Genomic DNA, 55,402 nt, shown 5'->3' with positions numbered 1-55,402 from the left:
TTTAACTACACGGCTCACTGGCGATTACCGTGACCGGACTTACACCGGCAAGTGTAGTCCAGCTTTGCTGGACACACGCAAAAAAACAAGGGCATGTGAAAAAACTTTCGTTTTTTCACACGCCCTTCCTATTCACCTGTTTTATTTTTCAAACGGATATATCTCTATTAATCCTCCGGCTCGATCAGTCCGTAGGTATTCCCCTTACGCTTGTAAACTACATTCACCTGATCAGTCTCTGCATTGCAGAATACGAAGAAATTATGTCCAAGAAGTTCCATCTGGACACATGCATCTTCTGGATACATAGGCTTGATATCGAATTTCTTGGTACGAATGATCTTAACCTCTTCGTCCTCTTCATAATCCTTGTCCAGATATGCTTTCTGGAAGTTGGCAGCTGACTGCTGCTTATCTACGATCTTGTTCTTGTATTTCCTGAGCTGACGTTCAATTACTTCCTCTACAAGGTCGATTGATACATACATATCGTTGCTGACCTGCTCGGAACGGATGATGTTGCCCTTAACCGGGATCGTCACCTCGATTTTCTGTCTTTCTTTTTCTACACTAAGAGTTACGACAACTTCAGTGTCAGGAGTGAAATACCTTTCCAGTTTACCGAGCTTATCCTCTACTGCTGTACGAAGCCCGTCTGTCACTGTGATGTTCTTTCCGCTGATAATGAATTTCATGCTTCCATCCCCTTTGCTGTTTGATGGGTATATTATAACACATTACTCTAAAAATTAACATCATTTTCTGAAAAAATTACGAATTTTTTCACATTTATAAATTACCTATCAATTTTTCAAATGGTATGGTGCCACCGAACAGATCCAGGGCACTTCCTACCGTCACATCCAGTTTTCCGCCTGCTGCCATTTTGAGGGTCTGGATATCCTCCATGCTGCCAACGCCGCCAGCGTAAGTGACTGGGTGCCCATTGTATTCACCAAGCAACTTCGCCAGGGAAACTTCTATACCTTTTGCCTTGCCCTCCACATCCACTGCATGGATGAGAAATTCATCGCAATAGGCACCCAGCTTTTCCATCAGTTCCAGAGTTACCTCCTCCTCTGTAAATTTCTGCCAGCGGTCTGTGACTACATAGTATGCATCCTCTTTTTTACGACAGCTGAGATCAAGGACAAGGTGTTCTTTTCCGGCTGCATCTACCATCTTCTCCAGATTTTTCCAGGAAATATGGCCATCACGGAACACATAGGAGGTGACGATCACATGACTGGCTCCAGCAGCAAGATAATCTGCCGCATTGTCCGGGTTTACACCGCCTCCGATCTGAAGACCTCCTGGATAAGCGTCAAGGGCCAGCATGGCCTGGGCTTTTGTAGCCTGGAAGTATTCAGAATCCGCACTGTTCAGAAGGATAATATGTCCTCCCTTCAGACCTTTTTCTTTATACAAGGAAGCATAAAAAGCTGCATCCTGCTCTGACACAAAATTCTCCTGTGCCTGGTTTCCCTCATCCTTCAGACTTCCTCCTACGATCTGCTTTACCTTTCCATTATGTATATCTATGCAGGGACGAAATTTCATGATGATCCTCCTTTTCTTGCATTTGTAATTAAGTTGTAGCTATCCTGTATTTTGCTCACAAATTTATTGAAATCATATCACAAAAAGGCGTTGAATGAAACACCTCTCTTCATTCAACACCTTTTCATTTTACCTCTATTTTTTTATTATCTTCCATTCGCTGCATTATCCACAGCATCTCCAACATCTTCTACAGCGTTGCCCACACCTTCACCAACATCACGGACACCATCAGCTACTCCATCACCTAATTCTTCCACACCTTCTCCGAGAGCACCGGAAACGGAATTGTTATTGTCTGTCACATTATCACCGGGAACATCTGCATCTCCGGCAGTGCCTGCATCATCTGGTACTGCGGTATCAGCAGTTCCAGCTCCGTCTGCACCATTATTTACGCTGTCGCCCGCGTCATCCACCATGTTTTCATCCTCTGCAGTTCCATTCTCCACGTTATCCTTATCAATGGCGTCCTCATTTGCATTATTTTGAACCTCATCCGCTGCATTGTTATTGTCATTTCCACAGGCTGTAAGCATACATAATGTAAATACCAGCAAAGTACCTATGAGCATTCGTTTCATTTTTTTCATCTCATCTGTCTCCTTTTCTTATTTTCAGCTGAAAACACGTTACTGTCCACTTTCGCGAAAATGACCGTTCCGCCTGGCGGAACTCAGCCTGCGAACAGTAAACATTGCTGTATGCTCCTAATATGTACAGATGAGAAAGAAACTATTCTGGAAGAAATTTACATTTTAAAAATCCATCAATCCGGACATTTCCATTCTTCACTTATCACTGTTGTTTCCGCACGATCCTGCCGCTTTTGGAATTTCTCCACACGTCATGGGCTACCGCAATCTCTCCGCCCACCAGCACATAATCAAATCCTGTACAATACTGGTTTGGATTCTGGAAATCTGCATGAACATTTAACCGGTCCAGATGAAATACATTGATATCTGCGGGCATTCCTTTTTCCAGGATTCCCAGAGGAAGACCCAGAACATGCGCCGGTTTTGCCGTCATCTTATACACAGCATCTTCTATGGAAAAAATCTTTTTATCACGCACATAAGCGGTAAGCAGCTTCGGAAAAGCCCCGTAAACTCTGGGATGATATTTGCCCCCTGCGGGATAGATCGCATCTGAGATCAGATTTGCCCGGCTGTCTTTCAAAAAATACAGCATGTCCTCCTCTGAGGCAATGGTATCCAGCATGGTAACCTGGCAGCGCTCTTCCAGGAGAATGTCATACAGGGTATCATAAGGATCCTGTCCAAACTGCTCTGCGATCTTCGCAATAGACTGTCCTGCAAAGCTGCCGAATTTCTCCGTATGTAAAGTGCTGGCATAGATCATATCAAAGCCAGCCAGCTCCACAATGTTCTCAAAAATATCGGAAGGCTGCTTCAGCACCTTCGTAATCTCCTTCCTGCAAAACGGATCTGCCAGCCTTGCGCAGATTGCATCGGTACCGCCCTCCTGAAACTGTGGGGGAAGAAGATGTACCAGCTGGGTGGAACCAGTCAGATAGGGATACAGGTCAAAATCCACCTTCACGCCCCGCTCTGCCGCCTGGTCAAACAGCTTCAGGATTTTCACCGGAGTCCCGCCCCAGTTTTTCCGCCCGATACACTTCATATGGCTTACATGCAAGGGAATCTGCAGCTCTTCCGCCACGGAAATCACTTCCTGCAGAGCCAGCAGGATTCCATCTCCTTCATTTCGGATATGGGTGGTAATGGGAATGTCCGTCCCCTTCAAGGGCTGCAGTGCTTCCACAAGCCCATCTCTGTCATATTCAAATTCCGGGGCATAGGCAATTCCAAGGCTGATTCCAAGCGCTCCTGCTGACAGAGCTTCCTCCACAGCCTTCCACACCTGATGTAATTCTTCCTTGGAAAGCTTCCCGGAAGCATAGCCTTTTACACTGGCGCGGATGGTTCCATTTCCTGCAAGCATTCCAGTGTTGACGCTGCGCTTTTCTTTTCCAAGAGCTGACATGTAGGCGGACATGGTTGACATAATTCTAAGAGCAGCTATCTCGATTTCTTTCTCTGAAATTCCGCAAGACTCCTCTTTCTTTTTTGAGAAAAGTACACCTTCGGTATCATCTGTATTTTCATCTTTTCCCCAACGAAAATCCCCAGTCACACTGCTGAGAAATCTGGCAATCTCTTTCCCAAATTTCTCCCCGGCCGGAGCCACCGAAAGCCCACAGTTTCCATTCACAACAGTCGTCAGTCCCTGCCGGTTCAAAAGCTCATCATCCCCGTTTCCAAAGGCCTGCCAGTCTCCGTGTCTGTGAATGTCAAGGAAGCCGGGGGTTATATAACCACCGGCCGCATTCAAAACACGCTCTTTTGGAAAATCGGCTGGAATCTCCACATGAGTTCCCACTTCCGCAATTTTCCCATTTTCTATTACAAGATCTCCATGAAATGGCTTTTCCTTTTTCCCATTTACGATCCAGCCATCTTTGATTATGTAGTCCATCCCGAATTACCTTTCCTCAACTTTCCTGATAAACTGACGAATACGATCATTCTTCGGATGCTCAAAAAACTCTTCCGGAGGCGCATCCTCCACGATCACGCCATCTTCCATAAACAAAATCCGATCCGCTACTTCTCTGGCAAAATTCATCTCATGGGTGACAATGACCATGGATACTCCTTCCGCTGCTACTTTACGGATAACACTTAAGACCTCTCCAACCAGTTCCGGATCCAGTGCGCTGGTAGGCTCATCAAAAAGGATCACTTCCGGATTCATAGCCATTGCTCTTGCGATCGCAACCCTCTGCTGCTGGCCGCCGGAAAGATTCTTTGCCATTGCCTCTTCCCTGCCTTCCAGCCCAACCATTTTCAGCAAATCTTTTGCCTTTGCAATTGCCTCCTGTTTGGGAACTTTTTTCACATGGACCGGTGCCTCGATCACATTCTGCAGCACACTCATATGGGTAAAAACGTTAAATCTCTGGAAAACCATTCCAATATGCTGCCGCAGCTCATGCAGTGCCTGACCGGAATTCACAGGTTTTCCCATATAATCGATTTCGCCGCTGTCGTAGGTTTCCAGCTGGTTGATACACCGGAGAATTGTGGATTTACCAGAACCGCTGGGACCAAGGATTGCAATCTTTTCCCCTTTATGTATGTCAAAACCGATTTCCTTCAGCACCTGAAGATCCCCAAAGCTTTTGCTGATATTTTTTACACTTAAAATAACATCTTCTGCCATTTATGCCATCCTCCTTTCCAAAACTCCTGCAATCTGGGTAAATATAGTTGTCAGGATCAGATATAATACCGCAACAGCTATGTACGGCTCAAAATAGTGGAAAGAATTATAAGCGATCAGGGTTCCCTCTCTTGTCAGCTCTGTCAAAGTGATGGCGGACAAAATAGAGGTATTTTTGATGGTGGCAATAAACTGGTTTACAAGAGGAAGAATGCAGATCTTGGTTGCCTGTGGTGCCACAATTCGAAGCATTTCCAGATGCCAGGGCATTCCAAGTGCTTTGGCTGCTTCTCTCTGCCCCGGGTCAATAGCATGGATACCGGAACGGACAATTTCTGCAATGTATGCGCCTGTATTTAAAGACATGGAAAGCACACCTGCTGTCATAGCGCTGAAAGTAATGCCCAGGTTTGGCAAACCGAAATAGATCAGAAATGCCTGCACCATCAGCGGGGTTCCTCTCCAGATCCAGATGTACAGCTGTGCCAGTCTGGATACCACTTTTATATGGCTGTCCCTCATCAGCGCAAGCACAACGCCCAGAATCGTACCAAAAATAAGCGTGAGAACCGATATTTCCATCGTCACTGCGCATCCCTGGAGCAGTGATGTCATTTTGTCAAATACAAGTGACCATTTCAATGTTACCATACTATTTCCCCTGTGACCAGTAATTATAGCCGGTTTATCCTTTCTTCCTTACTTTTCCGGTATTACTGTTCACTCCGTGACCAGTAACGCGCTTCGCGATGCACAGAAAGACGAACCTTCTTGTGACAAGCACAAGAAGTAGCGTTTGCTGCGCAAACTTAATTCTCGGGTTTTCTGTGAACTTTGTTCACAAAAACACCTCGCGGAATGTTACCAGTGAACAGTAACTTTCCGGTTACTGTTCACTTTGTTCACAGCAACTTGTTTTCTGCATAGAAGTATATGCCTGTTTTATTCAGCGGTTTCCGCATCTTCTGCTGCAGCTGCTTCTTCTCCCTCACCGGAAGCATCGATCCATTTTGTCCAGAGTGTATCATAAGTGCCGTCTGCATAATACTCGTCAATACATTCATTGATAAATGCAAGAAGATCATCTTTTCCCTTCTGTACGGCAATGGCGTTCTCTGCGTGGGTAAATGGATCACACACGATTTTGGCACCTTCGTATTCCTGGGAAAGGATCTTCTGGTTCAAAAGGTCGTTTACCACAACGTCCACACGACCAGCCAGAAGATCTGATACACATCCTACTGTATCCTTGTACTGAACAATCTCATAGGAAACATCCGGATTCTCATCCAGAAAGCTCTGCACTACATTATAAGAAGTTGCGCCCTCTTTTACGGCAACCTTCAGACCATCGCAGTTATGCTATCCCAATTTCCAGCTTTACTAACGCAAAAAGGACCGCCCTGTGGCAGCCCTTTCTGCATGGCAGAAATGCGATATTGCATTTCTCTCTTATGAAGTTTCGGTACGTTATGGAAACAAGTGCAAAAATGCTTTATCAGCAAATACTCTGACCTGCCATACCATAAACGCAAAAAACGGAGCAAACTCTCTAAGTAGTTTGCTCCGTTGCAACTTATGATGGAATTATAGCAAACACATTGCTATCTGTAAATCCATAAATTCAGCAATTATTTTGTATGCATTTTACAATTTTTGTATATTTCTGTTAACCTTCGATCACGTTGCTCATATCATATCTTCCAGCTGGTTTTCCGGCAAGATATTTCGCTGCTTCTACAGCACCCTTGCCAAATACAGCCTTAGAATATGCTGTGTGCTTAAATTCGATCACTTCATCCGGTCCGGCAAAAATCACTTCATGCTCGCCAACAATAGAGCCTCCGCGAACTGCGGAAATACCGATCTCCTTAGCGTCACGTTTCTCTCTTCTCTGGCTGCGGTCATATACGTAATGATACTGGTTGTCCATTGCCTCGTTCAGACTATCTGCAAGGGCAAGAGCTGTTCCGCTTGGTGCATCCACTTTCAGGTTATGGTGCTTCTCTACAATCTCCATGTCAAAACCAGCTGCTGCCAAAACCTTAGCTGCATCCTGAACCAGTTTCAAAAGAGTATTGATTCCAAGGGACATGTTGGCAGATTTCAGAACGGCGATCTTTTTTGCACTCTCTTCTACTCTTGCAAGCTGCTCTTCACTTAAACCTGTGGTGCAAAGAACTACCGGCATATTTTTCTTCTCGCAGTAGTCCATCAGCTTATCAAAAGCCTTCGGGGAGGAAAAATCGATAACAGCATCTGCTTCCACCTGGCAATCGTCAATGTTTGTGAATACCGGATAGCTGTTTTTCCCCTGGTCTGCAATGTCGATTCCTGCTACGATCTGGGCATTTGCATCCTTCTCAACAATATTGGAAATAACCTGTCCCATATGACCGTTACATCCGTGCATGATAATTTTAACCATTTTATTTTTTCCTTTCTTACTGTAAATTAACGAGCTTGTAAAAATTATTTCAACAATATACGCGCTCTGTTTTTCTCTGCTTACATATTACAAAGAAATCCCGTCAGCCGCTGTCAGACAATATGCTGCCGCACACCAGAGCTGACAGGCTCTGTCCGGGATTTCAACATTATTTATGCAAGCTTAATTCCGTAATCAGCAAGAGCTTTTTTCAGTCTCTCCTCGTTCTCCGGCTCCATCTCACAAAGAGGCATACGGGTCGGTCCCACTTTCCAGCCCATCAGGTTCAGGGCAGTCTTAACCGGAATCGGGTTTACCTCGCAGAACAGTGCATTGATAAGAGGAACAGCCTCAAGCTGAAGTCTGGCAGCACCAGCAAGGTCTCCCTCCATAAATTTCATAACCATGTCATGTGTATTCTTCGGAGCAACATTGGATAAAACAGAGATTACTCCAAGTCCGCCAAGGGAAAGAATCGGAAGTACCTGGTCATCATTTCCGGAATAAAGCTCGAGAGCTCCGTCAGCCATGGACATCATCTTGGCGATCTGGGAAAGATCTCCGCTTGCAGCCTTGATTCCCACAATGTTCTTCACATTCTTCGCAAGAGCAACTGCTGTAGCAGGCTGGATATTGCAGCCTGTACGACTTGGCACATTATACATAATGATCGGAGTTTCCGGTACAGAATTGGCAATCTCTGTATAATGACGGATAAGACCCTTCTGGCTTGCCTTGTTGTAATATGGAGTCACGATCAGAAGTGCATCAGCGCCATAAGAAGCAGCTTCCTGCGACATCATGACTGCAGTCTCTGTGCAATTAGAACCGGTACCTGCAATAACAGGAACTCTTCCAGCTACCTTGTCAATTGCAAATTTGATGGTCTGGAGATGTTCTCCGTGTGTCAATGTAGAAGACTCGCCTGTAGTGCCGCAGATAACGATTGCATCTGTGCTGTTCGCAATCTGATATTCCAGAAGTTCTTCCAGTTTCTCATAATTTACCTTTCCATCTTCATGCATCGGGGTTACAATTGCAACGGCTGCACCTTTGAAAATTGCCATATTATTTCCTCCTATTCATCTTTATCATGAGTTCTGCTCTCTTCCAAGAGTGGTAATGGTAGTCACACTGTCCACATAATCCAAAATGCCAGGGTCTACCCGATTTCCTGTAAGTATCAAATGCATAGATTCGTCCTTCTGTTTCAAAAGCCCGACAACCATATCAACAGTAGCAATATGCTTATCCAGAAGTCCCAGAATTTCATCCAGTACCAGGAAATCACATTCCTGTGTAGCAATCACTTTACGGGCAAAATTTAAACCATTGAGAATATTGCGCTCCTCTTCAACCTGCTCTTCCTCATTCAACTGGTCGTAACAGGTCTCCATCTTTTCGAAGCGGAAGATCTTGATATCCAGCTGATCCAGTTCTTCCAGAAAGTCCAGCTCGCGCCGTTCATTTCCTTTCAGGAACTGAATGATGATCACACTTTTGCCCTGAGAAGATGCCCGCAGTGCCTGACCAATTGCCAGTGTGGTCTTACCTCTGCCATTTCCGCAATATACTTCTGTTATTTCTTTTTCCATACTGATTCCTCTTATTGTTAAAAATAATGTTACCGTCTGCCATAGATCAATAACATTCCTCGCAATGCCGTCTCCGCAAATGATACCATTCATTCAGATATCGCGCTTTGCAAATAGAAACCGCAAACTGCGCCATTTTTAATATGCTTATATTACCGCAAAACCAGCAGAAATGCAAGCAGAAGAAACTTGGAGAAAAATTGGGCTGGCTGCCTTCCATAAAGCAACTAGCAGACCATGGCGTATTTCCCGCCACTGCAGTTGGTTTACACATACTCCAGCTTGCTCACCGATACCTCATAAGCGATTCTCTTCTGTGTCTCATTTTCCCCGATTCGCTTCATGTATTCCCTGCTTTGGATCCTGCCCCAGATCAGTACATGACCGCCCACTTCAAAGGCTGAAGCATAGCGGGCATTTCGTCCCCAGCAAATACACGGTATGTAATCTGATTTTCCATAAGGTCGGTTCACTGCAAGAAGCAGATCGGCAATCTCTCTTCCCAGCGGTGTTTTCCGGTAAACAGGCGGCTTACAGATATATCCGTCCAGGAAAATCTGGTTTACCGGTGCCAGAGAATCCTCTTCTTCCAGAAATTTTAATTCCCGTGCAAATGCGGAAAGCACCAGCCGGTTGTGTTTTTCTTCATGACGGTTATAGGAACGGAACTGTCCGTGAATTTCCACATACTGTCCCACGTAATCCTGGGTAACGTCCACCAGCCTTTCAGATACCATCACCGGAATCCTGTCTTCAGAATCGCTAAGCCTCTTTACCAGAAGATCCATGGTATAAAATCCTTCTCCGTAAACCTGGTGGCTGAATGTGAAACCTGTAACGATTTTTCCCGTGATGGAAACCTGATTGTTTTCAATAATTTTATCTGCCATGTTGTAGTTCTCCTTCCTTATTTTCACTTTTTTCTGCAGACATATAATACTTGTCTTACTTGTTGGTCTATAATATCTATGAGAAAATCACCCTGTTTAGAACCAGAAATTTAAAATATTTTTTTCATAGAAATTCAAAAATTTTTTTTCAACACCTTGTAATTCGCGAAAAATGTGGTAAACTGAGGTTTTGGACAATATAAAGAAGAAACTACATTAATATGGAAAGAAAGAGGCAGAATCCCTCTGCCCGATAAAGAAAGGATTTCGATTTTTATGAAGACGAAACGCGAAGATGTACGTAACGTAGCCATCATTGCCCACGTTGACCATGGTAAAACCACTCTGGTAGACCAGCTTCTGAAACAGAGCGGTGTTTTCCGTGCCAATCAGGAGGTTCAGGAACGTGTCATGGACTCCAACGATATTGAGAGAGAGCGTGGTATCACAATTCTCTCCAAGAACACAGCAGTTCATTACAAAGACACAAAGATCAACATTATCGATACCCCAGGACATGCTGACTTCGGCGGCGAGGTTGAGCGTGTACTGAAAATGGTAGACGGCGTTATCCTTCTGGTTGACGCTTTCGAAGGCGCTATGCCTCAGACCAAATTCGTTCTGAAAAAAGCTCTTGAGCTGGATCTGCACGTAATCGTCTGCATTAATAAGATAGACCGTCCAGAAGCAAGGCCAGACGAGGTTGTTGACGAGGTTCTGGAACTTCTTATGGATCTTGGTGCTTCCGATGAGCAGCTCGACTGCCCATTCCTCTATGCATCTGCAAAAACAGGACACGCTGTTCTGGATCTGAAGGATACACCAGAGAACATGGAGCCGCTGTTTGAGGCTATTCTGAAATACATTCCGGCTCCGGAGGGAGACCCGGATGCAGACACACAGGTACTGATCAGTACCATTGATTATAACGAATATGTTGGACGTATCGGCGTTGGTAAGGTTGAGAGCGGCACTATTGCCGTAAACCAGGAGCTTACTCTTCTGAACCACCACGATCCGGACAAAAAACAGAAGGTTAAGATCAGCAAGCTTTATGAGTTTGACGGTCTGAATAAAGTTGAGGTAAAAGAGGCAACTATCGGATCAATTGTTGCAATTTCCGGTATTGCTGAAATTCATATCGGAGATACCCTTTGCGGCGGAGATAACCCGGAGGCAATTCCATTCCAGAAGATTTCTGAGCCGACTATCGCCATGAACTTCCTGGTAAATGACAGCCCGCTTGCAGGACAGGAGGGTAAATACATCACCTCCCGTCATCTCCGTGACAGACTTTACAGAGAGTTGAACACAGATGTCAGCCTTCGCGTAGAAGACACTGAGACAACTGAGTGCTTTAAGGTTTCCGGACGTGGTGAGCTTCATCTTTCCGTTCTTATTGAGAATATGAGACGTGAGGGATATGAATTTGCAGTCAGCAAGCCAGAGGTACTTTACAAAATTGATGAACGTGGCAAGAAATTAGAGCCAATGGAAATTGCCTACATTGATGTTCCGGAGGAATTTTCCGGTACCGTTATCCAGATGCTCAGCGAGCGTAAGGGTGAACTGCAGGGAATGAGCACTGCAAGCGACGGTTCCGTTCGTCTTGAGTTCCACATTCCTTCCCGTGGACTGATTGGTTTCCGAGGAAATTTCCTTACTTCCACAAAGGGAACTGGTATTATCAATACTATTTTTGATGGCTATTCTCCATATAAGGGAGATTTCCAGTATCGTAAACAGGGTTCCCTGATTGCTTTCGAGGGCGGCGAGGCTGTTACTTATGGTCTGTTTGCAGCTCAGGAGCGTGGTACTTTATTTATCGGACCTGGTGCAAAGGTTTACAGTGGTATGGTTATCGGACAGAATGGCAAGGCAGAGGATATCGAGCTGAATGTCTGCAAGACCAAGCATCTGACCAATACTCGTTCCTCTTCTGCTGATGAGGCACTGAAACTGACTCCGCCAAGAGTTCTCAGTTTGGAGCAGGCTATTGAGTTTATCGATACAGATGAGCTTCTGGAGGTTACTCCAAGCAGCCTTCGTATCCGTAAGAAGATTCTGGATTCCCGTGATCGTAAGAGAGCTTCTATTAAGAAAAATGCGTAAGGGATTATAAGAAAATAGAGCAGATAGATCTTAGGTTGAGTAAGATTTATCTGCTCTTTTGTATAATTGCGATTTAGTGAGTTGGTCGTTATTCCGGACGCGATTTCACAATGTATATTCACCGCCGCGCGTCCAGGTGTTCCGGCAAGCTAATGACTTACGGAGACTAAGACGCTCAGAAAAGCCTTCGCGCCTAAGTCTCCGTAAGTCATGGATCTCGCCTCCACTAAAACCGCTCCTAAAATGCGCGGCTTGCGAATATACATTGCAAAATCGCTGGTTACTGGAAAGGCAAGCCCTTACAATTCTTTTTTTAGTTTATAGAAGTCCTTCACAGCCTTCCAGCCAATTTTCACAATCTTCTTCACATTAATGGAATTAGTTCCGCCCTGTCTGGGTTTGAAGGTGATTTCAATGAATTTAACTTTCTCTTTGTAATGGACGAAGTATGTTGTAAACATAATGTTGGGGATGTTGAAATCTTCTGGGAGTTTGTCGATATATTTGGCTACCAGGCTGGATTTCATCAGGCGGTACGGCGCATTGGCGTCGGAAACTTTTACACCGAAGATCATTCTCAGCAGAAAGCATACAACATTCTCTACGAATTTTCTGGATTTTCCGTCGCCACGTACAGCGCGGCTGCCGATTATTGCATCATACCGGCCCCTCTGGTTCCAAAATGGCTCGAATTCGTCTGGATTGGTCTGACCGTCGGAATCAGTCTGGAAAATATAATCGGCTTTCTGCCGGATGGCGTAGCGATATCCATAAAGTACTGTAGGACCGTGACCGCCGTTTGGTTTATCCAGTGGGACAAGAAGGGGTCTTGTAGCGGCACATTTCTGCAGAAGTTCGTAGGTGTTGTCTTTACTTCCATCGTTAATAATCACCAGTCTGGAATTTCCCTCGTCGTTATGACGTTCCACTACTGGGTACCACTGGTCAATGGTTTTCTCAATATTCTCCGATTCATTATATGCCGGAATTACGATATATAAACTGGACATAACTTCCTCCCATTTACTGATTTTTCAAACAGGCTTTAAGCTTTAACAGCATATCTTTAACCGTACTTTATATATCATATTGTAACTGTTCAGTACCTTCACTGCTACACGCTTCGCGGTACACAGAAATCACGCTTTCAGCCCAAATTCTTCTGCTAATTTTCCAAACTGGGGCAAAGAGTTCATAATCGTGTCATACGATACACAATAAGCCAGTCTTACATATCCAGGGCAGGCAAAGGAGCTTCCTGGCACCATAAGGATATTGTATTTTTTGCCAGCTTCGCAGAAGGCTTTTTCATCTGTAACTGGAGATTTCACGAATAAATAAAACGCTCCCTGTGGCTTGATACATTCAAATCCCAGTTCTTTCAGTCCATTGTAAAGAGCAAGGCGGTTCTTGTCGTAAGCTGCCACATCTACCTCTGCATCTACGCATTTCGCGATTACTTTCTGGATCAGGGATGGAGCATTTACGCAGCCGATAGTACGATTAGCAATGGCTGCTGCTGCGATCAGTTCCTCGCTTCCGTCTGCCTCGTCTGGAATAACCAGATAACCGATACGCTCACCTGGAAGAGAAAGGGATTTGCTGTAGGAATAGCCTACGATTGTATTTGCATAATATTTTGTCAGATAGGGTACCTGTACGCCGTCATAGGCCAGTTCTCTATATGGCTCATCAGAAATCAGGTAAATCACTGTGCCAAATTCTTTCTGCTTCGCTTCCAGAATTGACGTAAGTTTCCTGATTGTTTCTTCTGAATAAACAACTCCAGTCGGATTGTGAGGAGTATTCACAATGACAGCACGGGTCTTCGGTGTGATTTTCTCCTCAAATTCCTTCAGATTCGGCTGGAATGTGGTAGTATCCGGTGAGATTTCCACAAGATTGCCGTCATAATTGCGTACATATGCACCATACTCCAGAAAATAAGGTGCAAAAACGATCACCTCTTCTCCAGGATTCAGGATTGTCTTAAATGCTACGTTCAATCCGCTGGCTGCACCAACTGTCATGATCAGATTTTTTGCTGCAAAAGAAGTGCCAAATCGACGGTTCAGGGACTCTGCAATTGTCTGGCGAACATCCTCGAATCCTGCATTGCTCATATAGCCATGGAGAACTGTCGGTTCTTCCTCATTTACCAGATCAATAATGGCCTGACGAACACAATCCGGTGCGGGAACGCTTGGATTTCCAAGGCTGAAATCAAATACATTTTCCGGTCCGTAAATCGCGCGAAGGCGATTGCCTTCCTCGAACATCATACGGATTGCAGAATTGTTTTTTACATATGGTTTCATTTTTTCTGCTATCATTTTATGTCACTCCTCTTTTGCTTATTTCTTATTAAGATTTCTCTATTATTTCGTCTTATTTTTCCCAAATATAATCCATCCTACAAGTCCCAGCACCAGCAGACTCACAATCATCCACACGGTCAGCACAACCGGTCCCTTCGGGCTGAACATATCATAATATCCTTTCAGATAAATCACAACTACAATCGCCGGAATCACATACAGCATGTATTTCTGTACGTTTGCAGGGAATTTCAGCCCTTCTCCGGTATCCGCCTCTTTAATAAAGCGCTTCCAGCCCCAGCCATATTTGGACACGCAGAACATTACAAATACTACAGAACCCAGTGGAAGAATATTATTGGATACAATGAAATCTTCCAGATCCATGATGTTCGTTCCTGCTCCAAGCGGCTGTATTCCTGACAAAATGTTGAAGCCAAATACTGCCGGCAGAGAAAGAAGGATCATTGCCACCATGTTGACTATAACAGCTTTTCCACGGCTCCAGCCTTTTCTGTCCATTGAATAGGATATAATATTTTCAAAGACCGCAATTACAGTAGACAGGGAGGCAAAGGACATAAACAGGAAAAACAGAGCTCCCCAGATTTTCCCTCCTGTCATCTGGTTAAATACATTAGGCAATGTAATAAATACAAGTCCCGGGCCTGCTCCTGGCTCCACACCAAATGCGAAGCATGCCGGAATAATGATCAATCCTGCCATCAATGCGACAAAGGTATCCAGAATCGTAATATGCAGAGATTCTCCCAGAAGGGATCTATCCTTTCCAAGATAGCTTCCGAAAATCGTCATAGAGCCTGCACCAATACTTAATGTAAAAAATGCCTGCGACAGTGCCCCAAAGATCACATTTCCGATTCCGATCTCGGCCATAGCGGCAAAATCCGGCACCAGGTAAAATTTCACTCCCTCCATCGCTCCGTCAAGCGTAAGCGAATGAACCGCAAGCACTACGATCAGCGCCAGAAGACATATCATCATTACTTTTGTGATTTTCTCCAGGCCACGCTGCACTCCCAAAGAGCACACTCCGAAGGATAAAACAACTACAATGATCATCCATAAAGTCATTGTACCAGCTGAATCCTGAAGTCCTGTAAAATAGTCTGCCACCTGTGCAGAATCTTTCCCGTCCAGTTTGCCGGCTGCCATTGCATAACAGTAGTAAAGCATCCATCCTGCAACCATGGTGTAGAACATCATCAGCACATAGTTGGAAACCATGCTCATGTAGCTGAAATTATGGAAGTTGGCGCCCTCCGGTTCCAGGTCGTGAAATGCCCTTGCCGTGCTTTTACGGCTTGCACGTCCTACTGCGAATTCACATACCAGTACTGGCAATCCCAACAAAACCAGAAATATCAGGTAAATCAGAATAAATGCCGCTCCACCATATTTTCCCGCCATATACGGAAACTTCCACACGTTTCCAAGTCCAATGGCGCATCCTGCAGAGACCAGGATAAATCCCAGCCGTGATCCAAAGGTTTCTCGTTCTTTCAAATCGTCCCCCTTGTTTTCTTTTTCATTTTATAGTGCCTGGCAGCTGCACCTTCCAGGCTTTGTTTTTGTTGGAAAGTAATAAAAAGGACCGGTTATATCCAGCCCTTTTTCATATTTTTCCTGATATCTTATTGTAACGCGCCCACACTTTTATGTCAACGCTTTTATGTGATGGAAATTTGACGTTTTAAAGTCGAAAATAAATCATTGGTGATAATTTACGATTTTTTCGCAGTAACAGAGACCAATGTATTGGTGTCCGCAAACTTTTATACATAAAAAGAACAGTCTCACCTTAAACACCATTTTCCAGGCAAAACTGTCCTCTTTCATTATTCCTTAACTTTTCACACTAAGTCTCACCAGCGCCCTCTGCAGCTTGGCTTCTACGATCTTGTATTCCTTATCGGAAAGTCCACCCTGGGCCAGCTTTTCCTGGGCACGCTCTTTGGCTTTTCCAGCGCGGTCGGCGTCGATGTCCTCCTGCCATTCCCAGGTGGTTGCAAGAAGACTGCAATTGCCATCCATTACGGTGAGCATGCCGCCGATGCAGGCTGCACTGCGGCTGGTGCCATTCTCCAGTATCACATGGGCCTCGCCCATTCCAAGAGCGGTACAGAAGTTGCAGTGTCCTGCCAGGATTGCCAGATCACCGGTAATGCTGCGGCACACAATGCGCTGCACCTCTCCCTCAAAAAGCAGGCCGTCGGGGGTACCGATTCTAAGGGGAAATGTCCTCATAGGCAGCCTCCTTTACTGATTCTGGTTATTTTTTGCTTTCTCAAATACATCGTCAATAGTTCCGGCAAACAGGAAGCAGCTCTCTGGAATACTGTCGCACTCGCCATCCAGGATCATCTTAAATCCACGGAGAGTCTCTTTCAGCGGAACGTACTGTCCCGGCATACCTGTAAACTGCTCTGCTACAGAGAAGCTCTGTGACAGGAATCGCTGCACCTTACGCGCGCGGCTTACTGTCAGCTTATCCTCTTCTGAAAGCTCATCCATACCCATAATTGCAATAATATCCTGCAGTTCTTTATAACGCTGCAGAACTCTCTGTACTGCACGTGCAATCTCATAATGCTCCTGTCCAACTACCTCCGGGGAAAGGATACGGCTGGTGGAATCAAGCGGATCCACTGCCGGATAAATACCCTGGCTGGCGATCTCACGGGAAAGTACGGTGGTCGCATCCAGATGGGTAAATGTAGTAGCCGGAGCCGGGTCTGTAAGGTCATCGGCAGGTACATAAACAGCCTGTACAGATGTGATGGAACCCTTTCTGGTAGAAGTGATACGCTCCTGAAGGGCACCCATCTCAGTAGCCAGAGTTGGCTGATAACCTACAGCGGAAGGCATACGTCCAAGAAGTGCGGAAACCTCTGAGCCAGCCTGTGTAAAACGGAAAATATTATCAATGAAAAGAAGCACGTCCTGATTCTTCACATCACGGAAATACTCTGCCATAGTCAGTCCGGAAAGACCAACTCGCATACGTGCTCCCGGCGGCTCGTTCATCTGACCATAAACCAGTGCAGTTTTGTCGATAACGCCGCTTTCCTTCATTTCATTGTAAAGGTCATTACCCTCACGGGTACGCTCTCCAACACCTGTAAATACGGAAAGTCCGCCGTGTGCTGTGGCAACATTGTGGATCAGCTCCATAATAAGAACTGTTTTGCCAACACCAGCACCTCCGAACAGACCGATCTTACCACCTTTTGCATAAGGGCAGATCAGGTCAACAACCTTGATACCGGTCTCCAGGATCTCAGTTGCCGGCATCTGCTCCTCATAGGATGGTGCCGGACGGTGGATTGCCCAGTGCTCTTTCGTCTCTGGTGCCGGAAGATTATCTACCGGATCACCAAGAAGATTAAATACTCGTCCAAGGCACTCTTCTCCAACTGGAACCTTGATGGGTTCACCAGTATCTACAGCCTTGGTTCCTCTTACCAGACCATCGGTGGAATTCATGGCGATACAGCGTACCGTATTATCCCCGATCTGCTGAGCAACCTCTGCTGTGAGCTTTGTGCCTTCATGATCAATTTCGATGGCATTGAGAAGTGCCGGCAGCTCGTCATGCCCGAACCGGATATCCAGTACCGGACCGATTACCTGCACCACCTCGCCAATGTGTTTTTCGCTCATTTAGCAGTCTCCTTATAACATACTATGCGATGGGTCATACACCCTCCGCACCTCCAACAATCTCTGTGATCTCCTGCGTGATGCTTGCCTGACGTGCCCGGTTGTAATGCAGATTCAGCTTCTCGATCATTTCCTCGGCATTGTTGGTCGCAGCCTCCATGGCGGTACGTCTTGCAGCCAGCTCACTGGCTACGCTCTCGCAAACCGCACCATAGATCAAACCAGCCAGATACTCCGGAACGATGGCATCAAATACTTCCGACGCATCCGGCTCATACAGAATCAGATTCCGGATGCTCTTTGTATCCTGTTTATCTGTCAGGTCCTTCAGAGGCAGCACCGGTATCGCCGATGGCTGCTGGGAAAGCACGGAAACAAACTTTGTGTAACAAAGATCAATGTGTCCAAATTCTCCCTTCTTAAATTCCCCGCAGAGCAGATTCGCCATCTCAAAGCAGTCTGCAACAGAAACATCGGCAATTTCACCAAAGCTTTCTGTAACACAGGCAAATCCATTTCGCTTCGAATACTCCACAGCCTTTTTCCCAATGGGAAGAACCAGGAAATCCTGATTCAAAGAGGCTGCTTCCAGACATTTAAACAAGTTGGTGTTATATCCGCCAGCCAGACCACGGTCTCCGGCGATCAGCACATAGCAGCGCTTCTCATTCCCGGATTCTCTGGCATATACAGAGGAAAAATCTGTATTCCCCCGGGCAATATCCACAAGGGTCTGATGCATGGTCTCAAAATAAGGCCGGCAGACTTCCGCCCTTTCTTTTGCTTTACGCAGTTTGGAGGATGCTACAAGTTCCATTGCCTTGGTAATCTGCATAGTGCTCTGCACACTTTTGATCCGCAGCTTTACCGCTTTCATGTTTGCAGCCATAAAAAGTCCTCCTTGTCACAATTTATTTCTCAGGTCTTGTATTTACAAAATTCTCAGTATACTGTTCCAATGCGCCCTTCAGCTTCTCTTCTGTCTCCGCAGATAATGCACCTGTGGAACGGATTTCCTGCATTGCAGCAGCACCCTGTGCATCACTGTCAATCCAGGTATAAAGACCAGCTTCATAGGTTCTTACATCCTCTGTAGCAACCCTGGAAAGGATTCCCTTGGTTACTGCATAAAGGATAGCTACCTGCTTCTCAACTGGAACCGGCGCATTCTGGTTCTGCTTCAGAACCTCCACAATACGGGCTCCCTGCTCCAGTCTGGCCTTGGTATCTGCATCCAGATCAGATCCAAACTGAGCAAAGCTCTGCAGCTCTCGATACTGGGAATAAATCAGCTTCAAAGTACCGGCAACCTTCTTCATTGCCTTGATCTGTGCATTTCCACCAACTCGTGATACGGAAATACCAGGGTTTACAGCCGGCATAACACCGGAATGGAACAGCTCTGTCTCCAGGAAAATCTGTCCGTCTGTGATGGAAATAACGTTAGTGGGAATATATGCGGAAACGTCTCCTGCCTGTGTCTCGATGATCGGAAGTGCAGTCAGGGAACCGCCGCCGTGTGCCTCATCCAGTCTTGCGGCACGCTCCAGAAGTCTGGAATGGAGATAGAAAACATCTCCAGGATATGCCTCACGTCCCGGTGGACGACGGATCAGCAGGGAAAGTGCACGATAAGCAACCGCATGCTTACTTAAATCATCGTAAATGATAAGTACATCTTTTCCCTTATACATAAAATATTCACCCATTGCACATCCGGAATACGGTGCAATGTACTGCAGCGGGCTGGCTTCTGAAGCAGTAGCCGCTACAACGATGGTATAATCCATAGCGCCATTTCTTGTAAGAGTCTCAACCAGGGAAGATACGGTGGAACGCTTCTGACCAATTGCAACATAGATACAGATCACGTCCTTCCCCTTCTGATTGATAATAGTATCTGCTGCCAGAGTGGTCTTACCAGTCTGACGGTCACCGATGATCAGCTCACGCTGACCTCTTCCAATGGGAACCATGGAGTCAATTGCCTTAATACCGGTCTGCAGAGGCTGGTTAACGCCCTGTCTCTCGCAGATACCTGGTGCCGGGCTCTCAATCGCCCTGTATTCACTTGTCACTACAGGTCCTGCACCGTCAATAGGCTGTCCAAGGGCATTTACAACTCGCCCGATCATAGCCTCACCAACCGGAACGGATACCACCTTTCCGGTGCGCTTTACGGTCTGACCTTCGCCAATACCGGAATCATCCCCAAATAAAACGATAGAAACACTGTTTTCTTCCAGGTTCTGCGCCATTCCGAAGCTTCCGTCCTCAAACTCAAGAAGCTCTCCTGCCATACAGTTGATAAGACCGCTGGCTCTTGCAATACCATCACCAACCATAAGAACCGTACCGGTCTCATTCTGTTTGATAGCGTTATCGTAGTATTTGATCTGACTGCGGATGACTTTTGAAATTTCTTCAGGTTTAAGCTGCATTTTCTCTATCCATCCTTATACTATAAGCTCGTTTAATTTCCTGGAAAGATCATCCAGACGGCTCTTTACTGTACCGTCCAGCTGTCTGCCCTCCAGTTCCACTTTAAGACCTGCAAGCACTGTAGGATCTGTCTTCTGGGTCAGGGTAACGGTCTTACCGCTTATCTTCTCCAGCTTGTCCTTAAGCGCTGCCATCTGCTCATCTGTCAGTGCAACCGCGCTGGTCACCACTGCAGTGGCAATGTTATGGTCCACATTGTACCGCCGTGTAAATTCCTCACAGCATCCGGAATACTCTCCCAGGATTCCGCGCTCACACAGCAGTTTCAGAAAATTCACCAGATACCGTTCTGCTTCTGTTCCAAATGCAGTATCAAGAAGTTTTGTCCTCTCTTCCTTCGGGATCGAAGGCTCTGACAACAATTTCACATAATCGGGATTCTCCCGGAAAAGCTGCCGGATTGTCTGCATCTGCTCCAGCACAGTGTCGGTAAGCTGTTCTTCAGCAGCAAGATCATACATGCTGCTGCCATATAATCTGGCAATCTGCGTCATGATGCCTCACCTACATTCGAAATAAACTCGTCGATCAGTTTCGCGTGATCCTCTTCTTTGATCTCACGCTCGATCACCTTGCCGGCAATCTCCATTGCCATGCCGCCGATCTCATTCTTCACCTCATTGACAGCTTTTCGTTTCTCCTGTGCAATGTCGCTCTCAGCCTTCTCTTTCATAGCACGGGCTTCCTGGGCTGCACTTTTCAGGATCTCCTCACTCTGGAGGGAAGCTGTCCTCTGTGCCTCTGTGACAATATCACTGGCCTTTGCTTTGGCCTGCTGCATATTCTGTTCATACTCTGTCTTCATGGCAAGAGCTTCTTCCTTCGCCTTTGTAGCATCCTGGATTTCGGCATCTGCCATTGATCTTCTCTTCTGAAGCATTTCATTGACAGGCTTAAACAAAAATCTTTTTATCAGATACATTTGAAGAAAAAGATTGCAGATCTGTGCGATAAACGTCCACGGCACAATTCCTACAAGTTCCTGTACCTGCATGTTCTAACCTCCTGTTGTAACTGCTACCATTCATACCGTTCCAGTATCTTACCAGTATAGAAACCAGCTGCTTTGGTGCCGTCTCTATGGAGCTTCCATAACAGCGGTCTGTGAATGGTAACGCCTGTGATACTTGTCCTTAATTATCCAAGGAACTTCATGAAGGTACCAGGTGCAACAAAGATCAGAAGCAGACCGGTTACGAAACCGTAAATACCTGTAGTCTCTGCGATCGCACAACCAAGAAGCATGGTAGAGGTTACATCACCTTTACACTCTGGCTGACGTCCGATTGCTTCCAGAGCTTTTGCAACTGCGTTACCTTCTCCAATACCAGGTCCGATACCTGCGATCAGTGCAAGACCAGCACCAATTGCACAACCAGCCAGTGCGATACCTTTTGCCAATACTGTAAAATCCATAATCAAATCCTCCTGTTATTTATGATTTCTCTTGTTAAAAATTCAATTTATCCGAAAACTGCAAAATATTTTCTGCATTTTCCGATTTTCTGCCCACTTCGTGAACATCCGCCTTCTTTACGCTATTCTTCTGCTGCATTTGCTATATACATAACAGTCAGCATACAGAAAATAAATGCCTGCATGATTCCGGAAAACCAGTCAAAATAAACTGACATAATTGCCGGAATACCAACGTCCAGGAATGGGATCTTCGACAAAACATCTCCCACAATACCCGGAATCAATCCAAACAGTTTGGAGCTTGCCAGCGCCAGCGCTGCATAGATCAAACCATTGATAACTACACCGGAAAGAATATTTCCAAAATGACGGCACGCCATACTGATCGGTGTGGCGATCTCAGAAAGAATATTAAATGGTGTCATAATAGGGATCGGAGTTGTAAATCCCTTCATATATCCACCGAAACCATTTGTCTTGATCTTCTGTGCCGTGATCATGGTAAATACAACAACTGCCCATGCAGCTTCTGTGGAAAGATCTGCTGTAGGGCTTCGCAGTCCTACAAGGCTGATCAGGTTGGATACCACACTGGTGGCAAAAAGCGCCGCCACAAAAGGAATCATATAGCTGAATTTCTCACCCATATTTCCGATGACGAACTTATTTGCTGTCTCCACCAGAAGTTCAGCCACAGCCTGTCTCCTGGATATTTTCTCCACTTTCAGATCATGTGTCAGCCAGATACAAAGTCCTGTGATCAACAGCATAACCAGCCAGCTTACAACCAGAGTCTCCGTGATCTGGAATTTCCCCAGGATGGGAATCTCGAACGGAAACGTATAGAATATCCTGCCACCGGTTATTTCGATATCCATGTACTCTCACCTCCTGTCATTATAAATTTGTAACTGTTCCGTACCACATCTGTCACACACTTCGCGGAGCAGTACCTGCTGAATAGTTACATAAAATTGTATATATCATTATGCGGCCTTCCTCCCCCCAATGATTCCAACTGTCTTGATCACAATGTTTGGAAAAAGCAATGGTAAGATTCCGGCTACAAACTGAAAACAGGGAACCGCAATCGCCAGAACGCCCCAGATAAGCTGAAGCATCATTCTCTGACTATAGCTGGCCTTCATCTTCGCTGCAGCCTGTTTATCGTCCTCCATGGAAACTATCTTCTGAACGGTCAGTCCCATAAGGAAAAAGTTCAGTACTGCCACCATCCCGCCGATAAATCCGGCGAGAAGCACTGTATAATCAAACGGAATCTGCTCCGGCACTGCCAGATGTCCGATTCCAAATACAGCCCACATCAGGACTACGCATACAAATGTACCAATCGCCACCTTCTTCGTCTCTTTCCTCACTGCCGGCTGCACATCTGCAAACATTTTGCTCATACAAATCTCCCTTCTGAAACGTGTTTGAAAAAGGTTTTCTGCAAAATGTACGTCACACTTTGCAGGAATGATTCCTCAAACACACTCTAATGATGTCTGTTAAATGAAACTTTATTCTTCTTTTTCTCTTTCTCTTTCTTCTGATGTCCGGTTACGGACAGGTAAAGCTTATAGGCTACTGTAAAGGAGCCTCCCAGTCCGAAAAAAAAGCCAGGAATAAAAATCCATTCTCCTATTCCCAGGCTGGTACTCATCCACCAGCAGATCAGCAGGCACAGAAGCAGAGGAGTGATAAAGGATAAACTAAATTGACTAAGCAAAGTCATATTCTTGATAATATCTCCCCATTTTTTCATAAAAGCCTCCTGTCGCAAGTCTCATTTTATAGACAGATTTTAACACAATTCAGTGTGGATAGCAACTTTTTTTGTGCATATTATTTAAAAATTGGCTTCTATTTTATTGCATATCGTCAATTTTTTCACACTTCAAAAAGTAATTACATGCTACCAAATTCTTGTTATTTTGTCGTTATACAATTGTTAAACATTGACTAAAATTCAGACACTGCAGGTAGTATTGTCTAGAATGTGTTTGAAACAGGCTCTAGAGCGTGTTTGAAAAAGGCTTTCTGCAAGATGTACTTCACAATTTGTGGGAGATTTGTCCGATTGAGGGCGGCGTAGCGGGCTACGTCGACTGAAAGAGGGCAAAATATACCGCAAAGTGGGGCGTGCAGATTGCGGGAATGATTTTTGAAACACGCTCTAGCTGCAATATCCTTTGATATGCAAAAAACCGCCTTGTATCAGCATTCCCATTCCTGGTAAATTCATGCTGTACAAAGCAGTTTCTCTTTCATAGTTTCTTATGAACCGCTCTATCTTATTTTAGAGTGTATTTGTAAAATCATTCTCGCAATCTGCACGCCCCGGTTTGCAGCATATTTTGCCCAAATTCGTAGAGCGTGTTTGTGAAATCATTCCTGAAAATTATGACGTGCCTCTTATGAAAGCTGTTTTAATTTGCATACAAATAAGAACTGTATGTAGGATCATCAATGTTTGAGGAATCAATCCATGCCGGGTCGATACGCACATTCCGCTTGATTTCCACACTCTTCTTTGGTGCTGTAGTCAAAAGTGCTGTCCAGATGGTCTGATATCCCATCGCGTAAGGCTGCTGGGAAACCACGCCGACCTCTTTACTATTCCAGATAGCCTCCTGTTGTTTCGCTGTGGCATCCACACCAACCATCACAATGGAATCCTTTGTCTCATCCTTTTTCATGTCCAGATACAGATCGGCAATATCTGCATTATCGCAGAAAACACCGTCCAGCTGCGGATATTTGTCAAGAACCTCCTGCATGGCAGCTGTCATATCATCTACCTGATCCTGATAAACAATCTCCACAACTTCAATATCCGGATAATTGGTGATATAATTGGTAAAACCGCTTACACGTTCCTGAATGCTCTGCGTCTTTTCCTGCGCAGAAAAGACTGCAACCTTACCCATTTTTCCGATGGCTGTGGCTAATCTATACGCAGCGATTTCGCCCACCCTGGTATTATCCGTACCACGAAATGCACGGACCATCTTGCTGTCTGTAACACCAGAGTCAAATGCCACAACCGGGATTCCATTCTCCTTGGCAGCTTCCAGCTGCGCCTGAAGGGAATCCATATCGCTGGCAGAAACACAAAGTACATCCGGATTCTCTGCAATTACCGCATCTATGGTATTTACCTGGCTCTCCACATCTTTCTCATCGCTGGCGCCTTCAAAGGTCATGGTCACCTGATCTTCTTTCTTGAAGCCATATGCCTCGTTTACATCGGCAATTGCCTGCTCCATTCCTTTCTTAACCAGTCCCCAGAACTCTCCGCTTGTACTCTTGCTTACAACTGCCACCCGGGATCCTGCCTGGAGTTCTACAGATGTATCAATTTCAGGAATAAGAGGATCCTTTTCTTCCTGGGCTTCTTCTGTGGATTCCGTAGTCTGCCCGTCAGAAACCAGTGGCGCGATCACTTTCTCCACTTCTTCTTTCTTACAGCCTGTGAAGGTGCATAATGCAGCCAGAACAACAGCAGGTATCACTGCTACTTTTTTCATTTTATTCACTCCTCATCTGAATGTTTAAAGTTTTTTCAAAAAAACTTTTTATAACTATTTTTCGCAGTCTTCATCTTTGTTTAATCTTGCTTTTACATTATACACAATTTCGGTTCCACGTCTATAGTTTTTATGGTTTTTTCACATTTGCGGGATAGAAATCCCCTTAAACTCAGTCCCTTCCGGCTTTGTCACGAATTTCATCACCTTTCCGGTTACCGGATGGAAAAAGGTAAGGCTTGCGGCGCACAGAGCCAGGCTGCCTGCCCCGATGGTCACATTCGTTCCGGCACCATATTTCCGGTCACCAGCCAAAGGCATTCCTGCATGAGCCATCTGAACCCGGATCTGGTGATGACGGCCTGTATCCAGATGAATTCGAAGCAGCCATTTTTTCTTTCCGGAAATTGCATCCACAGCCTCACCGAGAACCTCATAGGAAAGTCTGGCCTTCTTCGCACCAGGAGTGTGCGCATTTACCACGGAAGAAGTATTGGATTTTCCATCTTTTTTCAGATAATCCTCCAGAACTTTTTCTTTTTTCCCAGCCTCGGCCTGCTTTCCATATGTTACTGCCAGATAAATTTTTTCCATCTTTCCAGCTGTAATCTGTGCACTTAACGATTTCGCGGCCTCAGGTGTCTTCCCAAATACAAGAATACCTTCTACCGGCTGATCCAGCCTGTGGATTACTGCCAGATATGGAATCCTTCTCCCACCACCGTCTTGCATTGCCAGATAATTTTTCAGGCTGCTCTCCAGATCCATGGCACCGATTCTTGCATTCTGTACCGCAATTCCCGCTGGCTTACGGCAAACTATAATTTCTTTATCTTCGAAAAGAATGTAGTCCTCTATTTTCCCACTAAACATCGTCTGCTTCCCTCATAGTTTCCAATTTTCTCCGCTCATTATAGCGGATTAAAGCCTGATTTACAAGCTCACACTTTCTATTCCGGTATGCTTTATGCTGCATATCGGTTCCTGTTCACTTCGTATCCAATACATCATCCCGCTTTTTTGTCTCTCACAGCATGGAAAAGGACGGTCATCATTTTACTTATATTTCAAATGATGACCGTCCTAAAATTCTTCAGTATTCAATGGTCTTTTCCTCGTTTTTCAAATTGATTTACAATTTAATATTTACGTGGTCTTTATTCAGTTGTTCTATATTCAGTTTTAAGTTTTTATTTAAAATATCTTATCTTATTTCCTGCTCATAAACGATATGATGTTTATCATTCGGTTTATTTAGAAGTTTGATAGATTGAAATTATAATTCACGTTTTATAATTTCTTCTGCAGAAATATCGGATATACTTCTCAGGCTCTGAATCATTATCATAAACAATTTCAAACTTAATTCGGTTAAATCCAAAACCACTTACTGGTTCATATGCTCTCTTATATGTATTATACAAAAAAGTTTGAGCGGAAGTTCCTGATCTATTTCTGACTGGAATATCAATTATGATATTCTTCTAATGCAAAGTTTCGATTCATATTCTAAAGGTTCAATAGGAATCTCAAGATATCCTGCTTATCTGTGATAAGGGGTTATATCCTCTGGAGAAATGTTTCTTTACACAAGTTCCAGATCTTTGTATTAGTGGTGGACAGTTATTCAATATAAGTAATCGCTTCTATTTACCTTGGATACGTTTATAAGTATCAGCTGAATCAAGTGATACTTTATTTTCTATTTACACGGTTCTCGTATCAGGTCTTCTTGCAGGAAATGCGATTCCTGTCTCTCTTATATTGATTAGAAAGATTTTATGTTCCCATTGGAATCACTAAGCTCCTTTCTTTATAAAGTTGTTTTTCTTTTGATGAGCTTATATTACCATCTCTGATCTTATTTGTCAATACTTTTTCTTGTATTTTTTGTTTTATTTCTGTTTTATTTTGGCACTTCACGTTGTATTTCTGTGTTTTTTACTAATTATTGTAATTATTCAGAATATTTGTTTATATAACAAGAAAGACTCCTTTTTGCAAAAGGCTAAATGGGTGTTTAAAAAAGGCTTTCTGCAAGATATACGTCATGATTTGTGGGAGATTTTGTCCGGTTGAGGGTATCATAGCGGGCTACGACAACCGAATTCGGGAAAAATATACCGCAAAGTGGGACGTGCAGATTGCGGAAATGCTTTTTTAAACACGTTCTAGCCTATGTAGAAACACATTGAGCGATATTTGCCTTTTCGTTGCAGTGTGATCATACCATGTAGAACTTTTTATGTAACAGGGAATTCTGATAAAAAGGCAGGTCGCTCTCAAAAAGAATGACCTGCCTCATAACATTTTATTTTCTATTGTAGTTGATCAGACAGCCTTTCAGGATGATTTCCCGCTCATCATCTGTCAGCTCTCCAAGTGTTACGGTAAACGGAACCAGTCCGCTCTCTTTTACCACATAACCGGTAATGCTGTCGGCTTTCTCTTCCACTGCCTTGCGGATTTCCGGGAAGAACAGGTAATCACCGTTTACAAACGGAAGATCACCGGCCGGGATCAGGAATGGAAGCATTCCCCAGTTAATCAGGTTGGAACGGTAACGTTTGGTAGCGTATTCGTTGGCAATGTTTGCCCACCCGCCAAGTACTTTCTGACAGGAAGCAGCCTGCTCACGGGCAGAACCATCTCCGGGCTTCACTGCGAAAATAGTACTTCCAACGCCAAGATTGCCTTTGCCAGCTTCCGGATACTCTTTGTTCACCGCTTCCATAACCGGCTTCAGCTCTGGCAGTGCATCCAGCGGACATTCGCCGTTCTCAATGGCATGCTCTGCTTTCTGAACCTCTTTTGCCCGTCCAACATAAGCCGGATCCTTTCTGGAAAGAGTAAACTCAGCCAGTCCAAGAGGATTGGAACGGTAGGAGGAAGTCTCACCGGATGGGATCAGCTCGTCGGTAGTAGTTACCGGATCGTGAATTTCGGAAACAACCTTCAGAACCAGATTCTCTGCAAGTGCCGGCATCTTCGGCCAGTCTTTGATGTTCGGTCCAAACTGGATCTCAACAGACGGATCAGCCACGCCTTTGCTGTCAAATACACGGTTATCGTAAATCGTTTTATCAAAGAAATATTTCTGTCCTCTGTACTCTCCTGTGAAATTCTCAGCAGAGGTAAGGAATCCCTTGTTTGCAGCTGTAGCAGCGATAGAACGGGCATCCATAAGTGCAACAGAAGAAATCTGACCATTCTGGATCTTGGAGCCTTCACGGTTCGGGAAGTTTCTGGTGGTATGGCGGATACTGAAAGCATTGTTTGCCGGAGTATCTCCAGCACCGAAGCATGGACCGCAGAATGCAGTTTTCACAACAGCACCTGTCTCAAGAAGATCTGCCAGAACTCCATTCTTAGCCAGCTCCATATAAATCGGAGTACTTGCCGGATATACGCTTAAAGTAAAGGCATCTGCACCGATGCTGGTTCCGCGGAGAATATCCGCTGCAGCACAGATATTCTCAAATCCACCGCCTGCACATCCTGCAATAATTCCCTGGTCAACATAAAGCTTTCCGTCTACAACCTTATTACGGAGAGTATAAGGAACCTTGCCGTCCAGACTTACCAGAGCTTTTTTCTCAACATCGGCAAGGATGTCATCCAGATTTGCATTCAGTTCATCAATTGTATAAGTATTGCTTGGATGGAACGGCATAGCGATCATTGGCTTGATCTCGCCAAGGTCAATCTCCACACAGCCGTCATAGTAAGCCACATCTCCCGGTTTCAGCTCTTTATAGCTCTGGGCTCTTCCATGGATCTCGTAAAACTCCTGAATCTTCTCATCTGTCTGCCAGATGGAGGAAAGGCAGGTAGTCTCAGTAGTCATAACATCGATTCCAATACGGAAATCAGCACTTAAATTAGCTACGCCAGGACCTACGAACTCCATTACTTTATTCTTCACATAACCATTTGCAAATACTTTACCAATGATAGCAAGAGCAACGTCCTGCGGTCCTACGCCCGGACGTGGGCTTCCTTTCAGATAAATAGCAACAACTCCTGGCATATTGATATCATATGTCTGGGAAAGAAGCTGCTTCACAAGCTCCGGTCCCCCCTCTCCCATAGCCATGGTACCAAGAGCGCCATAACGGGTATGGCTGTCTGAGCCAAGAATCATCTTGCCGCACTCAGCAAGCATTTCGCGGGCAAACTGATGGATAACTGCCTGATGTGGCGGAACATAGACACCGCCGTATTTTTTCGCACAGGTAAGACCAAACATATGGTCATCCTCATTAATAGTACCGCCAACTGCACAGAGGGAGTTGTGACAGTTGGTCAGAACATACGGTACCGGAAAACGCTCCAGTCCGGAAGCACGTGCAGTCTGGATAATTCCTACAAAAGTAATATCATGGGATGTCAGTTTATCAAATTTAATCTGAAGCTTGTCCATATTACCGGAAGTATTATGGGCTTTTAAAATAGAATAGGCAATGGTATTTCTTGCTGCATCTTCTCTGGAAACAGGAAGCTGGGCTTCAGCTGCCGGAATGATTTCCTTTCCATTCTGCAGATACACGCCAGTATCATATAATTTCATAATAAAGCTCCTCCTCATCTTGAGAGATTTATAAGTAACAAATATTATGCAGCTGTTCACCAGCAACATTCTGAGAGGTATTTTTTGTGAACAGCAGCAACATTATCGTTAATTATAGTAGATTTCTCCGAAAGGGTCAAGCAAAAACACTTTAGCGTGCTAAAAAGCTTTTTTTGCAAAAAATGGTCTGTAATTTTGCTCCACATTTCTGTTGCAACTTTTTCAAATCAGTGATAAGGTAGAATCTACCAACACTGAAATAATGGGAGGTGTTCTAAGATGTTTCGCCTTTGGGGACGAATCTGGAAAGATAACCATATGCTGAAGGATACCGTGATCTGTGATGACCGCCAGGAGACCAGAACGCACAAGGTTTTTCACTGTCTGGAGCAGATCTGTTATGAGCTGGATCTTGGTAATCCAATCTGGCTGGATACTACGGTGCGGGATTTTAAGAAGCACAGTAAAACACGTTTTTATCAGGATAATTTTATTGAACAGATTGACTTTGATTACCTGGAAATACAGGTAATAGAGGAAGATGGAGAAGAATGATGAAAAAGACAAAAATGTTTATGCTGGTTCTCACCAGCGCAGTACTTGCCCTTACTCCGGTAACTGCAAACGCAGCTGAAGCTGCACCTTCTCAGGTAACGGAAACTGTTATTGCCACCCCTACTCCGACACCCAAAAAGCCACAGAAAAAAGGCTGGGTGAAGACCAAATCCGGAATCAGAAGATACTATCGAAAAGGAAAACGCCTCACCGGTTTCCAGAAGATTGGCAAGAATTATTTCTATTTCAGTGCCAAGGGAACCCTATTAAAAAATACTACTGTTAATAAAGGTTACAGGGGATTTACTTACTACATCGACAATAAAAGTCATGTAATCGGCAGAAAAAAGGGTTCTACCTACTATACTGCCAGCGGAAAGAGAATGACTCAGGTTCAGATTGCCAACCTCCGCTCCAAGCAGATTGCAGCAGAGATCACCAATTCCAGCATGTCCAAATCCCAGAAGCTTCAGACATGTTTCAACTGGGTGATCAAGGGCTATTATAATATCTGGCGTGATTTTGACCAGGGCGGCAAGGACTGGCCGGCTACTTTTGCAAATGACCATTTTCTGCATCACAACGGAGACTGCGTTTCTGACGCTGGCGCATTTGCTTACCTCGCCAAGGCAATCGGATACAAGAATGTTTATGTATGTGCCGACGCTGTGCAAAGCAACAACAATGCCCACGCATGGTGTGAGATCAACGGGTATGTTTATGACCCGCTTTTCGCAGAGGCAAAGAGTTACAGCAAGTATTACGGTGCAACCTATGGTTCTTATGGACTTTACCCGGTTTTGAAATATAAGATCTCATAAATAGTTAATATTCGCTGTACTGGCTACAACAACTAAATTCAGACAAAATATATGCGGCGCACAGATTACAAAAGCTCCCGGATCCGCTACAGGATTCCGAGAGCTTTTTTTGCAAGCTGGTCAGCCATATCGTTGTATTTGTCGTTGGAGTGTCCTTTTACTTTTACAAAATGGACTTTTACTTTCTTCATGACCCCCCGGTAAAAGCTCTGATACGCAATTGTTCCGGGTTTGGTAGCTTTCCAGGCACCGGTGCACCATTTGGCAATGCCTTCATAATCATGGTAAATGGTGATTTCCGGAATATTATGATCCACAGCATACTGCATTGCCGCTTCGGAGCCTTTGATTTCTCCTGCTACATTATGCATCAGTGCCAGCTCTTTGTCTGTCATTTTTTCGCAGAATGTGTGCTCTTCTCCATCCTTCAGGATGACCATTCCGTAGGAAAATTCGCCGGTGTCAGAGCGGTAACTGCCATCTACGTAGGCAATCACCTGGTCTGACGCAGGTTTTTCTGCCCTGGAAAGTGTATCCGGGATGCCCTCTGCACTCACACCGGCAAATGCCTGTGCCTCTTCCATAGTGGAAAAGCTCTTAAATTCTGCTCCCGAAAATCCCATGACCTGTTTCTGGCACTCTGCCCAGGTCATAAATACACCTGTTTTTCTGCCTGTTCTTACTGCATAGTATTTCTTTGCCATGTAGTCTCCCTTCTGTATCAGACATTCTCAAACACTTTTTCTTTAATTATAACGAAACTGTTTCTTATCTTCAATAATAGATTAGAGCATGTCCACAACACACTCTAATCTATCCCTGGCCCGAAACTTTAATATACCCTGTTTGTCCTGTCGTCACGTTGGAACCGCTGAATGTTTTTCACCACTTCATCCACTACGCGGAATCTGGTCTCTTTCGCAGCCCATGCAATATGCGGAGTAATGATCAGTTTATTGCTGTCCTGGATCTTAAGAAGCGGATTCTCCGGATCCATTGGCTCTTTGCAAAGAACATCAAGGCCTGCACCTGCAATGGAGCCTTCGGTAAGAGCTGTATACAAATCTGGCTCATTTACAATGGCGCCTCGCGCAACATTCAGGAAAATAGCGGTTTTCTTCATCTTACGGAATTTTCCCAGTGTCATCAGGTTCTCCGTGTACCCATTCAGCGGCGCATGGACAGAAAGAATATCGGAGCGGGAAAGAAGCTCATCCAGGCTTACCTGTTCATATTCTGTATTGTATTTCTTCCCGGAAGCGGAGTAGCAGATAATATGGCAGCCGAATGCCTTAGCGATCTGCGCCACCTTGTTTCCGATTGCGCCAAGTCCAATGATTCCCCAGGTTTTCCCATCCAGCTCGAAGAAATTCTGACCGAAGTGAGAGAAGCAGGTGCCTCTTGCATATTCTCCGGATTTTACGTAATTGTCGTAATAATTCAGTTTTTCCAGAACATAGAAAAGAAGAGCAAAGGTATGCTGTGCCACTCCGTTTGTGGAGTATCCGGCAACATTGTAAGCTGCAATTCCTCTCTTTTTCAGATAGTCTCCATCCAGGTTGTTAAAGCCAGTTGCGGTCAGGCAGACCAGCTTCAGGTTCTGGGCTTTTCCAATGGTAGACTCGCAGATTGGAACCTTGTTAGCTACGATCACATCTGCGTCTTTTGTCTTTTCTTCCATTTCATCTGCGGTTGTAGTAGGATAAATAACTACCTCGCCCAGCGCCTCAAATGGGGTAAATACCATATCCTGTCCCAGGCTGTCTGCTTCCAGAATTACAATTTTCATAATGTACTCCTCTCTTTCTTCTGTGCTCACTTATATAGTCGTACGTTTCCTCATCTGTTTTATAAAATACCGTTTTCTCCAGGAAAATGCAATCCCCAAAATATAAGAGCGCAAAGCTGATAGTGCCTGCGCCCTTATTTAGCAGTCTGTAATTATCAAGCCATAAATTCCCGGATGATCTCACGCATAATCTTCTCTTCCTCAGGAGTCAGCATCTTACTGAAATGACTTCCGGAAGCAGCGGTCTGCTTAATGCTGCTGGTAATCTTGTCCACGATTTCTTCCTGTAAAACGGGGTCCGCTTTTTTCGCAGCAGGAATCTCTTCTGCCCAGCTTCTCATCTGCTCCACATAATCTGTCAGCGTGTCCATCACCAGCTCTTCTTTGTAAGAAAAATCCAGAGCCTGACGCAAAAGCAATAATGTAACTGGTACAGTGGCGCCCACATACAGATAGGTCAGAGGAAGCCCCTCTTCTATCCTTAACGTCTGGGAAAAATAGATGGCACAGCCAAGGATCACAGTGGACAAAAGTGCCGGATACCACACCAGCCGATTCATTCTGTGAAGAAGCCTGTCCCGTGTTTTCCAAAGCCTCAGCCATTTTTCCTTCAGGCTGATCCGCTGGCTGCTGCCTGTTCCTTGGGTGTTTTTCGCGCCTGTGGTTTTGCTTCCGGTACTTTTCAGCATTCTTCTGTAGGTGAGGTTTGTCGTCAGCATTCCAATTGCTCCAAGAGCCCCCAGGGCTGCCATACTGTAGAGCAATATCTGCAGATCCATAATTTTCTCCAGCATAATGTCCTCCCATACTCTTAACTTTTAGGACCATTATACCGCTGTCCTGCTCTGTATGAAACATAAATCGTTCGTCAAATTCTCGGAGAATTTCACTTATTCTGTTGTTTTTCTGCATATTTTTCTATTTTACGATCACTTATATAAAGACTTTCCACAATATATCAATTAGTTTTTGATTTATTGCGAAAATAAATATAAATGCCCCTTAAACAGATTCTACTTATTTCTACAGAGTCTGTTTAAGGGGCAATATATTATCTTCCTTACATTTCCTGTAATGCAGCTACCACTTTCTCAAACTGCATAAAGTGAGACGCCTTTACCAAAATGGTATCACCAGTCTGCACATAATCAGACAGATGGGACAAAAGGCTGTCACGATCCGGTTCTTCTATAACGATAAGCTCCGGGTTCTTTCTCGCCATCTTCGCAATGTTTGCGGAAAGAGGACCGGTGCAGATGCATACGTCAATTCCACACTGGGCTGCATGCTCGCCTACCTCTGCGTGAAGCTGAACTTCATTCTCTCCAAGCTCTCCCATGTCGCCTAAGATTGCCACTCTTCTGCCAGCACCATCTTTCAGCACATCCAGTGATGCTTTCATGGACATTGGGTTGGCATTATAACAATCGTCTACGATAAGGAAACGGTCTGTCTCGATCATGTGGAATCTGCCGCTGATGGCTTCCAGGGTCTCAATTCCGTGACGGATCTGCTCCAGTGTCAGCCCATAAATGCGGCCTACCGCTGTAGCAGCCAGCGCATTGTATACCATATGGATTCCCGGCATCGGAATATCTGCCATAAAGGATTCTCCGCCTATATGAATACGGCAGGTCATTCCCTTTAAGCCTCTGCTTGTAATCTCGTCTGCATATACATCCTTGTCAGCTTCCATGCCGAAGAATACAGGCTTGATTCCTTCGTACTCTTTTACCATGCAAAGCTTATCGTCATCACCGTTTAACACGATATGACCATCTTTTTGCAGATATTTAAAGATCTCAGTTTTTGCTTTCAGTACACCGTCTCTGTCCCCAAGATTCTCCAGGTGGCAGGTACCGATATTGGTGATCACACAGGTATTCGGTCTTGCAATTTTTGCCAGACGGGTCATTTCACCGAAATCGCTGATTCCCATTTCCAGAACTGCGATCTCATCCTCGTCACGAAGACGGAAAACGGTGAGAGGAAGACCTAACTCATTGTTAAAGTTTCCCTGTGTTTTCAGGGTACGGTATTTCTCTTTCAGCACAGAGGCAATTACCTCTTTTGTACTTGTTTTTCCCACACTTCCGGTAATTCCAACAACCGGAATCTGAAGCTGCTGCAGGTAAAATTCTGCAATGTCCTTTACAGCCTGAAGGGAAGATTCCACCTTGATATATGGGAAATCAGCATTCTCCAGGATTCTCTCAGATAAGGTAGCAAGCGCACCTGCCTCCATCACCTGGGGAATAAATTTATGGGCATCTACACGTTCGCCTACGATGGGAACAAATAAGGTTCCGGCTTCTGCTTTCCGGCTGTCTGTTGTAATAGAGGAAACCTCCTGCTCCAGCTTGTCAGACGGTCCGAAATAAACACCGCCGCAGACCTTGGTCAGGTTTTCCAGGGTAAGATTTTTCATTTTATTTAATCCTTTTTATATTTAATATAAACATTCGGTAAATAATACTTTGCAAGACATTTTAATTTAAAATAACTATTTCACAATTTATAACATACAAATCAAAGTGTTACTTTCATAAATAATCTAAACGAAATATGCAAATTAAAGTAATTTCATTTCATATATGCAATAGAACGTATCACGAACGTTCTTTTGACCTGTCTTTTACTATTATTCGTACTTCTTTAATGAAATCCGGATCAGTTCCTCGCAAAGCGTCGGATAATCCATTCCCAGTACCTTCGCCTCCTGAGGAATCAGACTGGTAGGAGTCATTCCCGGAAGGGTATTTGCTTCCAGACAGTACATATCTCCGTTCTCTTTCATCATGAAATCCAGACGGCTGTAGCCGGTAAGTCCCAGTGCTTTCGCTGCCTTCACTGCATTCTCCTGCATTTTTGCTGTAAGCTCCGGAGAAATCTCAGCCGGGCAGGTCTCTACAGTAGAGCCAGCCTGGTATTTATTCTTATAATCATAGAAGCCCTGGATTGGTGCAATTTCAATAATCGGATATGCTTTTTCATCTACAACTGCAACAGAAAATTCACGGCCTTTGATATATTCCTCCACAACAATGTCTGCGCCATACTGGCATGCATCTGTAAGAGCCTCTTCGTACTCTTTCTGGTCATTTACAATATAAACACCTACGCTGGAACCGCCGCAGCTTGTTTTTACAACTACCGGGAACTGCAGGTTATATTTGGCAATGTCTTTCTCCAGATTGTCTCTTGTCATAGTAAAACCGCCTGGTGTAGGCACATTATTCATCAGAAAGACTTCTTTTGTAATGCGCTTATCCATTGCCATGGCGCTGCTGAGATAACCGGTTCCTGTATAACGGATTCCCATCAAGTCAAATGCAGCCTGCACCTTGCCATCCTCACCATTTGCGCCGTGAAGTCCAAGGAACACAATGTCACATTTTTCGCAAAGTTCCAGAACATTTGGTCCGAAAAAGCTTCTGCGTTTTTTCTCCATCTCCTTGATCTGCGGATTGAAGCTGCTCATATACTCTGCTGCCTTTTCCACATCATATTCAGCCGGGAAAGGATTCTCCCAGTCTACATTCTCAACTCCACAGAAAATATCTACAAGTATTGCCTCATGGCCTTTCTGGCGCAGCGCACCGCAGATTCCGGTACCGGATACAATGGAAATCTCTCTCTCCGTACTGGTTCCTCCAGCCAAAACTACTATCTTCATAATCTTATATCTCCTTTTTTGTTCGTAAACGTAACTGTTCAGTTCCTTCACAGTTACACGCTTTGCCATGCACAGAAATCATGCATTCGCATGATTTCGCGCTGAATTTCCCAAAACACCTCGCGGAATATTCTCTACTGAATAGTTACTCATACACAACCACCGGCATGCCAACCTCAATATTTGCATAAATCTCGGCAGCCTTGTCATATGGAACATTTACACATCCATGGGAGCCTTCCCACAGATAAAGATTTCCTCCAAACTCAGACCGCCAGGAAGCGTCGTGGATTCCCACATTTCCTGCAAAAGGCATCCAATAGGTCACATTTGCTTCGTAGTCCTCTCCTGTAAGCACTGCCGGAGATTCCTTGGCATCCAGTGCATAACAGCCTGTAGGAGTGCCACAGCCTTCTATATCCGGATTTCCGCTTACAATAGGTGTGTCCACGATTGGAGTTCCCTTCTGGTAAAAAACAAGACGCTGGTTTGTCAGATCTATCTCCACGTAGGTGGAACCAATATCATTGGTTCCGCGACTATAGCCTGAATACAGATAAACAGGCTCACGAACCTGGGTAACACCGCTTTCGATAGCAGCGATCAGCGCTTTTACTTCTTCGTCCTGATCGATCACCCAGCCGTAATCGCCGCCTTTAATTTCCACCTGGCGATTATCGTAAGTCAGAAAAGTCCTGGTCTGTCCCATAGTATCATATTTCAGTCCAAGGTCTGCCACATACTGCCGCACCAGGTTTTCATCCAGGATCACATTGCCATCCTCATCATAACCGAACCAGTTCTTGATCAGGGTACGGTCCACAGTCTCAGTACGATCAGCAAAGTCATAAGTTATGATCACCTTGACAAGCTGATTCATTTTTTCACAATTGGCTTTCAGCAGCTCATCTGTGCTGTACACCGAAGGCTTCCGGTAGCAGCTCTCGTCCTCCAGATTTACAGAAGTTTTTCCCCGGAGCATGGCTGCGGAAATCACTTCCTCCGTCTTAGTGCGATCCAGAGCATTTCCCACTACTTCCGGAATGATTTCAAAAGTATCTCCGGTATCCTGGATCTGGGCATCCACAGGCTGGACTACATTCTCTGGCTGCATGCATTTCAGATTATCAACAGCCTGCCCCATCAGCTCCACGTTATAGCTGAGGGATTCTGAAATATCATAATTCTTATCCTGGTTAAAAGCAAGAAACCAGGTAAATCGATCCTGATCTTTGATCAACTGCTTCACAATGCCGGTAGACACATAGGAAAGCCCCACATCCTGGGCGGAAATGGCTTCCTGACCGTTTTTCATGGTCTCCACAGCAAGAACATAAGCGCTTACACGCTGGTTCAGAAGGTCCTCGGTGTCTTCCGAAGTCATGTAGGAACAATTAAATCCATTCACCATAGAGCCTGGAAGAAAATGACTGGAAAAGTAGTGCACGCCATATCCATAAGCTCCTGCTGTAAGAAGCAGCAGCAAAACCACAAGTAAAATAATAATCGTTCTTCCTGCGCCTGCTTTTTCCTTATTTTTTGCCATAAATTCCTCCCTGCTTATGATGAATTCTTATTGCCTTTACACGACCACATCTTCTGTTTAACCTTATGCAGGAAATAAACTCCATAGTCGGCATTTATTTATGCCTTCCAAATGCAGACGGGTAAAGACAATAAAAAGCAGATGATTACTGTTCACAGATAACAGTAGATTACTCTGCCTCTTTTTATATGCCAGATCAGGTACTTTTCCTGATCTGGCATGGTTACATTCTATGCGCAAATTTCCGATTTCAGAGCCTGTTTGAAAATTGTGGCTCACCTTTTACGGAAAGGTTGCCGTTCACAGCAACACGCTTTTAGCCGAGAAGTTTTTCTACACTGACAAGCTTCACACAAAGTACGAATACCTGTGCTGCTTTGCCAAGATCCTCAAGTGTAGGGAAGGATGGTGCGATACGGATGTTGGAGTCTTTCGGATCCTTGCCGTATGGATAAGTAGCACCTGCGCCAGTAAGGACAACACCAGCCTCTTTTGCTCTGGCTACAATTGCCTTTGCGCAGCCATCCAGGGAATCAAAAGAAATGAAATATCCGCCGTGGGGCTTTGTCCACTCACCGATTCCAAGTCCGGAAAGTTCTTTGTCAAGCGTATCCAGAACCAGCTCGAATTTCGGGCGGAGGATATCTGCGTGTTTTCTCATGTGGGCGTGAAGTCCGTCAAGATTCTTGAAAAATCTTACGTGACGGAGCTGGTTCAGTTTATCATGACCGATGGTCTGAACCTGCATATATTTGCGAAAATCATCCAGGTTTGCCTTGGAAGCTGCAACGGCAGCGATTCCGGAGCCTGGGAAGCTTACCTTTGAAGTGGATGTAAATTTATAAACAAGATCAGGGTTACCAGCTTTTGCACACTCACCAAGAATTTCAACCAGGAAATCCTGATTATCATCATAGAGATGATGGATGCTGTATGCATTATCCCAGTAAATACGGAAGTCCGGTGCTGCCGGTTTCAGTCTTGCAAAACGCTCTACGGTTTCTTTGGAGTAAGTGTAACCCTGTGGGTTTGAGTATTTCGGAACACACCAGATTCCCTTGATCGCTGCATCTTCACTTACCAGCTTCTCTACCATGTCCATATCCGGTCCCTGTGGAGTCATCGGAACATTGATCATCTCGATTCCGAAAAATTCGGTGATCTTGAAGTGACGGTCATAACCTGGTACCGGACAGAGGAATTTCACCTTGTCAAGTTTGCACCATGGAGTATTTCCCATTACACCCTGAGTCATGGAACGTGCGATACTGTCGAACATAACGTTCAGGCTTGAGTTTCCATATATGATAATGTGTTCCGGATCTACCTCAGACATTTCTCCAAGAAGACGCTTGGCTTCCGGAATACCGTCGATCACACCGTAGTTACGGCAATCTACTCCAGTCTCGCATTTCAGATCTGAATTGCCCTTCAGAACGTCCATCATTTCCATAGAAAGTTCCAGCTGTGCATTGCTTGGCTTTCCTCTTGACATGTCAAGGGCAAGTCCCTGTGCCTTGATCTCTTCAAATTCTTTGTCCAGCTCTTTTTTCAGTGCCAGAAGCTCTTCATGATTCATTTCGGTATATTTTTTCATAAATTCCTCCTTCGGCAATTGCCTGTTTGGTGTATCCTCCTCGTATATCTTTTCCATTTTAGTATGCTAAATTGTCGGTTGTCAAGTGTTTGGCTCTATTTTATATAAAATCCCTCTTAAACCGGTTACTGTTCACTTCGTTCACAGTAACACGCTTCGCGATGCACAGAAATCATGCTTTGCATGATTTCGCGCCGCAACTCTCGGGTTTTCTGTGAACTTTGTTCACAAAAAACACTTCGCGGAATGTTACCAGTGAACAGTAACTTAAACCGCTTCCCATCTTCCAGAAGCACCGCATGGCAATACCAGCCCATTTGACTTCACCGGAAGACCAATTTCCTGGGAATCTACATGTCCCTTATACTTCTTCATCTCTGTTGCCAGCATATAAGTAAGTACAGCCGGAGCAAGTCCGGTGGTGTAGGAATTGATCAGGAAAAACAGGGGATCATCGCTGAGAATCTTTGTGCAAAGCTTCACCAGGGGATGAATGGCATCCTCAATTTTCCAGATTTCGCCTTTTGGTCCTCTTCCATAGGACGGAGGATCCATGATAATTGCGTCATAGTGATTCCCCCGGCGGATTTCACGCTCTACAAACTTCACGCAGTCATCTACCAGCCAGCGGATTGGTGCATCAGCAAGACCACTTGCTGCCGCATTCTCTTTCGCCCAGGTAACCATTCCCTTAGAGGCATCTACGTGTGTAACGGATGCACCTGCGGCTGCCGCCGCAAGAGTTGCACCACCTGTATAAGCAAACAGATTCAGAACCTTGATCGGTCTGCCAGCCTTGCGGATCTTGTCTCCAAACCAGTCCCAGTTTGCTGCCTGCTCCGGGAAAAGACCGGTGTGCTTGAAGCTGAATGGTTTCAGATGGAACGTAAGATTCTTGTAATGAAGATCCCACTGCTGGGGCAGATCAAAGAACTCCCATTCACCGCCTCCCTTGGAGCTGCGGTGATAGTGTGCGTTCATCTTGCGCCATCCTGGCTCTGTCTTCGGTGTATCCCAGATTACCTGCGGATCCGGACGGACAAGGAGATATTTCCCCCATCTCTCCAGTTTCTCGCCGCAGGAAGTATCAATTACTTCGTATTCTTTCCAGCCATTTGCTATCCACATTTTATTTTTACCTCATTTTCTATTATTTCGCACAAAAGTCCTAAATGTCATCCATGAATCATATCTGTATAAGTAAAATCATGAATCATTTATAGCACGAATGCGGACAACCCCTGGGAATCGCCACAAACGCAATGTAACTGACTTTCATTTCGCCTAATATCAAAGAACAAATTTATGATAGCAGAAAACTGTACCCACGTCAATTTTGTTCATCTTCTTCCCTGAAAAAGTGCCCAAAAATCTGCCTCACTTTTTTCGGATTTTTCCCATTGAACCACATATTTTTTCGCACTATAATCACATTAAAAAGGAGCGTGATTCAAATGTCAGAAAAGACTACCGATAATAAACTTCCTTACACCTGTACCTCCGCCTACGACCGCAACGCCTGCAAGGGCTGCGTCTGTTCCACCTGCTATGAACAGGAATTCTGCGACAGGTGCAGCAGCTGCGAAAATCAGTCGAAGCGCAAGGAGCGCTGCAATGCTTATGAGGGTGCATACAATTATTAGTCCTCTGTTTTTTGCTCCTCATGCACAAAAAGTCTGAGTACAGATGCCGTTGCAAGTGACATACTATACTCAGACTTTATTATGAAATCATTCTTTCTGCATATTCCTGCAGCAAACTATCAGCATCTGGCTTTTTCTGCCTTTTCCTTCTGTCTCTCATCCCACAGCTGATCTGCTCTCTCTTTCCAGCAGGCTGCATATTTATCACATTTGCCGCAAAGATGCTCTGCACTCTCCGGTGACTGAAGATCAGTGGATTTCGCGCCGGTCTCTGCAACTAATTTACGCAGGATCTCCGGATTCTCCAGCATTGGACATGGACGAAGCATGTTCTCGTTGAAAGGCTGGTTATCATGATAAGCCTGGAAAATCGGGCTCTTCAGTGCGTCCAGAAGAGAAGTATCTTTGATATTGCAGTTTGAATAATGGATGAATACACAAGGCTCCACATCACCATTTGCATTAATATGCAGATAATGTCTTCCACCTGCAATACATCCATGTACAAATTCAGCATCATTCTGGAAATCCAGCGTAAAGATTGCTTTTGTGCTTCTGAATTTACGAATTGCATGATACATTTCTTCTCGCTGGTCCGGTGTCAGAAGAAGCTCCGGTGAAGCATCATTTCCAACTGGCATGTAATGGAAGAACCATGCAAATAATGCACCACAGTCAATCAGCTTGTCAAAATATTCCTCACTGCTTACACTGTCTACGTTCATGCCTGTATAGCAGGTGGAAACTCCAAATGGAAGACCTCTGTCCTTCAACAGTTTCATTGCATGCATAACCTTCTGATAGATTCCCTCTCCACGGCGTCCGTCGTTGGCTTCCTCGGAACCTTCCAGACTGAATGCCGGAACGAAGTTCTTTACTCTTAAGATTTCATCACAGAATTCCTCATCGAAAAGTGTCCCGTTTGAGAAGGAAAGGAACTCACAATCCGGATGCATCTCACAAAGTTTAATAAGATCCTTCTTACGTACAGTAGGTTCACCACCGGTATAAATATACATGTAAACACCAAGCTCTTTACCCTGTCTGATAATGGAGTCAATGGTCTCCAGATCCAGGTTCAGCTTGTGACCATACTCTGCTGCCCAGCATCCTGTGCAATGCAGATTACAGGCACTTGTAGGATCCAGAAGGATTGCCCACGGAACATTGCAATTGTTCTGTGCAGCAACCTCTTCCTGTCTTGCACTTCCCTTTAAGCTGGCATTTACAATAAAGTTCTGGAAAAATACTTTTCGAACACCTGGATCCAGCTGATACAGGTTCATGATCAGCTTATACCAGTTGCTGTCTGTGTCCTGGATTGCATTACGAATGGCATCTCTCTGACCTTTATACCAGTCCTGCGGAGTGAATTTATCTACCAGCTCCATCAGCTTCGGAATGTTTGTCTCCGGATCCTTTTCCAGATATTCTAATGCTTTTGTTACAGCACCTTCCATAGCGGCCTGTTTTGCTTTATCAATCAGTTTCATAATGCTCCTCCTTTAAATTTCTCTGAATTCATCTTCCCAGACTACATTTTCATTCTCACGGATTTTCACAGTGTATACTACCACGCAAAGCTTCAGTATTCCCTCCAGCAGAAATGCCACGCCTGTAAAAACCACAGTCAGCTTTGCACCTCCTGCCGGATCAACAAGAAGAAGCATTCCAAATATTCCGGTTGCTACTGCGATAAGCAAAACTGCCCACCAGAGCTTCAAGCCGAATTTTTTCGCTTCCACTGACATTTGGATCCGAAGCAATGCATCGGTCAGAATCACCAGACCGAAAATCACGAAAATCAGTCTTAGTATGGCTTCCCTTCTCACCAGAATCAGAATTCCAACTGCAATCATGAGAATTCCAAAGCCAAGGTCAAATTGAAAAGCCAGACAGTAAAAATCTCTGGAAAAATATCCGATTATTTTTATAATTCCATCTGCAATAAACAGAATTCCTGCAAGAACACAAATTATTTTCACGGCTTTTTCCGGAACAGCCATCAAAAAAATTCCCAAAGCACAGAAAACAACTGCTATCACTATATATCCATTTCGTGCTATTTTCAAAGTTCCTGACGAATTCATTCTGATTCTCCTTTCTGCTTTTCATGGATTTATTATAGTAAGATAAATTTCAAAAAGGAACGGACAAAAAAAGGACTGTGTCTGAAATTCAGACACAATCCTGTATTTGCCTAAAAGCTTACCGCATTTCCATTCTCCGAGGAAAAAAGCAGATTTATAAATTCCCTATACGATTTTCAGATAAGCAGGTTTGGTTCCTGCCGCCTTTTCCAATGTTTTCTCAAAAGTATTTTCATAGAGTTCACGCAGTTTCTCTGCATATTCTGTCAGATCGTAAGACATCCTGTGATCCATCCAGTCCAGAATCACTCCGATCATTACGCATTTATAAAAATGCATGAGCACCTTCATATCTTCTTTTTCCATAATTTCTTCTTCAAAATTATGTACGATATACTGCTTTATAACATACTGGCACATTTTATCCAGTACACTGGTAAACGTTTCTCTCTGCACGGAACAGTAAATATGGAGCATGGCCTTCTTGTTCTCTCCGATCAGATTCACCAGTACCTCAAGGCATTCCAGCATAGAATCCACTTCCACCGGATGTTCAAAGGCATTGTCCACTTCCCGAAGAAGAGCTGATTCCACAACATCAGAAATATCGCGGAAATGATAATAGAAAGTATTCCGGTTCACACCGCAGCGCTCCACAATATCCTTCACTGTAATTTTCGCAAGAGGTTTCTCATTAAGCAGTTCAAACAAAGTCCTGATAATAATTTCTTTCGTAAAACCAGACATTTTCTCACCTGTCATCTTGAAATGAAGCCGTAAAAAAGCCTAATCGGCTATGTTTCTGGCTTGTTAAGTTATTATCACAGATTATGCCACAAACCAATTTAAAATGCAAGGACAACGCGCCCTTGCATTTACATTAATTTCCCCTGTTCTGATAAAACATCAATTTCTGGAACTGATTCATTTCTTCGGATACGTCCCGGACAGCTCCATAAAACATTTTATGTCCATCCTGTTCTCTCAGGAAAAATGCTTTGATATTTATCCAGATATACTGACCGTCTTCTCTTCTGCGACGCACAGTTCCCTCTGCACCTTCAGCCAGTCTCTGGAAAGACCGCTGGAAAATATTCTGCATTTTTTTCCTGTCATCCGGGTGTATTGCCTCCATGACCTGAACATTCTCTGCCAGATCCACAGGATCCTGTCCAACCAGCAGACAGTACTTATCATTTACCTGCAGCAGCTCCACATTGTCACAATATACATCATAAATGGCAATTGGTCCAAGAATATTATTCAGTATACTGTCGCTTGCCAGCTCTGACTGAAACAGATCCTTGAAACGTATATGCTCAATTTTTCGCGCCTGAATCCCACGGTAATCCACATTATTCTCGTCATTGAGAAGTATTTTTATTTCTTCGACTGGAAGAGGCTTGTAGAAGAAATAGCCCTGGCCATAAATACAGCCCATATTCAGCAGATAGTTAATCTGGTCTTCCGTCTCGACTCCCTCTGCGATCATGCGAAGTCCCATAATATTTGCCATTCTGGTAACAGCCTCAAGAATTCCCATTCCCTTGTCCATGGTATTCTCATCCATTTTCAGGAACTTCATGTCAATCTTCAGAACGTCTACATTTACATCCTTCAGCATATTCAAAGAAGAATATCCGCTTCCAAAATCATCCATCAGAACGGTAAAGCCCGCATTTCGCAGTGCCTCTGCCACACCGGTGATCACCTTATATTCTTCTACATAAGCACTTTCCGTAATCTCCAGCTCTACATATTCCGGCGGAAGCCCATATTTGCGAACCAGATTTTTAAAATGCTCTACCACATCAATTGCATAAATATCCACACTGGATACATTAACAGAAATAGGAATTACTCTATGTCCGCTTTTTATCCAATCCTGCAGCGTCTGGCAAACCTGCTCCCACACCTTCATGTCCAGTTCCGTGATCAGTCCGTTACGCTCCATAACCGGAATAAAATATCCAGGTGCCACAATCCCCTTCTCTGGGTGCTTCCAGCGCACCAGGGATTCCAGCCCAACGATCTTACCTGTATTCAGATTACATTTCGGTTGAAGATAGTAGATAAATTCATCTCTTTCCAGACCGGCCTGCACTTCAGCAAGGAGCACATGATTATTCTCCAGTCGTGTCTTCATATCTGAGCTGTAATAAGCACAGCGTACAGCATAATTTCCCTTTACTGTCTCCTGCGCAAGAATTGCCCGGTCATACATCTGTGAAGCACTGAGACTGATATCATCAATTACATAAAAACCAAAAGCAGGAAGGAATCCGGTATGTCCACCGTACGCACGCACAAACCCGGTAATACGGCATTTTAGGTTTTCGAGAACTTTTTCATCATTTGGAAGAACAATTACAAAATCATCCCCACCCATATATCCGGCAAGCCCGCCAAATTCCTGACGCATTTTATTAAGATGCGCCCCGATTTCTCTCAGGAGCTTGTCTCCTGCCACCTGACCATACCATTCGTTAAAAAGCTTAAAATGTTCAATATCAATGGCTACCAGACAGTATTTCCCTGCCGCAGTTTCATTTACTCTGAGAAAAGCTTCTGTCTGTGTAAAAAAAGGAATTCTGGCAAATAAACCTGTAAGCTTATTCTTCTCCGTCTTGCCCGGGTTTCTCCGTTCCAGAATCTCCTTCTTCATATTTACAAAACGGCAAAGATTATCCATATCCTCCTCGTAAATATCCTTTGCTAAAATTACATGACAGTTCCCTGCTCCCGGCCACTCGACCTCTCCGGCATTGATTTTCAGCCATTTTCCCTGATCTTCATTATAAAATAAATCTGTCTTCCGATTCGGATGTGCCAACGGGCAATTACGACAGGGCTTCTCTCTTCCCCGAAACTTCTCATAACAGATCTCTCCGGGCTCAAAATTCGAAAACTGTTTCATCAGTGCTTTACTCATATACTGAATTCGATATGACTCATCTACTATGTATGTAATTGTCTCAGTTCTCTTCTCCTGTCTCATACGCGTCCTTTTCCATTTCTGAATGTAAATCCAACGATTAAAACTATTAAAAATATTATAAGCTATTCCTTTTCAATACGCAACAGGTCAACTCGCGAAAGTTTTTCTGTTTTTTTTTAGGCAAAATGACACATATTACAATAAAGCTAAGAAATGCTCCCGCCAGAAAACAATAGAATCTATTGGCTGGCTGAATGAATTGGAAAAACAGTATGATGACCCTATTGCTCACTTTCAAAAAAGAGTGGAGCAGCTAAAAGCTGACAAAAGCCGACAATATTGTTGCATTTAGCGTGGCTTTCTTTTACACTCATATTTATCGGACAAGTACGTTTTTATACGGTGCAGTGTATCCATAAGCTTACGTACAATATTTTCATAAGAATATCTTAAGATTTTACCCCTTTCATCTTAAATTTTGTCTGATACCTTATATATTACAGGGGAGGTGAAAAAGAAAATGGCAACAATTCTTGTATGTGATGATGATAAAGATATTGTAGAAGCCATCAGCATTTATCTGGAACAGGAAGGTCACCAGATTCTAAAGGCTTACGATGGACAACAGGCACTTTTGGTTTTACAGAAAAATGAGGTAGATCTGTTGATCATCGACGTTATGATGCCGAAGCTGGATGGCATCAGGGCAACTTTGAAAATCAGGGAGGAGCATTCTCTCCCTATTATTATTCTTTCAGCAAAGTCCGAGGATGCAGATAAAATTCTTGGATTGAATGTTGGAGCTGACGATTACGTAACCAAGCCCTTTAGTCCTTTAGAGCTGATTGCCAGGGTTCGTTCCCAGCTTCGAAGATATACCCAGCTGGGTGCAGCAGTTTCCTGTGAAAGTCAGCATATTTATACAACCGGCGGGCTGACGGTGAATGACGATCAGAAAGAAGTTCAGGTGGATGGCGAAGCCCTGAAGCTTACGCCAATTGAATATAATATTCTGCTTCTTCTCATAAAGAATCAGGGCCGGGTATTTTCCATCAATCAAATTTATGAAAATATCTGGAATGAAGAAGCAATTGCGGCAGATAACACAATTGCCGTGCATATCCGGCATATCCGGGAAAAGATTGAGATCAATCCCAAGGAGCCCAGGTATTTAAAAGTTGTCTGGGGACTTGGGTATAAAATTGAAAAGCTTTGATTAAAAGTATTTGAAAGATTCGCTATTGGATATGCCAAATGGCGTTACCAATACGATAAGCAGCACATTATCAAGAAAGGGGTTAATCATATGGAAAAGAAAAAATGGCACCGCAGCCCTGGTATCAAAGGGCTTTTGCTCCTATTGCAATATATTTTTCTGGGAGCTGTAATCTTCTTAGGTTTATTTTTAATTACCTCTTTGGCACATGGTCTGAGGCTTTCTGATTCCGGGAAAGATTATCTGGATTCCACGGCATTTGCCAATACCCTCTACGACGCAGCCTATGACGTGATGTACGGAATTTCTGTTACATTTCCCTATACTAATGTATCCTGGAAAGGCCTTGCCCAAAATGAAGCTTCCCAGTCATCTGACAAAAATGCCTCATCTGCGGCTCACACTTCTTTAAATCAGACATCTGCATCCCAAGTAGTTGATCTTAATGAAATTGCCAACGATGAAGAAATCTCTTTTCAAAACACCTCCGGTCTGGCCTATTCAGTTTCAGACCTGGAAAAATGGGCGCAGGATTTTGATACCTCCAGTGGAAATCCCATTGTGATCTGCCACCAGGCTTCTTCTGCCGGCGAGTCACTTTCCCGGCATTATTATTATGTTCAGGATTTTCTGGAAAAAATTGACAGTGGAGAGCTGGATTTTTCTGTGGATATGGAGTATTACGGATTCAGTGACTCTGCAACTGAAATAGCATCCTACGATGAAAATCTCAAACAGCTTATCGAAGACATCAAAAACGACATGCAATATGGTGTAATGGATGATCTTTCCGGCATTCAGATCACATCCGGGGACGGCAAAGTGCTCTATGATTCCATCTCCCTCTATGATGGATATTATGAACCAACAGAGGCTTATCCGCCCCAAGGCGCAGACAGCATTCTGGATGTTCTAAATTCCAATGCCAAATGGAACGACCGCATAGATGAGGCTTTCGAATCTCTTTACAGCCTTCTTTCCAGAACTGACTTTTATATCCAGCAGGAGCAGATTCTGAAAAATTATTCCCAGGGTCACTCCAACATGAGTTACATTTACATTAACGAGGATGACGGACAGGTTATTTCCAATGACAGCAAGCTGGAAGCCCAGCTGGGCTATACCTTGGAACGCAGTGTAACACACGTTGATTCAGCCATAGAAAATCCTACAGCTGACAATATGGGGGGCACCATCGATTATTGCACAAAACTGACAGATCTTTTAAAATCTATAAATGGTATTTCCTATGTTCTTATCCAATATCAACCAGATGGATTTACCAGCAACCTGGCAGGGCTCAAGAAATACAATACTTTCCCCGGAAACAATGTTACCTGCGACTCCTGGAAGGAGGTGGCAAACTCCCTGCTGCCAGCAGTAAACAGCAATTTCATCTTTGCCGCCTATGTGGATCAGGCATTTCCTGTTTCCGATACCTTTTTTGCCGACAAAACATTTTTTGAAAACTATTCCAGCTATCAGAAGCCGGTATTTCTTTTCTTCCTGCTGTGCGGCTTTCTTTTCCTGGCTGCGTTTGTATGGCTAACAGCAATTGCCGGAAGAAAAAACAGCGACCAAAAGCTGCACCTTTGCTTTTTTGACCGCTGGCCAACCGAGCTTTCTGCAGGACTGATTCTGCTTGCATGGTTTCCTGTCCTGGTACTCCTTTTACAATGCCTGTCCTTTGCAGACTATCAGACTGACAGACTGCGTGCCACATCACTCCTTGATGTGAGTCTGTTGCTGAAGCTTATGATTCTGGGGCTTTACACTTTATTCTGGTTCCAGATTGGCTACCTTAGCCTGGTACGGCGGATCAAGGCAAAGCAGCTCTGGAAAAACAGCATCCTGCGCCGTCTTCTTGTCCTGACCTCCAGACTGATTCATTCAGCCAGTCACAAGCTTCACGCCCTTGCTGATCTCTACTCCAGAAACACTGCTGCCAGACTGAAAGCAACCTTCGCTTTTCTTTGCTTTCTTTTCATCAAATATATAATCTGCGGTCCCTTACTTGGCAGCATGCAGCTGTTCTTTTTCTTCAGCTGTCTGGCTGATCTTTTGATACTGCTATATGTCATTACAAAAGCCTGCAGCAGAGAACAGATCATAAAAGGACTGAGAGAAATTTCCAATGGAAACCTGCAATATAAAATTCCTCTGAAACGGCTTTGGGGCGATGATAAACATATTGCAGAATATATTAATAACATTGGAAGCGGTCTTGACGCAGCCGTAGAAAACAGTGTGAAAAATGAGCGGATGAAAACCGAGCTGATCACCAACGTTTCCCACGATCTGAAGACCCCGCTGACTTCCATTATCAGCTACGTTGATCTTCTGAAACGTGAGAATTTTACAGATCCGAAAGTCCTGGAATATCTGGATATTCTGGAAGCCAAGGCAGCCCGGCTGAAGGTACTCACAGAGGATGTTGTAGAAGCCTCCAAGGCCAGCACCGGAAATCTGACACTGAACATGAATAATCTTGATTTCGTAGAAATGCTCCATCAGGTAATCGGAGAGTTCGAGGAGCGTTTCGAAGAACACCATCTTACCATGATGGTACATTTTCCAGATGAACCTTCTGTAATCTATGCAGATGGCCAGCGGCTGTGGCGTGTATTGGAAAATATTTTCGGAAATGTAACAAAATATGCCATGGAAGACACCCGGGTTTACGCGGAAGTAATGAACGCCCACGGTCAGGTGGTTTTCACCCTGAAAAATATTTCCGCCCAGCCGTTAAATTTCGCTGCCGAGGAACTTACCGAGCGTTTCGTCCGCGGTGACGTAGCCCGTGGCACCGAGGGAAGCGGGCTTGGACTTAGCATTGCCAAAAGTCTTACTGAGCTCCAGGGCGGCAAATTCCAGCTTTACCTGGATGGGGATTTATTCAAAGTGACTATCACCTTCCAGGCGCAGAATTCCAAGTGCACTGACGCAGAAGTCCCTGCTCAGCCCAAACCGGAAGCGAGATGATTTTTATCATATGCAGCTATAAAAATAGCAGCAGGAGTAAGCGATTAGTTTACTTCTGCTGCTGTTTTGCAATTAATATTCCAGTCTCGGCATACTCTTAAATTTCTCAAACTCTCCAATGGTAAACATGGAAAGAGCAATGCTTGGAAGTACACTGGACATGCCTGCATTGTTCGCTTTGTACAGCATCGGGAACCACTGGAGGCGGAAACCAAGGCTGTAGCTAAGAGCAAGAGCAAATACGTAAGACGGCACCGACACACCGATTACCGATATGACCGTGGCCAGCGAATCCCATATGGTGTTATATTTCAGGGCTGCCAATAGTCCCAGTAGCAGTCCTACTATCGCTCCGATGATAACGGCAAGTCCTCCGATTCCAATAGAAATTGGAAGTCTTGTCTGAATCATCTGGGAAATAGGAGTGTTCTTGGAAATATTGTAGCTGACACCAAGATCACCTTTTAACATATTTTTTGCGTAGTTCACAAACTGGACAGCTACTGGCTGATCCAGACCGTACTTTACATACAGCGCTTCACGCAGGGCAGGTGTGTTTATGCGGCGGACATTCCATCAAAAATTTGGAATAGAAAACCCCAGTGCTGCAACACTGGGGTTTTCGTTTGTAGTTGAACTACATGGATTTTTCACATCTCTTTGCCCATTGGCATTATAGCATATGTTTTTTTCTTTTCAATATGCATTTTATAATTAAATGTAACTGTTCAGTACCTTCACAGTTACACGCTCCGCGATGCACAGAAATCATGCTTTGCATGATTTCGCGCCGCAATTCTCGGATTTTCTGTGAACTACGTTTACAAAAAACACCTGGCGGAATACTGCCTTCTGAATAGTTACAATTAAATTACATAATCATCTGCGCTTGCAGCCTGCCAGTCAAGAAGGTCTCCTAATGTAATATTATCTACCACTTCATTGATAGCATCATCAATCTTCTTCCAGAGGATACGTGTGACGCATGCATCACCTTTCTCGCAGCCGCCTCCGTCTGGTGCGACACAGTCTACCGGTGACAGACAGCCTTCTGTCAGTCTGAGGATCATGCCTACTGTGTACTCTTCTGGTCTTCGCTGCAGGGAGTAACCGCCCTGTGGTCCGCGGACACTCTTCACATATCCAGCCTTATTTAATACAGAAATGATCTGCTCCAGATATTTCTCAGAAATCTCCTGTCTGCGCGCTACATCCTTTAACCTGATCGGCTCTCCATTGTCATTGGTAGCCAGATCAAGCATTAACTTTATTGCATATCTACCCTTAGTGGATATTCTCATCTTCATTCCTCCTGCTCTGTGATTCTGCAAATGCAAAATCACTCTACAGAAGATTATACCTTCTAATTCCTATTATTTCAATAGGAAATTACCTTTTTATTCGCAGATAATCCAGTATTCCGGAAATAGTTATCGTCTGCGCATGAGCCGCTGCGCGAACTGATAAGCCGGTTCGCAATGTGAACTTTTTCTCACTCTCTGATGTTCCCTCATAAATTACCGGAACTGCTGTGTCGTCATAAGGCTGTCAAGAGTTTCAACTGCCTGATCATTCTGGATGATTTTAAACGTGACATCCTTTTCCCCATCAATTGGCGGGTAATAACAGCAGTCCCTAAAATTCTAATTTTTCTCATATCGTTTCCTTTCCCGAGCTAGAGCGTGTCGATTGCAGAAATATGCTGAAAAAAGAATCGCAATTTACCTGTCTTTCCCTTATAATAATGCTGATAATAAAATGCTTTATCAAACAAGTATCATTTAAAAAGCACTTGAAAAACAGGAGAAAACGAAATGAGTAACCGAATTGAAATAACAGATTTCACTGCCCCGGAGCTGGATGTTTACGCCAGAATTCCGGAGGTGCAGCTTCTACGATTCTATGAGCCCAAACCAGGACTTTTTATCGCAGAAAGCCCAAAGGTAATCCAACGCGCGGCCAATGCCGGATATCAGCCGGTTTCTTTTTTAGTTCAACACAAGGATCTGGAAAAAGAAGGAAAAGAATTGTTACAAAAGTTCCCGGGAATTCCGGTTTATACAGCAGATTATGAGGTACTTGTAAAGCTTACAGGCTTTGCACTTACCCGTGGAATGCTTTGTGCCATGACTCGCCGGGACCTTCCCTCTGTGGAAGATATCTGCAAAAATGCCCGCCGTATCGCCATTCTGGAAAATGTAGTGAACCCAACCAATATCGGAGCCATTTTTCGTTCAGCTGCCGCGCTTCATATGGATGCGGTTCTTCTCACCCCAGGCTGTTGTGATCCTCTTTACCGCAGAGCCACCCGGGTAAGTATGGGTACTGTTTTTCAGATTCCATGGACTTATTTTCATAAAAAAGTGTCCTGGCCGGAAGCTGGAATGGAGCAGCTTCGCTCTCTCGGATTTAAAACTGTAGCAATGGCTCTTCGGAACGATTCCATCAGCATTGACGCCCCAGCCCTTCAAGCCGAAGAAAAACTGGCGATTATCCTTGGAGCTGAAGGAGACGGACTGGTGGATGCAACCATCACCGGCTGCGATTACACCGTAAAAATCCCCATGTCCCATGAAGTGGATTCCCTGAATGTAGCTGCCGCAAGTGCTGTGGCTTTCTGGGAACTTGGAAAAAGGTGAGGGAATGCTTCCTCACCTTTTCCAGAGCGTGTTTAAACAGGTTCTAAGACTCCAGCATTTTCACCAGACATTCCTTTTTATAAAATGAGATTCCATAACAAAAGATATCTTTATACCTGTCCTTATAATCCTCTGCATACTTTCTCTCTTTCATCTGCGCCAGTGCTTTATCACAATCTTTATTTAACTGTTTCATGCTTTGCGAATATTTTACTTCGAAAATCGCTACCTTTCCATTGGCTTTATCAATAATCACAAGATCTGGTCTTCCCAATCCATGCTCTTTGTTCGATTCAATCTGTTCACCATCTCCCATAAAAATGCCTGTGAGAAACGCATGATAGAAGTCTTCTTTATAATCATGATAACTGATGGTATTCCACAGCAATAGATTCATTTCTCTGGTTATAATTTCTGGTTTTTGATTCCAGAGAGCCTGAAAAATCGCTGTTCGATTCCATTTTTTCACACTGTCAGCAAACCACTTCATTACCGTAGTTTCAAAAATTTCTCTTATTTCCGCATTTGGTATCTTTAATGCTTTGGTATCCGGTGAAAATGCAGTTTTCCCTTCTGAAATCCGCGCTTCTGTCAGATAACCAGTCATGTAAAGAATACTCCAAAGATTACTTTCGGATGAATGCAAATAATCATAAGTCAGGTTCTCATCAATATCCTGAAGAATATATCCACCAGAAAGCAATGTTTCCATTTTGTCCGTAATGCTATTGCCTGCAAAATCGATGAAAGAGCGGATAATTGCGTTGTCACTGGTATTTTTCCAATAACTGACTGGCTGCGCTTTGGGATTTCTCTGAAGTTCCCGCAAATAATTCATAACATCCCACGGGCAGTACACATCAATTTCTCCCATATGATATCCATCGTACCATTCCTTCATCTGCTTTGCATACTGCACTGTCCCTGTATCTTCCAGGATTTTGTTGACCTCCTGCTGGGTAAATCCGAAATATTCATTGAATCCGGTATTTGCAATCGTATCTGTAACAAAGTTATTTGTCCCTGTAAAAATGCTCTCTTTTGCAATCTGCAAACAGCCTGTGATAACAGCAAATTTCAATGAAGTATTATCTTTTAATGCAGTACTCATCATACCTCTGATAATTTCCAGCATTTGCTGGTAATATCCTTTGCTGCTGGCTTTTGCTATAGGAACGTCATATTCATCTATAAGCAAAATCATCTGCTTATGGTAATAATTCTCGAGCAGACGCATAAGCAGACTAAGAGATCTGATAACCAAAATTTTGCTTCCCTCACCAGATTTCAGAAGTTTAAAGCGCTTACGATCTTCTTCATCAATTTCTTCGCTTTCCAGCAAAAAACTGTATTTCTGATACAAATCAGAGATGGTAAATACCAGCTGGTCATACGCACTTGCAAAATCAAGTCCATCTATATCTTTAAATGTCAAAAAAATAGTAGGCCACTTATTCAACCATTTTTCACAAAGCTCGTGATTTCTTGAAATTTCAAGCCCTTCGAATAATTTCTGACTCTCATTTCGAACATTAAAGAAATAGTAGAGCATGCTCATGCCCAATGTTTTCCCAAATCGTCTCGGTCTGGTAATCAATGTTACTTTCGCTGCACCATCGGTTAGGAGTTCAGATATGAAACCGCTTTTATCAATATAATAGTTATTATTCTCACGTATCTCTTTAAAATCAGAGATACCTACTGGAATATTAGGATTTCCCATATGCCCTTCCTTCCTAAACAGATATTTTTTATATAAACATGATAACACAGCAGTATAGTTTCAGCAAATAAAAAAACGATAACCAAATGGTTACCGTCTCATTTACTGTATCTTCAAAACTACATACATGTTACATCCTAATGGAATCATTTTACCTCTGCGTGAGTCCGGCAACCGCTTTGCAACCGCCTTTCTCATTTCTTGGTCAAGCCCTCACCCTATTAGTAACAGTCAGCTCCATGCATTACTGCACTTCCACCCCTGCCCTATCTACCTCGTCGTCTTCAAGGGGGTTTACTTCTTTCGAATGGGACATCTCATCTTGAG

50 protein-coding genes, 1 rRNA gene and 2 pseudogenes are annotated in these 55,402 nt (G+C 44.2%); 9 read left to right on the top strand and 44 right to left on the bottom strand.

The features are described from left to right. Window positions 1–167: 167 nt before the first annotated feature. From raiA to I2D69_RS14060, 11 genes are all read right to left on the bottom strand, one after another. Window positions 168–695: a ribosome-associated translation inhibitor RaiA gene (gene raiA, locus I2D69_RS14110; RefSeq protein ID WP_118582188.1), complete on the bottom strand. Its 528-nt coding sequence runs from the start codon at window positions 693–695 to the stop codon at window positions 168–170. Between the two features lie 94 nt (window positions 696–789). Then, on the bottom strand, window positions 790–1,560 hold the full coding sequence (gene hisA, locus I2D69_RS14105; protein ID WP_195380089.1) for a phosphoribosylformimino-5-aminoimidazole carboxamide ribotide isomerase: 771 nt from the start codon (window positions 1,558–1,560) through the stop codon (window positions 790–792). Between the two features lie 146 nt (window positions 1,561–1,706). Then, complete coding sequence (locus I2D69_RS14100) at window positions 1,707–2,153, bottom strand: hypothetical protein (RefSeq protein WP_118582182.1); 447 nt, start codon at window positions 2,151–2,153, stop codon at window positions 1,707–1,709. 205 nt (window positions 2,154–2,358) lie between these two features. Further along, entirely contained in the window at window positions 2,359–4,062 is a 1,704-nt protein-coding gene (locus I2D69_RS14095) for an amidohydrolase family protein (RefSeq protein WP_195380088.1), read from the bottom strand. A 6-nt stretch (window positions 4,063–4,068) separates the two neighbouring features. Continuing rightward, window positions 4,069–4,809: an amino acid ABC transporter ATP-binding protein gene (locus I2D69_RS14090; RefSeq protein WP_207741815.1), complete on the bottom strand. Its 741-nt coding sequence runs from the start codon at window positions 4,807–4,809 to the stop codon at window positions 4,069–4,071. Then, window positions 4,810–5,460, bottom strand: coding sequence for an amino acid ABC transporter permease (locus I2D69_RS14085; protein ID WP_118582170.1), 651 nt, complete (start codon window positions 5,458–5,460; stop codon window positions 4,810–4,812). Between the two features lie 291 nt (window positions 5,461–5,751). After that, window positions 5,752–6,156 carry a transporter substrate-binding domain-containing protein gene (locus I2D69_RS14080; RefSeq protein ID WP_195380090.1) on the bottom strand — a complete coding sequence of 135 codons (405 nt, stop codon included), beginning with the start codon at window positions 6,154–6,156 and terminating at the stop codon, window positions 5,752–5,754. 322 nt (window positions 6,157–6,478) lie between these two features. Next, the gene (gene dapB, locus I2D69_RS14075; protein ID WP_148461017.1) at window positions 6,479–7,237 is read right to left on the bottom strand and encodes a 4-hydroxy-tetrahydrodipicolinate reductase; all 759 of its coding nucleotides are present in this window, start codon (window positions 7,235–7,237) and stop codon (window positions 6,479–6,481) included. A 173-nt stretch (window positions 7,238–7,410) separates the two neighbouring features. Continuing rightward, a complete protein-coding gene (gene dapA, locus I2D69_RS14070) occupies window positions 7,411–8,304 on the bottom strand; it encodes a 4-hydroxy-tetrahydrodipicolinate synthase (protein ID WP_118582161.1) in 894 nt (297 codons plus the stop codon). A 24-nt stretch (window positions 8,305–8,328) separates the two neighbouring features. Next, window positions 8,329–8,832: a cob(I)yrinic acid a,c-diamide adenosyltransferase gene (locus I2D69_RS14065; RefSeq protein ID WP_118582158.1), complete on the bottom strand. Its 504-nt coding sequence runs from the start codon at window positions 8,830–8,832 to the stop codon at window positions 8,329–8,331. A gap of 266 nt (window positions 8,833–9,098) precedes the next feature. Then, the gene (locus tag I2D69_RS14060; RefSeq protein ID WP_118582155.1) at window positions 9,099–9,722 is read right to left on the bottom strand and encodes a single-stranded DNA-binding protein; all 624 of its coding nucleotides are present in this window, start codon (window positions 9,720–9,722) and stop codon (window positions 9,099–9,101) included. A 276-nt stretch (window positions 9,723–9,998) separates the two neighbouring features. Here I2D69_RS14060 and typA point away from each other — a divergent pair, with 276 nt between their 5' ends. Then, complete coding sequence (gene typA / locus I2D69_RS14055) at window positions 9,999–11,834, top strand: translational GTPase TypA (protein WP_118582152.1); 1,836 nt, start codon at window positions 9,999–10,001, stop codon at window positions 11,832–11,834. A 299-nt stretch (window positions 11,835–12,133) separates the two neighbouring features. Here typA and I2D69_RS14050 read toward each other — a convergent pair whose 3' ends face one another. The 14 genes and pseudogenes from I2D69_RS14050 to I2D69_RS21155 form a co-directional block, all read right to left on the bottom strand. Then, complete coding sequence (locus I2D69_RS14050) at window positions 12,134–12,844, bottom strand: glycosyltransferase family 2 protein (protein WP_148461016.1); 711 nt, start codon at window positions 12,842–12,844, stop codon at window positions 12,134–12,136. Window positions 12,845–12,973: 129 nt separating this feature from the next. Then, complete coding sequence (locus tag I2D69_RS14045) at window positions 12,974–14,167, bottom strand: pyridoxal phosphate-dependent aminotransferase (RefSeq protein ID WP_173735282.1); 1,194 nt, start codon at window positions 14,165–14,167, stop codon at window positions 12,974–12,976. Between the two features lie 45 nt (window positions 14,168–14,212). Next, window positions 14,213–15,679 (bottom strand): sodium-dependent transporter, encoded by a 1,467-nt coding sequence (locus tag I2D69_RS14040; protein WP_173770104.1) that lies wholly within the window; start codon window positions 15,677–15,679, stop codon window positions 14,213–14,215. A gap of 339 nt (window positions 15,680–16,018) precedes the next feature. Continuing rightward, window positions 16,019–16,420, bottom strand: a complete 402-nt coding sequence (atpC, locus tag I2D69_RS14035) for an ATP synthase F1 subunit epsilon (RefSeq protein WP_148461014.1) — start codon at window positions 16,418–16,420, stop codon at window positions 16,019–16,021. A 12-nt stretch (window positions 16,421–16,432) separates the two neighbouring features. Next, window positions 16,433–17,836, bottom strand: coding sequence for a F0F1 ATP synthase subunit beta (gene atpD / locus I2D69_RS14030; protein WP_148461013.1), 1,404 nt, complete (start codon window positions 17,834–17,836; stop codon window positions 16,433–16,435). A gap of 34 nt (window positions 17,837–17,870) precedes the next feature. Continuing rightward, entirely contained in the window at window positions 17,871–18,725 is an 855-nt protein-coding gene (gene atpG / locus I2D69_RS14025) for an ATP synthase F1 subunit gamma (RefSeq protein WP_195380087.1), read from the bottom strand. 22 nt (window positions 18,726–18,747) lie between these two features. Further along, a complete protein-coding gene (gene atpA, locus I2D69_RS14020) occupies window positions 18,748–20,277 on the bottom strand; it encodes a F0F1 ATP synthase subunit alpha (protein ID WP_118582131.1) in 1,530 nt (509 codons plus the stop codon). Window positions 20,278–20,292: 15 nt separating this feature from the next. Next, window positions 20,293–20,832: an ATP synthase F1 subunit delta gene (atpH, locus tag I2D69_RS14015; RefSeq protein WP_118582128.1), complete on the bottom strand. Its 540-nt coding sequence runs from the start codon at window positions 20,830–20,832 to the stop codon at window positions 20,293–20,295. After that, window positions 20,829–21,332 carry a F0F1 ATP synthase subunit B gene (gene atpF, locus I2D69_RS14010; RefSeq protein ID WP_195380086.1) on the bottom strand — a complete coding sequence of 168 codons (504 nt, stop codon included), beginning with the start codon at window positions 21,330–21,332 and terminating at the stop codon, window positions 20,829–20,831. Before atpF ends, atpH begins: the two co-directional genes overlap by 4 nt. A 143-nt stretch (window positions 21,333–21,475) precedes the next feature. Further along, entirely contained in the window at window positions 21,476–21,754 is a 279-nt protein-coding gene (gene atpE / locus I2D69_RS14005; RefSeq protein WP_179962564.1) for an ATP synthase F0 subunit C, read from the bottom strand. Between the two features lie 122 nt (window positions 21,755–21,876). Beyond that, window positions 21,877–22,635 carry a F0F1 ATP synthase subunit A gene (locus I2D69_RS14000; protein WP_118582122.1) on the bottom strand — a complete coding sequence of 253 codons (759 nt, stop codon included), beginning with the start codon at window positions 22,633–22,635 and terminating at the stop codon, window positions 21,877–21,879. 108 nt (window positions 22,636–22,743) lie between these two features. After that, window positions 22,744–23,169, bottom strand: a complete 426-nt coding sequence (locus tag I2D69_RS13995; RefSeq protein WP_118582119.1) for an ATP synthase subunit I — start codon at window positions 23,167–23,169, stop codon at window positions 22,744–22,746. An 86-nt stretch (window positions 23,170–23,255) separates the two neighbouring features. Beyond that, window positions 23,256–23,525 carry an AtpZ/AtpI family protein gene (locus I2D69_RS13990; protein WP_173717843.1) on the bottom strand — a complete coding sequence of 90 codons (270 nt, stop codon included), beginning with the start codon at window positions 23,523–23,525 and terminating at the stop codon, window positions 23,256–23,258. Window positions 23,526–23,729: 204 nt separating this feature from the next. Continuing rightward, window positions 23,730–23,887 (bottom strand): annotated as a pseudogene (locus tag I2D69_RS21155) (DUF6783 domain-containing protein). Window positions 23,888–23,902: 15 nt separating this feature from the next. Between I2D69_RS21155 and I2D69_RS21150 the strand changes: the two are divergent. Continuing rightward, window positions 23,903–23,956, top strand: coding sequence for a hypothetical protein (locus I2D69_RS21150; RefSeq protein WP_308768375.1), 54 nt, complete (start codon window positions 23,903–23,905; stop codon window positions 23,954–23,956). 233 nt (window positions 23,957–24,189) lie between these two features. On the opposite strand, the gene I2D69_RS13985 is transcribed toward I2D69_RS21150, so the two are convergent. Next, window positions 24,190–25,290 carry a substrate-binding domain-containing protein gene (locus I2D69_RS13985; RefSeq protein WP_148461011.1) on the bottom strand — a complete coding sequence of 367 codons (1,101 nt, stop codon included), beginning with the start codon at window positions 25,288–25,290 and terminating at the stop codon, window positions 24,190–24,192. A gap of 141 nt (window positions 25,291–25,431) precedes the next feature. After that, window positions 25,432–26,163, bottom strand: a complete 732-nt coding sequence (locus I2D69_RS13980) for an RluA family pseudouridine synthase (protein WP_148461010.1) — start codon at window positions 26,161–26,163, stop codon at window positions 25,432–25,434. A gap of 1,177 nt (window positions 26,164–27,340) precedes the next feature. Between I2D69_RS13980 and I2D69_RS21145 the strand changes: the two are divergent. After that, a pseudogene (locus I2D69_RS21145) lies at window positions 27,341–27,391 on the top strand (hypothetical protein); the annotation flags it as partial. Between the two features lie 210 nt (window positions 27,392–27,601). Here I2D69_RS21145 and I2D69_RS13975 read toward each other — a convergent pair. Beyond that, complete coding sequence (locus I2D69_RS13975; RefSeq protein WP_173717840.1) at window positions 27,602–29,860, bottom strand: hydratase; 2,259 nt, start codon at window positions 29,858–29,860, stop codon at window positions 27,602–27,604. 279 nt (window positions 29,861–30,139) lie between these two features. Here I2D69_RS13975 and I2D69_RS13970 point away from each other — a divergent pair, with 279 nt between their 5' ends. Continuing rightward, the gene (locus tag I2D69_RS13970; protein ID WP_173717839.1) at window positions 30,140–30,415 is read left to right on the top strand and encodes a hypothetical protein; all 276 of its coding nucleotides are present in this window, start codon (window positions 30,140–30,142) and stop codon (window positions 30,413–30,415) included. Next, window positions 30,412–31,236 (top strand): transglutaminase-like domain-containing protein, encoded by an 825-nt coding sequence (locus I2D69_RS13965; RefSeq protein ID WP_118582104.1) that lies wholly within the window; start codon window positions 30,412–30,414, stop codon window positions 31,234–31,236. The genes I2D69_RS13970 and I2D69_RS13965 overlap by 4 nt, the downstream gene beginning before the upstream one ends. Window positions 31,237–31,322: 86 nt before the next feature. On the opposite strand, the gene I2D69_RS13960 is transcribed toward I2D69_RS13965, so the two are convergent. From I2D69_RS13960 to I2D69_RS13925, 8 genes are all read right to left on the bottom strand, one after another. Continuing rightward, window positions 31,323–31,940, bottom strand: a complete 618-nt coding sequence (locus I2D69_RS13960; RefSeq protein WP_195380085.1) for a ribonuclease H family protein — start codon at window positions 31,938–31,940, stop codon at window positions 31,323–31,325. A gap of 128 nt (window positions 31,941–32,068) precedes the next feature. Continuing rightward, window positions 32,069–33,025 (bottom strand): D-2-hydroxyacid dehydrogenase, encoded by a 957-nt coding sequence (locus I2D69_RS13955; protein ID WP_195380084.1) that lies wholly within the window; start codon window positions 33,023–33,025, stop codon window positions 32,069–32,071. Window positions 33,026–33,180: 155 nt separating this feature from the next. Then, window positions 33,181–33,819: a hypothetical protein gene (locus I2D69_RS13950; RefSeq protein ID WP_148461006.1), complete on the bottom strand. Its 639-nt coding sequence runs from the start codon at window positions 33,817–33,819 to the stop codon at window positions 33,181–33,183. Window positions 33,820–34,085: 266 nt separating this feature from the next. Continuing rightward, on the bottom strand, window positions 34,086–35,453 hold the full coding sequence (murF, locus tag I2D69_RS13945) for a UDP-N-acetylmuramoyl-tripeptide--D-alanyl-D-alanine ligase (RefSeq protein WP_148461005.1): 1,368 nt from the start codon (window positions 35,451–35,453) through the stop codon (window positions 34,086–34,088). Window positions 35,454–35,666: 213 nt separating this feature from the next. Continuing rightward, window positions 35,667–36,701 (bottom strand): D-alanine--D-alanine ligase, encoded by a 1,035-nt coding sequence (locus tag I2D69_RS13940; RefSeq protein ID WP_148461004.1) that lies wholly within the window; start codon window positions 36,699–36,701, stop codon window positions 35,667–35,669. Between the two features lie 145 nt (window positions 36,702–36,846). Next, window positions 36,847–38,247 carry a L,D-transpeptidase family protein gene (locus I2D69_RS13935; protein ID WP_195380083.1) on the bottom strand — a complete coding sequence of 467 codons (1,401 nt, stop codon included), beginning with the start codon at window positions 38,245–38,247 and terminating at the stop codon, window positions 36,847–36,849. Window positions 38,248–38,563: 316 nt separating this feature from the next. Beyond that, on the bottom strand, window positions 38,564–39,844 hold the full coding sequence (locus I2D69_RS13930) for an aminotransferase (protein WP_195380082.1): 1,281 nt from the start codon (window positions 39,842–39,844) through the stop codon (window positions 38,564–38,566). 267 nt (window positions 39,845–40,111) lie between these two features. Then, a complete protein-coding gene (locus I2D69_RS13925; RefSeq protein ID WP_173773551.1) occupies window positions 40,112–40,972 on the bottom strand; it encodes a class I SAM-dependent methyltransferase in 861 nt (286 codons plus the stop codon). A 326-nt stretch (window positions 40,973–41,298) separates the two neighbouring features. On the opposite strand from I2D69_RS13925, the gene I2D69_RS13920 reads away from it, so the two are divergent. Then, a complete protein-coding gene (locus I2D69_RS13920; RefSeq protein ID WP_118582078.1) occupies window positions 41,299–41,487 on the top strand; it encodes a hypothetical protein in 189 nt (62 codons plus the stop codon). A 119-nt stretch (window positions 41,488–41,606) separates the two neighbouring features. On the opposite strand, the gene I2D69_RS13915 is transcribed toward I2D69_RS13920, so the two are convergent. The 4 genes from I2D69_RS13915 to I2D69_RS13900 form a co-directional block, all read right to left on the bottom strand. Beyond that, the gene (locus I2D69_RS13915) at window positions 41,607–42,980 is read right to left on the bottom strand and encodes a radical SAM protein (protein WP_118582075.1); all 1,374 of its coding nucleotides are present in this window, start codon (window positions 42,978–42,980) and stop codon (window positions 41,607–41,609) included. 12 nt (window positions 42,981–42,992) lie between these two features. Beyond that, the gene (locus I2D69_RS13910) at window positions 42,993–43,577 is read right to left on the bottom strand and encodes a DUF308 domain-containing protein (protein ID WP_195380081.1); all 585 of its coding nucleotides are present in this window, start codon (window positions 43,575–43,577) and stop codon (window positions 42,993–42,995) included. 165 nt (window positions 43,578–43,742) lie between these two features. Further along, complete coding sequence (locus I2D69_RS13905) at window positions 43,743–44,324, bottom strand: TetR/AcrR family transcriptional regulator (protein ID WP_195380080.1); 582 nt, start codon at window positions 44,322–44,324, stop codon at window positions 43,743–43,745. Between the two features lie 133 nt (window positions 44,325–44,457). Then, entirely contained in the window at window positions 44,458–46,575 is a 2,118-nt protein-coding gene (locus tag I2D69_RS13900) for an EAL domain-containing protein (RefSeq protein WP_195380079.1), read from the bottom strand. 460 nt (window positions 46,576–47,035) lie between these two features. Between I2D69_RS13900 and I2D69_RS13895 the strand changes: the two genes are divergently transcribed. Both I2D69_RS13895 and I2D69_RS13890 read left to right on the top strand, forming a co-directional pair. Further along, window positions 47,036–47,731, top strand: coding sequence for a response regulator transcription factor (locus I2D69_RS13895; RefSeq protein ID WP_173717828.1), 696 nt, complete (start codon window positions 47,036–47,038; stop codon window positions 47,729–47,731). Between the two features lie 90 nt (window positions 47,732–47,821). Further along, window positions 47,822–50,713 (top strand): HAMP domain-containing sensor histidine kinase, encoded by a 2,892-nt coding sequence (locus I2D69_RS13890; RefSeq protein ID WP_243243831.1) that lies wholly within the window; start codon window positions 47,822–47,824, stop codon window positions 50,711–50,713. Window positions 50,714–50,785: 72 nt separating this feature from the next. On the opposite strand, the gene I2D69_RS13885 is transcribed toward I2D69_RS13890, so the two are convergent. Both I2D69_RS13885 and I2D69_RS13880 read right to left on the bottom strand, forming a co-directional pair. Further along, window positions 50,786–51,202, bottom strand: coding sequence for a hypothetical protein (locus I2D69_RS13885; RefSeq protein ID WP_227198921.1), 417 nt, complete (start codon window positions 51,200–51,202; stop codon window positions 50,786–50,788). 377 nt (window positions 51,203–51,579) lie between these two features. Beyond that, a complete protein-coding gene (locus I2D69_RS13880; protein WP_148460989.1) occupies window positions 51,580–52,014 on the bottom strand; it encodes an Rrf2 family transcriptional regulator in 435 nt (144 codons plus the stop codon). 513 nt (window positions 52,015–52,527) lie between these two features. On the opposite strand from I2D69_RS13880, the gene I2D69_RS13875 reads away from it, so the two are divergent. Then, window positions 52,528–53,352 carry an RNA methyltransferase gene (locus tag I2D69_RS13875; RefSeq protein WP_148460988.1) on the top strand — a complete coding sequence of 275 codons (825 nt, stop codon included), beginning with the start codon at window positions 52,528–52,530 and terminating at the stop codon, window positions 53,350–53,352. Window positions 53,353–53,395: 43 nt separating this feature from the next. On the opposite strand, the gene I2D69_RS13870 is transcribed toward I2D69_RS13875, so the two are convergent. After that, the gene (locus tag I2D69_RS13870; protein WP_148460987.1) at window positions 53,396–55,075 is read right to left on the bottom strand and encodes an AAA family ATPase; all 1,680 of its coding nucleotides are present in this window, start codon (window positions 55,073–55,075) and stop codon (window positions 53,396–53,398) included. Between the two features lie 201 nt (window positions 55,076–55,276). Further along, window positions 55,277–55,402: ribosomal RNA gene (locus I2D69_RS13865) — 23S ribosomal RNA — on the bottom strand; the annotation flags it as partial.

It is taken from the genome of Ruminococcus sp. D54t1_190329_F1 (genome assembly GCF_015551645.1).
GTDB classification, from domain to species: domain Bacteria; phylum Bacillota; class Clostridia; order Lachnospirales; family Lachnospiraceae; genus Blautia_A; species Blautia_A faecis.
Note: the sequence above shows the minus strand (reverse complement) of the source record. Positions and strands in the feature narration are given on the sequence as shown.

Coding starts and splice junctions, on each gene's coding strand:
- atpE (WP_179962564.1), bottom strand. CDS start 21,754: ATGGATTTTACAGTATTGGCAAAAGGTATCGCACTGGCTGGTTGTGCA.
- atpG (WP_195380087.1), bottom strand. CDS start 18,725: ATGGCTGCAAACATGAAAGCGGTAAAGCTGCGGATCAAAAGTGTGCAG.
- dapA (WP_118582161.1), bottom strand. CDS start 8,304: ATGGCAATTTTCAAAGGTGCAGCCGTTGCAATTGTAACCCCGATGCAT.
- dapB (WP_148461017.1), bottom strand. CDS start 7,237: ATGGTTAAAATTATCATGCACGGATGTAACGGTCATATGGGACAGGTT.
- atpH (WP_118582128.1), bottom strand. CDS start 20,832: ATGACGCAGATTGCCAGATTATATGGCAGCAGCATGTATGATCTTGCT.
- atpF (WP_195380086.1), bottom strand. CDS start 21,332: ATGCAGGTACAGGAACTTGTAGGAATTGTGCCGTGGACGTTTATCGCA.
- I2D69_RS13960 (WP_195380085.1), bottom strand. CDS start 31,940: ATGGCAAAGAAATACTATGCAGTAAGAACAGGCAGAAAAACAGGTGTA.
- I2D69_RS13990 (WP_173717843.1), bottom strand. CDS start 23,525: ATGAAAAAATGGGGAGATATTATCAAGAATATGACTTTGCTTAGTCAA.
- I2D69_RS13980 (WP_148461010.1), bottom strand. CDS start 26,163: ATGTTTAGTGGGAAAATAGAGGACTACATTCTTTTCGAAGATAAAGAA.
- I2D69_RS13870 (WP_148460987.1), bottom strand. CDS start 55,075: ATGGGAAATCCTAATATTCCAGTAGGTATCTCTGATTTTAAAGAGATA.
- typA (WP_118582152.1), top strand. CDS start 9,999: ATGAAGACGAAACGCGAAGATGTACGTAACGTAGCCATCATTGCCCAC.
- I2D69_RS13995 (WP_118582119.1), bottom strand. CDS start 23,169: ATGAGCAAAATGTTTGCAGATGTGCAGCCGGCAGTGAGGAAAGAGACG.
- I2D69_RS13920 (WP_118582078.1), top strand. CDS start 41,299: ATGTCAGAAAAGACTACCGATAATAAACTTCCTTACACCTGTACCTCC.
- atpA (WP_118582131.1), bottom strand. CDS start 20,277: ATGCAGCTTAAACCTGAAGAAATTTCAAAAGTCATCCGCAGTCAGATC.
- I2D69_RS13965 (WP_118582104.1), top strand. CDS start 30,412: ATGATGAAAAAGACAAAAATGTTTATGCTGGTTCTCACCAGCGCAGTA.
- I2D69_RS13955 (WP_195380084.1), bottom strand. CDS start 33,025: ATGAAAATTGTAATTCTGGAAGCAGACAGCCTGGGACAGGATATGGTA.
- I2D69_RS13915 (WP_118582075.1), bottom strand. CDS start 42,980: ATGAAACTGATTGATAAAGCAAAACAGGCCGCTATGGAAGGTGCTGTA.
- I2D69_RS13935 (WP_195380083.1), bottom strand. CDS start 38,247: ATGGCAAAAAATAAGGAAAAAGCAGGCGCAGGAAGAACGATTATTATT.
- I2D69_RS13890 (WP_243243831.1), top strand. CDS start 47,822: ATGGAAAAGAAAAAATGGCACCGCAGCCCTGGTATCAAAGGGCTTTTG.
- I2D69_RS13975 (WP_173717840.1), bottom strand. CDS start 29,860: ATGAAATTATATGATACTGGCGTGTATCTGCAGAATGGAAAGGAAATC.
- I2D69_RS13895 (WP_173717828.1), top strand. CDS start 47,036: ATGGCAACAATTCTTGTATGTGATGATGATAAAGATATTGTAGAAGCC.
- raiA (WP_118582188.1), bottom strand. CDS start 695: ATGAAATTCATTATCAGCGGAAAGAACATCACAGTGACAGACGGGCTT.
- I2D69_RS14065 (WP_118582158.1), bottom strand. CDS start 8,832: ATGGAAAAAGAAATAACAGAAGTATATTGCGGAAATGGCAGAGGTAAG.
- atpD (WP_148461013.1), bottom strand. CDS start 17,836: ATGAGCGAAAAACACATTGGCGAGGTGGTGCAGGTAATCGGTCCGGTA.
- I2D69_RS13940 (WP_148461004.1), bottom strand. CDS start 36,701: ATGAAGATAGTAGTTTTGGCTGGAGGAACCAGTACGGAGAGAGAGATT.
- I2D69_RS14045 (WP_173735282.1), bottom strand. CDS start 14,167: ATGATAGCAGAAAAAATGAAACCATATGTAAAAAACAATTCTGCAATC.
- I2D69_RS14050 (WP_148461016.1), bottom strand. CDS start 12,844: ATGTCCAGTTTATATATCGTAATTCCGGCATATAATGAATCGGAGAAT.
- I2D69_RS14085 (WP_118582170.1), bottom strand. CDS start 5,460: ATGGTAACATTGAAATGGTCACTTGTATTTGACAAAATGACATCACTG.
- I2D69_RS13950 (WP_148461006.1), bottom strand. CDS start 33,819: ATGCTGGAGAAAATTATGGATCTGCAGATATTGCTCTACAGTATGGCA.
- I2D69_RS13875 (WP_148460988.1), top strand. CDS start 52,528: ATGAGTAACCGAATTGAAATAACAGATTTCACTGCCCCGGAGCTGGAT.
- I2D69_RS13880 (WP_148460989.1), bottom strand. CDS start 52,014: ATGAGAATATCCACTAAGGGTAGATATGCAATAAAGTTAATGCTTGAT.
- I2D69_RS13930 (WP_195380082.1), bottom strand. CDS start 39,844: ATGAAAAAATATACCGAAATGAATCATGAAGAGCTTCTGGCACTGAAA.
- I2D69_RS13910 (WP_195380081.1), bottom strand. CDS start 43,577: ATGAATTCGTCAGGAACTTTGAAAATAGCACGAAATGGATATATAGTG.
- murF (WP_148461005.1), bottom strand. CDS start 35,453: ATGAAAAATCTTACCCTGGAAAACCTGACCAAGGTCTGCGGCGGTGTT.
- I2D69_RS14100 (WP_118582182.1), bottom strand. CDS start 2,153: ATGAAAAAAATGAAACGAATGCTCATAGGTACTTTGCTGGTATTTACA.
- atpC (WP_148461014.1), bottom strand. CDS start 16,420: ATGAGGACATTTCCCCTTAGAATCGGTACCCCCGACGGCCTGCTTTTT.
- hisA (WP_195380089.1), bottom strand. CDS start 1,560: ATGAAATTTCGTCCCTGCATAGATATACATAATGGAAAGGTAAAGCAG.
- I2D69_RS13905 (WP_195380080.1), bottom strand. CDS start 44,324: ATGTCTGGTTTTACGAAAGAAATTATTATCAGGACTTTGTTTGAACTG.
- I2D69_RS13985 (WP_148461011.1), bottom strand. CDS start 25,290: ATGAAAAAAGTAGCAGTGATACCTGCTGTTGTTCTGGCTGCATTATGC.
- I2D69_RS13970 (WP_173717839.1), top strand. CDS start 30,140: ATGTTTCGCCTTTGGGGACGAATCTGGAAAGATAACCATATGCTGAAG.
- I2D69_RS14090 (WP_207741815.1), bottom strand. CDS start 4,809: ATGGCAGAAGATGTTATTTTAAGTGTAAAAAATATCAGCAAAAGCTTT.
- I2D69_RS14000 (WP_118582122.1), bottom strand. CDS start 22,635: ATGGATATCGAAATAACCGGTGGCAGGATATTCTATACGTTTCCGTTC.
- I2D69_RS14060 (WP_118582155.1), bottom strand. CDS start 9,722: ATGGCAGATAAAATTATTGAAAACAATCAGGTTTCCATCACGGGAAAA.
- I2D69_RS14095 (WP_195380088.1), bottom strand. CDS start 4,062: ATGGACTACATAATCAAAGATGGCTGGATCGTAAATGGGAAAAAGGAA.
- I2D69_RS13925 (WP_173773551.1), bottom strand. CDS start 40,972: ATGTGGATAGCAAATGGCTGGAAAGAATACGAAGTAATTGATACTTCC.
- I2D69_RS13900 (WP_195380079.1), bottom strand. CDS start 46,575: ATGAGACAGGAGAAGAGAACTGAGACAATTACATACATAGTAGATGAG.